The following is a 47,018-nucleotide window of genomic DNA, read 5'->3' as shown; positions in this document are numbered from 1 at the left end:
TGTGAAGTTAACAGTTTCCCCTTTACCCCATAAGCATCCGCTATGGGGCTTATGCTGGTGGCGGCGGTGGTTTCAATCTTATTCTTTAAAAAAAGCAACGAACTCAGGAGTGAGTTTCGTCCCTTCGGCCGCAAGATCATCGTAGGTATAGGAAAAAGTTTCCCCGGCAGCTTTGTCATACCAGCGACGACGTCTTACGTGGGGATAAACAGGTTTACCGCGCAGAGGAAAGTCCTGAATCACTTTCCCATCAGTAAAACCATGTGAGATCACAGTTCCACTCTTGTAATCTGAACGTTCCATGTAGTGTTTTTCATCAAGCCAGACTTCGATTTTGACAGAGTCGTCATGCCAGCCGGAGATCTCGAAATACTCCATTAAAACCTCGGGGAAGACGACTCGTAGTAACTTATGCGGGTTGCGATTGGAAGGCATTGGGCAGATAATTTTAATTTGAACGCAAAGATAGCTCTCTTGTGCGTATTAACATAACATATCCACAGGGTTTTCGGACTGACCCCACAATGTGGGCACATTTTGCACATATCAAGCAAAATAAAAATCGCTAAATAACGTAATATCAGCTATTTAGCGACCATCCATCGTGGTCCCACTTGGGCTTGAACCAAGGACTCCCTGATTATGAGTCAGGTGCTCTAACCAACTGAGCTATAGGACCTGTTCAGAGCTAGGCTCTGAAATCGGGTGCAATATTACGATTTATTATCGAGATATGCAAATGTTAAAGGGAAAAACTTATTTTTCCGCACTTTCTTCTCCAGCAAACTCCATCAAGTATGCTTTGATGAAATCGTCAATCTTTCCGTCCATCACACCGTTCACGTCGGAAGTCTGGTAATTCGTACGATGATCTTTCACACGACGGTCATCGAATACGTAACTACGGATCTGTGAACCCCATTCGATCTTTTTCTTTCCGGCCTCCACCTTAGCCTGCTCGGCCATACGATGCTGCAACTCCTTATCGTAAAGGATGGAACGCAATTGACGCATAGCGTTCTCACGGTTCTTGGGTTGATCGCGCGTCTCGGTATTCTCGATCAAGATCTCTTCTTCCTCACCAGTATATGGGTCCTTGAACTGATAACGCAAGCGAACTCCGGATTCCACCTTGTTCACATTCTGTCCTCCGGCACCGCCCGAACGAAACGTATCCCAAGAGATAGCCGCCGTCTCTACCTTTACCTCGATCGTATCATCCACCAACGGGGTAACGAATACGGAGGCAAAAGAGGTCATTCGTTTACCTTGGGCGTTGTAAGGAGATACACGTACCAAACGATGCACGCCATTCTCACTCTTTAGATAGCCATAGGCATAATCGCCCTCAATATTGAAAGTCACGGTCTTGATACCAGCCTCATCCCCTTCCTGATAGTTGGCGATAGAGATCTTATAACCGTTATTCTCAGCCCAACGCTGATACATACGCATCAACATGGAAGCCCAATCTTGGCTCTCGGTACCACCGGCACCCGAGTTGATCTTGAGCACGCAACTCATTTGATCGGCCTCATCACGAAGCATATTACGAAACTCCAAGTCTTCCAGTAAATGAAGAGCCTTCTTATAGGCCGCATCCACCTCCTCCTCGGTGATAATCTCTTCTTTTACATATTCGTAAGCCAGCTCTAGCTCTTCAGCCGCCGCATGTACCTCTCCGTAAAGCTCGATCCATTTCTTTAGCTCCTTTACTTTCTTCATCTGGACTTCCGCACGTTTAGCGTCTTCCCAGAAACCGGGGTCTTGCGTACGTAGCTCCTCCTCTTCTAACTGAATGGTTTTGCCATCGATGTCAAAGATACCCCCTCAGCGCCTTATCGCGCTCCAACACGTCATGTAGTTGGTCTGATGTAATCATATATTCTTTTTTAAAAATTTACCACAAAGATACAAAATAGTTGATAGCCGACAAACTCGTTATTCCTCGTACATCGCCTCTATCTGAGCGGCGTACTTCTGCAATACGACCGGACGACGCAACTTAAGCGTATCCGTCAGCTCACATCCCATCATAAAAGCTTCCGGCAACAACGTAAAGCGCTTGATCTTCTCATAAGAAGCCAAATTCTTTTGGTGCTCCTCCATCCTAGCCTCGATGAAACGAACGATATCCTTGTTATTCACCAACTCCTCCCGGCTCTCAAATGAGATACCTTTTTCCTCGGCGTACTTTTCCAACAAAGGATAAGCAGGCACGATCAAAGCGCTCACGAACTTACGTTGATCGCCGATAACCGCAATTTGCTCGATATAATTATCACCGCTCATCAGCATCTCGATCGCTTGCGGGGCAATGTATTTTCCGTTTGAAGTCTTATATAAATCCTTGATACGCTCCGTGAAGAATAGCGTATTGCCTTCCAAACGACCAGCGTCACCGGTACGGAAGAAAGCATCTTCGGTGAAAGCCTTCTTCGTCTCCTCCGGTTTATTATAATATCCGGACATCACGGTCTTGCCTTTCACCAAGATCTCATTATTCGCCGGATCTATTCTCACCTGAACACCCGGCATTACCTCGCCGATAGAGCCAAACTGGAATCCGATCTCAGGATAGAAACATACCGTAGCCGTCGTCTCACTCAATCCATAACCATAAACAATCGGGATATTCACGGACTGCAAGAATTCATTAATCGCATCCGACAAAGGAGCTCCCGCCACCGGGAAAAGCCGTCCACGCTCAATACCCAATACCTTCTTCAATAAGGTGAAAACCGTTTTATTGTAAAATTGAAACTTCAACTTCAAACCACACGGGGCCGGAATACCTTTATTCTTATACTCCAGATTATACTTCCGCCCCGTCTCGATCGCATCCAAGAAAATCTTCTTCATGGAAGGAGAAGAAGAATTGATCTTCTCATGTACGCCAGCATATACCTTCTCCCAAAAACGAGGTACGTTACACATCAACGTAGGATGAACCTCAGGCAATGTCTTCTGGATCATTTTCGGGTCTTGGTTGATAGCGATCGTAACCCCTTTGTGAAGACAATAATAGCACCAAGCTTTCTCAAAAATATGAGTCATCGGCAAGAAACTCATGGACAAGTCCTTATCCGTTACCATCGGCAGGCGGATATCATGTATCCGCATCGCCTCCAAATAACAGGAATGAGGAAGCATCACTCCCTTCGACTCTCCCGTCGTACCGGACGTATATATAATGGTAGCCAAATCCTCCGGAAGGGCTTCCGTCATACGTATTTTTACCGTGCTCTCCGCATGCGCATTATCTCCCAAGCGCAAGAAATCATCAAAATAAATGGACGTCTTATCTTCCGGATTCATCTTGACCGCCGGGTCAAAGACAACCAGACGCTCCAGATACTCAGAGTCCTTCTGTACCTTGAAAGCGTTATTATACTGCAATTGCTCACCCACGAACAACGTGTGGATCTTAGCGTCATTGATGATGTACTCGATTTGTCCCGGAGAATTCGTCGCATACATTGGGATGGAAACCACCCGGTTGCCATACGCACCAAAGTCCGTATATAAACACTGAGGCATATTCTGGGAATAAACCCCGATATTCTCTTGTACTTTTATCCCGAACTCAGCCATCGCCTTGGCCGTAAGCATAACCTTATCAGAAAACTCCCTCCAAGAAATCCTCAACCATTTCCCGGTAGCGTTATCTCTATGTTTCAACGCTGTACGGTTCCCATATTTTTCTGCCTGACGGTGTATTAACTCGGCGAAATGATAATAAATCATAATTCCTTATTTTGAATTGATACCGCAAAAGTACGCTTTTCTCTTCTAAAAGACACGAAACCAGTCTTTTTTTTACACATAATTGCTCTTTTTGTGCAAGCATTCAGTTAAATAATGATAATTCAAAGTAGTATGTATTGCATAGTACATATGTAATACATACATTTGTGGCATAAAATTAAGAGAGATGAATGCAGAGAACGTAAAATCACAAATGAGGAAAGGGACGCTGGAATATTGCATCCTCCTGCTTCTCAAAAAAGAACCCGCTTACACCTCTGATATCATTCAGAAATTACAAGAAGCGAAGTTGATCGTTGTAGAAGGCACTTTATATCCTCTTTTAACCCGATTAAAGAATAGCGAGCTATTAAGTTATCAGTGGATAGAATCTACGCAAGGACCGCCACGCAAGTATTACCAGCTGACTGAGAAAGGAGAACTATTCCTCGGCGAGCTGGAGACCTCATGGCAGGAACTAAATAATACAATAAACCACATCAGAAACAATTAAAAGGAAAGAGTGATGAAGAAGACACTTACTGTTAATTTGGGAGGCACAGTTTTCCACATTGACGAAGACGCATACCAATTATTAGACAAATATCTATCGAACCTGCGTATTCACTTCCGCAAAGAAGAAGGTTCGGATGAGATCATGGATGATTTCGAGATGCGTATCTCGGAGCTTCTTAACGAGCGTGTCCGCTTAGGCTACGAAGTCATCACGATCGAGCAGGTAGAGGAAGTGATCAAACGAATGGGTAAGCCAGAAGAAATTTTCGAGGAGGAAGAGAAAAGCACCGATCACGAAGATAATTACCGTACGCAACAACAGGAGACTCATACCCAGACGAGCAAAAAACGCTTGATGCGTGACCCGGACAACCGCATTCTGGGAGGTGTCGCCGGAGGTTTCGCCGCCTACATGGATTGGGACCCGACTGCCGTACGTATCGTATTTTTCCTTCTGATGTTCTTCTATGGAATCACAGTTCCGCTTTACTTCTTGTTGTGGATTATCGTACCAATGGCACGCACGGCGACCGAGAAACTCGAGATGCGCGGACAAAGCGTGACGGTGGAGAATATCGGAAAGACCGTGACAGATGGATTCGAGAAAGTCAGCAATAACATGAACGACTTCATTAGCTCGGATAAGCCGAGAAACTTTTTCCAAAAGCTGGCGGATGTTTTCGTCTTGGTAATCGGTTTCATCTTGAAGTTTTTCATCATATTAGCCGGAATCTTCTTGTTGCCACCGCTAGTACTAGTCGTATTCATTCTGGTAGTCGTAACATTCGCGTTGCTCATGGGGGAAGCTGGATTCATCTATAATCTCTCCCCGTTCGGAGTGGACCTGATAAACGGAGCACCGTTGTCAATGGCAATCATGGGATGTATAGGGACAATCTTATTCATCGGTATCCCCATATTCTCCTTGATATACGCAATTTGCAGCCAATTGTTCAAGGTACGCCCCTTACCGACGCAAGCAAGATGGATATTATTAGCCTTATGGCTTATCTCTTTTGTATTATGCGGCGTATATATCCAGCAATCCGGTATGCTATATGACTGGCATAATTACTGGAGCGGTGTACACGGATGGAACAGGCATGCCGTTTGGCTCCCTTAACCTTATCGGAGATGTAAGATAAAGATATAAATTTAGTAGTTTAAATGTTTATTGTGTGTTTAAAAAAGAAGGCCGCTCTATCACAGAGGGGCCTTTCTTCTAAGGTTAACAAATTTATGAGTAAAAACCACTAATGAATCATATTAATGATTTGCTGTTCCCTTTGCGTGATATTGTCACGCATAAAACAACGGGTACAAATATAACCAATTTTTTATAATTAAAAAATTATATTCAATTATTTAAATTCATTTCTAATCTTAGCGGCAATCTCAGCCAACTCTTCTTGACTTACAGCTAGTTTCTTCCCGCCGAAATACATATCGGACTCTTTCGTGATAGGAATCAGATGGATATGCGCATGGGGCACTTCCAAGCCCATAACAGCTAATCCTACACGCTTACACTTGATAGCGGTCTCTTGAGCACGAGCTACCCGCTTAGCGAAAGCGACCATCCGTCCCAGCATCGGATCATCGATATCAAAGATATAATCGACCTCCTTCTTGGGAATTACCAAGGTATGCCCCAAGGCTACCGGATTGATATCAAGGAAAGCAAAAAACTCATCGTCTTCCGCAACCTTGTGGCTAGGGATCTCACCCGCCACGATTCTACTGAAAATAGTTGCCATACGTCGTTTCTTTTTTAAATTGAAATATCCATAATCTCAAATGTCATCAAGCCAGAAGGCACACGGATCTCAACGACATCCCCCACCTTCTTCCCCATCAAACCTTGGGCGATCGGCGTGCTTACTGAAATCTTACCCTCTTTTAGGTTAGCCTCCGAATCCGATACCAACGTATAGGTCATGACAGCGTTATTCTTTGTATTCTTAATTTTCACCTTGTTCAAAATCTGAACCTCGTCTGTTTTCACACGACTCTCATCGATCAGACGGGCGTTCGAGATCAAACCTTTCAACTGCGCAAGCTTAGCCTCCATGATACCTTGAGCCTCTTTAGCGGCATCGTACTCGGCGTTCTCGGATAAGTCACCCTTATCCCTCGCCTCAGCGATCTGAGCCGATATCTCAGGGCGCTTCACAGTCTCCAAATAGTTGATTTCAGCTAAAATCTTATCGTAGCCGTCTTTTGTCATATAACTAACAGCCATATTAAATCCTCCTTATTCTTTATATTAATATTGATTATTGCATAATAAAAAAGAATCCCGACCACGTCATATGGCCGGAACTCCCCTTTTTTATCATTTCAAGACTTCGCAAAGTTAGATCATCTTTCTAAGATAGACAAGTTTACGAAAGTGCTTTATAACATATAATTCTGATAATTAAATCATGAACAATTTACAATACGGACTTGATGTCAGCCTCAAGTTTCTTCACATCGTCCACCCGTTTAACCAAGTTTCCCTGACGATCCAAAATAAAGATCGCAGGAAGCTGTTTCACGTTGTACAACGCCGCGGCCTGGGAGTAAACCGACTGTGGATCACGCACGCAAGCCCAAGGTAAATTAGAAGCGGCATTCTTCCAGAAGTGGAGATCATTATCCAAAGAGATCTGATAAATCGCCAAACCCTTGTCGTGATACTTCGTATATAAATCGCCAAACTCCATATTCAAGGCAGGAGACCATTCGGACATATAGGCCGTGAAGTTGATCAACACCACCTTGCCTGTAGCGACAGAAGACAATTTCGTGTTTTCCCCATGTATATCCGGCAACTCGATTTCCAAGAAGCTAATCTCTTTCTTCTCCACCTTATCCAAATCCATCGGGCGCTGGCTACGAATCACCTTTATAGATTGAAGAGCCAAGTTATACAGATGCTTAGCACGAGGGCTTTCCGGATAATAATGATCAAAGCTGGTGGCGACGGCACCATAAGCCTTCGAGTCGTTCTTGTCATACAAATCGAAAAACAACAAGCCGTCAATTTGCTGGAACAAAGCAAAGTAAGCGGCAGCGGACATCGGGGCGGAATAAATATACTTATGAGCCACCTCCTTATAGGCCTCGGTGGCCTCGAGCACCTGACGGGAATATACGGAATCCGCCACTAGTCCGGACTCTAACTCTTTCCGTAAACGATGGATCGCTTGGTTAGCGTCTAATTGAGCCAAGGTAATATTCTTGATCGCCTTGCAATTCTCAGAACCCTCCACGCTATAAGAAGTAGCGAAAGTCCCGGCATCGGCCACAAACGAGATCGTCTCCGTAGAATCGACCGAGAAGTTTATCAATTGATTATTCAGGCGCAAGCGATAAAAATCAGGGAATGCCGGACGAGGCTTCGTAAAGCAGAATTTACCCGCCGCCGTCAGCTTTACGGAATCGATCAACTCTACCGTCGACACACCTACATTCTCCAGATACATCATCTGGCCGTCAGCGCCGGATACCACACCTTCCACCGTAAAATCAGAATTCTTCTTACAAGCCGTGAACAAAAGCAATATAACACACAGCACAGCGAGTAAATTCGTAGATATTTGTTTCATTATTCCAGTTTGTCTATATTACTAATTCGGTGCAAATATACATTATTTTACAATTGTGGCACTATTATTCCGTATTTCTTCAAGGCTTTTTTCAAAAAAAGTGCTTTAAGACTGTTATTTCTTTTCATTTTCATGCAATTACAGGTAAACTTTCATTACATTTGCACCAATTTTTGACAGATAGAAAAATAAGAAAAAAGATTATGCTTAATCCAATTAACAAGACGATCGAGTTAGGTGATGGAAGAACCATTACCATCGAAACCGGGAAATTGGCCAAACAGGCAGACGGAGCGGTTACCGTTCGTATGAACAACACCGTGTTGCTCGCCACTGTTTGTGCCGCTAAAGATGCGAACCCGGGTGTTGACTTCATGCCGTTGCAAGTAGAATACAAAGAGAAATATTCCGCTTTTGGACGTTTCCCCGGAGGTTTTACAAAAAGAGAAGGAAAAGCTTCTGATTATGAAATCCTCACATCTCGTTTAGTAGACCGTGCGTTGCGTCCTCTTTTCCCGGACAACTACCATGCTGAGGTATATGTAAATATTATATTGTTCTCTGCGGATGGCGAAGATTTGCCAGACGCATTAGCAGGTTTGGCCGCTTCCGCCGCTTTGGCTGTCTCTGATATTCCTTTCAACGGACCGATCTCTGAGGTTCGTGTAGCTCGTACGGATGGAAAATTCATCGTCAACCCGACTTCCGCAGAATTGGAGAAAGCTGATATCGACATCATGGTTGCCGCTACCATAGATAACATCATGATGGTTGAGGGTGAGATGAACGAGGTTCAGGAATCTGAGATGCTTGAGGCTATCAAGGTCGCTCACGAGGCTATCAAGGTACAATGCAAGGCTCAGCTGGAGTTATCCGAGGCTTGCGGCAAATTGGTAAAACGTGAATATTGCCACGAGGTAAACGATGACGAGTTGCGCAAGGACGTACACGACAAATGTTACGCCAAGGCTTACGCCGTAGCCACATCCGGTAGCGGCAAACACGAACGCAGCGAGGCATTCGAGAAAATCGTAGAGGAATACAAGGCTCAATTCTCCGAGGAGGAGTTGACGGACGAGAAACTGGAAATGATCGGTCGCTACTATCACGATGTAGAGAAAGAAGCTATGCGCCGTGCCATCCTTGATGAGGGCAAGCGTTTGGATGGTCGTAAGACTACCGAGATCCGTCCGATCTGGATCGAGACAGATTGCCTGCCGGGTCCTCACGGTTCCGCTATCTTTACACGTGGTGAAACCCAGTCTTTATCAACGGTAACTTTAGGTACGAAGTCTGACGAGAAAATGATAGACGACGTATTGAATCATAGTTACGAGCGTTTCCTTTTACATTATAATTTCCCCCCGTTCTCCACAGGCGAGGCTAAAGCAACACGTGGCGTAGGCCGTCGTGAGATCGGACACGGTAACTTGGCTCACCGTGCGCTGAAACGTATGATCCCGGACAACTATCCGTATGTAGTACGTGTAATCTCCGATATCTTGGAGTCTAACGGTTCTTCTTCTATGGCTACGGTTTGCGCCGGTACCTTGGCGTTGAGAGACGCAGGTGTCCCGATGAAGAAACCGGTATCCGGTATCGCTATGGGATTGATCTCCGAGAACAAGGGTACGAACTATGCGATCTTGTCTGATATCTTAGGCGACGAGGATCACTTGGGTGATATGGACTTCAAGGTAACGGGTACGAAAGACGGTATCACGGCAACTCAGATGGATATCAAGGTAGACGGTTTGTCTTACGAGATCCTTGAGAATGCTTTGGCTCAAGCGAAAGAGGGCCGTATGCATATCTTGGGCAAGATCTTGGAGGCTCAACCGGAAGCTCGCGAGGATTTGAAACCTCATGCACCTCGTATCGAGACGATGATTATCGGTAAAGAATTCATCGGTGCGGTAATCGGCCCGGGCGGTAAGATCATCCAAGGTATCCAAGAGAAAACGGGAGCTACGGTATCTATCGATGAGGTAGACGGCGTAGGAAAGATCGAGATCTCCGGCACGAATAAGGCTACGATCGACGCGGCTGTCAAGGCGATCAAAGGTATCGTGGCTGTTCCTGAGATCGGAGAGGTTTATGAAGGAAAGATTTCCTCTATCATGCCTTATGGCGCGTTCGTTGAGTTCATGCCGGGCAAGGATGGTTTGCTTCACATTTCCGAGATCGATTGGAAACGTCTGGAGACCGTTGAGCAAGCCGGCTTGAAGGAAGGCGATACGGTTTCTGTCAAGTTGGTTGATATCGATCCGAAAACAGGCAAGTTCAAACTTTCCCGCAAGGTATTGCTTCCGAAACCGGAAGGTTACGAGGAACGTCCGCCAAGACCAGAAAGAGGAGATCGCGGACCTCGTCCAGACCGTGGTGATCGTGGAGACCGTGGTCCCCGTCAGGATCGTGGTGATCGCGGACCTCGCAGGGAGTACAGAGACTAAGATAAGGTCTTATACATTATATATTATCCCGGGTAGATTAAACACTATCCGGGATTTTTTTTATCAAATCATCTACCACACCTACAACTATAGCTATAATCAATTGGTCATAAGTTATTTATCGAGTGGTGGTAGATAAATAGCATCTACCACTATCGGCTCGTATCTACCACCATTTACTACTTTTCAATCACAAAACACCACCGTCCCCTACTCGCCAACCGCATTATTAGTCCTATCTTTTTCAAAAAGCGGCAGAAGACGTAGACATTGCTTAGCCGGCAAGCTATCTATTTGGTCATGCTTCATATATCATCTAAAAACTGATTAATTGATATTTATAGTTTTTCTTGGTATAAAACAAAAGTTTTCTGCTATGGAAACATTTGTTTCCTCATGAGGAAACCTTAGTTTCGTCCTTACGAAACTTCTGTTTTCCCATGTAGAAACTTTTGTTTCCCTAGGAGACAAAAAGACAGACAGACTAAGATAAGTTCTTATAATTATATATAGGGTGTGTCAAAACTCCAATTGCTATTTGCAATTGAACTTTTGACACACCTCCTTTTCTGTTTATAAAAGACAAGAATCTATGGTAAGATCTTCCGAAGAGGAATATAAATCGATAGCAGGAATTCCTTCTTCCGGTTCCTCTCCAACAAGTTCTCCACGGAATGACGCAACAATCCTATTTTAGCGGAACCCTCTATACTGACACAGCCTAAATCGTAACCGATCTTCAAGGTAACGGGCAGATCGAATCCCATGCCGCTATCTATACTCCGATAGAAATAAGCGGTAGGTTCAGCACCCACTCCTGCGTATAATCCTTTATAGATAGAAGCATTGAGAGAAGGTGAGAGTGCTATATAATAATTCAAATGCCGTTTTCCCACTTGATATTGCGTATAAATCTCACTGAAATCCAATAATCTCCCCTTCTGTATGCTTTTCATTCCCAACAGAGCATCCAAGTCCCAAAACAACCAATGATTCTGCCGTAAACGAAAACGATACCCCAAATGGAGATCATAGTTATATGTATCATCGAAAGATTCACCAAGCCGATCAGGCTTCAAATCATCTACAAACTCGTAATCCAATGTTCCTGCGCCACCACTCAACAATAAACCGGATGAAATCAATCTCTCTTGCGAGAAAGAAGAGATCGCAACCAGAAACAAAACAATACAAAACAAAGAAACTCTCAATACTTTCATTACTATACTTTTATATTATTCCTGAAAATTACCGGATAGTAATAGATATTAACTCTTCATGTACTATCGCCCCTTTACTATTTACTACCTGTATCAACAACTCATCAATAGAGGTCATAAAATGAAGCATTACCTCATCATTTAGCATCTCCACTTCTACCGGAGCATGAGAAATAGAACGATCTTCTTCTTCATCTCGATCCCCTTTCTTCTCTTCAGCCATCACATGTGTGCACAGCCCCACACAACTCAATAAAGTCAAAAATAAAAATTTTCATCCCATTCATTTTTTGACTGCAAAAGTATCCGATAAGGTTGGATTCGGGGCTAAAACTTTGTTCGCTTTTTGTTCGCTTTTTGTTCGCAGAGTCGTATAAGGCTAAAGATCAGTGATTAATTCATCCAGTTCATTCGGGGTTCCATCCTCTCCCTTTATTTTTTTATAAAGCCGTTTACGGGATGAGGATACGGAGGGTTTGGAGCGGCCCAAGATTTTTGCCATGTCAGTTACCTTGACTGATATCTTTATCAAGTAACAAATACGGAGTTCTATCAATGACATTCCCGAGTATAGCTGATATAAGCGATTCGTAAAATTATTGTATGTCTTATCTAACTCCTTCCGTAAAGCATTCCAATCTTCTTCCCTGATTATCTGATCTGCCTCATTCGTGGAATGGAATTTCATATAGATATCCGAATGCCTTAAATCCGACTCTAACAAATCACGCTCGGTACGCCGCAACTGTATTTGCTCATTGGTCACTTGCAAAAGTTCTTTTCGCACATGAAGCAATGAATTTGTATCTTCATAGTCTTGAGATAGTAAGGTCCCCAATTCATTCAATTTCGCGTTATTCGCTTCTACATATTGAAAACTTCTCTCATATTGTTCTTGCTTTTCCCGCTGAAGCGCCTCAAACTGCCTAGCCAACCGCTCTTTCTGTCGCCTCAGTCTATATATAAACAATAAGGTTATCGAAAGCCCCAGTCCGAACAAGGATAATATCCGGTAAATACGAATCTGCATCCGGTCATTCTCGCTCTTTAACCGTACATTCTCAGTTTCCCGCTTCTGATAATTATACAAAGAGGTCATTTTACGGATTTCCTCCGAATCGGTTATCTTGCGGATGGAATCTTGCACTTGCTGGCCAAGACGGACATAGCGAATAGCCTCCCGATAATTCAACCGACGCTCATACAAAAGCGACAAGTACTCATAAATAGCGTCTCTCACATATAAATTAGGACTATCCAAGCATCTCCTTAAATAGTAGTCGGCAGAGTCCAATCTTCCCACCTCTAAATAAATATGTCCCAATGTAGAATAAGTTGGATACATATTTCGGTCAATGGAATCTTTTAATGATTCAAACAAACATTCCAAAGCCTTATCATAAAGTCCCATTTCCTGGTGAAGATCTCCTAATTCGGTCAAGATACCGGAATGACGACGCCTTTTTCCACCCCTCTCCGCAAAATTAGCAGCCTTCTGATAATATAAAGCAGCGCTATCATTCCTATTAATAGCTTTATATACCCGTGCGATGTCTCTCATCACAAGAGACAAGCTAGTGCTATCCCCTTTTAATAACTTATATTGGGCCACTTTCTCATACATACGGATCGCCTCCTCATATACATTCTGATAATCATAAAGCATCCCCATCTGCGAGTAGACCTTAGATAGCAATATATATCGTTTCGTATCCCCCGCCACATCCAATGCCTTTTGGAAATACTTCAACGCTTCCGGAGCATCGTTCAGATCCCGGTAGACACGTCCCATATAGTAATAAGACTCCAGTAATTTATCCCGATCGCCATATACCTCATAAAAAGCGGTGATTCGCTTGATCAGGGAATCGGAAGTATGCCGGACATACATCTTATCATTGACCTTCAAGTCGAGCAAGTCATAATACATACGCTGTTCCTCATCAAAGGACGAAAGGCTATCCCGCAATCGATCCAACAAAGGGCGGGCTTCCTCCGGATTCGTATCCGCAAGGGATTCGATCCGCAACAAGGTAGCGGGGTAAGGCTTCCCCCGATGATCGCAAGCATAAAAAGCCGAGATCAAGACTGACATCAAGAGGATGTATATGCGAGGCATTGGAAATCTGTTTTATCACTTAAAATTACAAAGATAAAAAATTAAAGTGTAATGGTTTCATTAATATTTGCACAAACTTTCAAGTTTCAACCCATAAAAAAGCGGTATCCAGTCTGCTACCGGATACCGCTTTTCATTTATCTTTATCGATCAAGAAATCAGCAACGAGGCTTGATCTGCTTGAAGAAGTCATTACCCTTGTTATCTACCAAGATAAACGCAGGGAAGTTCTCTACCTCGATCTTCCAGATCGCTTCCATACCCAATTCCGGATATTCCACGCACTCGATGCTCTTGATATTGTTCTGAGCCAGGATAGCCGCGGGGCCACCGATAGATCCTAGGTAGAAACCACCGTGGTTCTTACAAGCGTCCGTAACTTGCTGGCTACGGTTACCCTTCGCCAACATGATCATGCTACCGCCATGGCTCTGGAACAAGTCAACGTATGAGTCCATACGACCCGCCGTCGTCGGGCCCATAGAGCCACAAGCCATACCTGCCGGAGTCTTAGCCGGGCCCGCGTAATAAATAGGATGATCCTTGATGTATTGGGGAAGATCCTCGCCACGATCCAAACGCTCCTTCAGTTTAGCGTGAGCGATATCACGGCCCACGATGATCGTTCCGTTCAATGACAAACGAGTAGATACCGGATATTTATCCAATTCCTTCAAGATATCCGCCATCGGTTGGTTCAAGTCAATCTTGACAGCGTCGCCCTCACCCGCTTGGCGAAGTTCCTCCGGAATCAATTCACCGGGATGGCTATCCAACTTCTCGATCCAGATACCTTCCTTATTAATCTTACATTTAATATTACGGTCCGCAGAGCAGCTTACACCCAAACCTACCGGGCAAGAAGCACCGTGCCGAGGCAAACGGATGATGCGAACATCATGTGCCAGATATTTACCACCGAATTGAGCGCCCAAGCCAATATTCTGGGCAGCGGCCAATACCTCTTTCTCCAACTCCACGTCGCGGAAAGCGCGGCCACCCTCGCTACCGGTCGTAGGCAAGCTATCGTAGAAACGAGTAGAAGCCAACTTCACCGTCAATAAATTCTTCTCAGCGGAAGTACCGCCAATCACGATCGCAATATGATACGGAGGACAAGCGGCCGTACCCAATGTCTTGATCTTCTCTACAAGGAAGGGAACCAATGTACCCGGATTCAAGATTGCTTTGGTCTCTTGGTATAAATACGTCTTGTTAGCGGAACCACCTCCCTTTGTCACGCAAAGGAACTCATACTCCATGCCTTCCGTAGCCTCGATATCGATCTGGGCCGGCAAGTTACATTTCGTATTAACCTCGTCGTACATCGTAAGCGGTGCGTTCTGGGAATAACGAAGGTTCTCTTCCGTATAGGTCTTGTAAACACCTAAAGAGAGCGCTTCCTCATCGCAATAGCCGGTCCAGACCTGCTGGCCCTTCTCGCCATGGATAATAGCCGTACCGGTATCTTGGCAGAAAGGAAGTACGCCTTTAGCCGCTACCTCGGCGTTGCGAAGGAATGTCAAAGCCACGTACTTATCATTGTCCGTAGCTTCCGGATCGCTTAGGATCTTAGCGACCTGCTCATTATGAGAACGGCGAAGCATGAAAGATACGTCGCGGAAAGCGGCGTTAGCCATAGCGGTCAAACCTTCTTTAGCGACCTTCAGGATCGGTTTTCCTTCAAACTCAGAAACGGAAACATGATCTTTTGTAAGCAAATAATACTCTGTTGTGTCCGGTCCCTTTTGGAACATCGGCTCATAGTGAAACGGAGGTGTTGCCATATCTTTAGAATTTAATTATATATTGATTTTATTTAAGTTTGTCCGTACTTTTCGATTGGCAAACTTAGCGAAAAAACTTGATATATAGATCATGGGGTAAAGAAATATAGTTATATTTGCCCGATATGAAAAAGTTGACCTCTTTATACATTGTATTCCTGCTAACGATGCTCGGTTTTCAAGGAAATCTGAAAGCGCAGGTTAGCCACGGAGGCCGCCCGCTTCCGCTATCGCTCATGCGAAGTACAAACGGACAGATGTTTAAAGAAATGCCTTCGTTCGACGTCCAAGAGGAATTGCGTATCGACTCACTGAATGAGAGTGACCTGAGAAGCGGTTTCCGTTTCGCCTATAAATTCATGACGAATTATAACCGGTACAACTCGGGGGTCACCTTCACCGGGCCGGATGGGACACGTGTATGGAGACTCGGCATCTACTCGCCCGGAGCCCTTTCCATCAACGTGCTCTTCACGGAATATGAACTGCCGGAAGGCGCCCAGCTCTTCCTATACAATGAAGACCAGACACAGATACTAGGCTCGTTCAATCACCTAAACAACTCGGAGTTAAACCTATTGCCGGTCTCTCCCATCCGAGGAGATCGCCTGATCATTGAATATCAAGAACCGGCCAACGCCTCTTTCCAAGGAAGACTGACCGTCGGGGAAGTCAACCATGGCTACCGGAACTTACGGGGGTTAGAACCGGGAGACAACACCTCACAAATCGGTAAAATCCCACCCTTAGCTTGTTATCAAGATGGGACAAACGATTACGCCCAATGGGGGCAAAGCGTCGTTCTCTTGATCATAGACGGAAGCGTAGGCTGCACGGGCACCCTGATAAATAATACGGACAATGACGGAAAGCCTTATCTACTCACCGCCTCCCATTGCCTGAACAAGCAATTCACGATGAAAAACCCCGATTATGAGAAAATAGCCGGAAGTATCGTCTGCTTTTTCAACTTCAACAGCCCTTTCTGCGACCCGATCCTAAGGGGAACGGAAGAGATGTCTACCGCATCCACTTACTTCAAGGCGGTTAATGAAATGGCAGACATGGCCTTGTTGGAACTTACCGCTACACCTCCGGTTTATTACAGGCCCTATTATGCGGGCTGGAACGCACAAGAGGTAGGACCTGCCCCCTACACGTGCATCCAACATCCCCAATACTCAGTAAAGCGAATCAGTATATCCGATGAGGAACTGGCTCCCTTTACCTTGACCGACCCAAACATGATTTTTTACGAAGACGCTCATTGGCATGTCAAGACTTGGGAAGTAGGTTATACGGCCAGCGGTTCCTCCGGATCTCCTTTATTCAATGCCGACGGAGAGATTATCGGAGCGTTATCCGGCGGGCAGTCCAGCGAGAATAGCCCGAAGGATGATTACTTCTTCTCTTTGATGAAACCCTGGGACACGATCGATACCCCCGAGAAACAGCTCAAATATTGGCTGAACCCGTCCGATGACGAGACCAAGATTTGCGAGGGACTCAATCCGTATAAATCGGCCCCTTGTTTCCGGTTGAGCAACATCTATGACTCCGGTAATCAAGAAAACGCCGAATGTACGCTTTACCCCGGGTCTGAAAAAGCGTATTTGTTCGGAAACAATCCCGCCAATATCACAGAATATGCGGAAGCTTACCAAGTAGCCGAACCGGGTACCTTATACGGAGCTTATTTCGTAACACCCCCTGCCGGAGCGAATTACAAACAAATGGAAGTGGAAGTTACCGTTTACAGCGGCGACTCAAAGCCTTCCACTTTAATATATACGGAGACATTCCAACCCACCTACAGCAATAAATCGATATTGGACGATACGTTTATTGAGATTGCCAAATCCCTGAATCGGTCACAGGAAAGTTATATCCACTTCTCCAAGCCCGTGAACGTCAGCGGAAAGTTCTACATCGGCTATAAGCTCAAGAGCGTTCCGGAGAACACGTATTTCTCCGCTTACAATTTGCCCAAAGGCAAAACGACCCGGAATACGGCTTGGGTTCATGATAAAAACGGCTGGAGACAAGCTACCGAATATACGCAAGCAGGTTTTAGCACCTCCTTGTTTATCGATCCCGTCATTCAATACGGTAACCCCGTCAGCAACGAAAAGCTCGAGGCGAACGAGCAGGTACTCATTCATCTCGGTCCGGAGAAAGGCATGGTACACCTTGTTTTGCCGGATGGAATAGAGAAAGCGACTTATACATTGCACTCGGCACAAGGAAAAGTGTCGGAAAACGGAGAGATCACGGACAGGCAAGCTACACTCCATTTCCTAAAATTAACATCTGGAGTCTACTTTCTAACCGTGCACTATGGCGAGGAGCATTATACACAAAAGATTATATTTTAATCAAAAAATATACAATAAGACTTCTGGGAAACCATCCATTGAAAAGAATGGCAAGAGGTACACAGCCATATTTTTTCAATAATTCTACCCATATTTTATGTATAAAACAAGCCTAGGATTCATTAATAAGTATTAATTAAAAAGATTTTATCGCTTCTTTGCTATCCATAACAAAAAAATACTTTAGTTTTGCACGATAATGGCTAAGGGATAATTTGGAAGTGAATATATTAACATAGTAACATTTTAAACTTACATCAAGATTATGAACAAAAAGTTTTTATTGCCATTCTTCGTATTGGCAGCCATTTTAACTCTTTCTTCTTGTTCAAACAAGTTGAAACCGTTGGCAGAACAGTACATTAAAGCAGAGCCGCAGCCGCTAGAGGCTATCGGAGGCAAAGTTCCTGTAACAATCAACGCAACATTCCCCGCAAAATGGTTCAACAAGAAAGCTGTTGTAACTGTGACTCCGGTATTGCGTTACCCGGGTGGCGAAGCTTGGGGAACTTCTTACACTTACCAAGGTGAGAAAGTAAAAGGCAACAACCAAGTAATCCCTCAAAAAGAAGGCGCTAACGTAACTATGAAGTCTTCTTTCACTTACAAACCCGAGATGAAAAAGTCAGAATTGTATTTGACTTTCGACGCTAAGATCAAAAACAAGACTGTTAAATTACCGGATGTAAAGATCGGTGAAGGCGTTATCGCTACTTCCGAATTGGCTGACGCAGCTACTGCTACAGCAGCTATCGCAGCTGACAAATTCCAACGTATCATCAAAGAGGCTCATAACGCTAATATCATGTTCTTGATCCAACAAGCCAACCTTCGCGCTAAAGAATTGAATTCTGACGCTATCAAAGAATGGAAAGATCTTGTTAAGAACGCAGACGAGGCTCCGAACCAGAATGTAGCTATCGAGATCAGCGCTTACGCTTCTCCTGATGGTGGTTTCAAATTGAACAACACGTTGGCTGAGAATCGTGAAGGTAACACTTCTAAATATTTGAACAAGGAATTGAAGAAGATGAAAGTTGACGCTCCGGTTGACGCTCGTTACACAGCTCAAGACTGGGAAGGCTTCAAGGAATTAGTTTCTGCTTCTAACTTGCAAGATAAAGACTTAGTATTGCGTGTGATCTCTATGTACCAAGATCCTGAGACAAGAGAGAAAGAAATCAAGAATATCTCCGCTGTTTACTCTGACTTGGCTGAGACTATCCTTCCGCAATTACGTCGTTCTCGTTTGACCGCTAACATCGAGATCATCGGTAAGTCTGACGACGAGATCAGCGCTTTGGCTAAGAGCAATCCTTCTGAGTTGAATATCGAGGAAATCCTTTACGCCGCTACATTGACTAACAACGACGGTGAGAAGATGGCTATCTATACAAAAGCTTCTGAATTGTATCCTAACTGCTACCGTACTTGGAACAACATCGGTATGATGGCATTCAAGGCTGGTGATTTGGCTAAGGCTGAGCAAATGTTTAACAAGTCTAACTCTGTTAAGAATAACGCTTCCGCTAACATGAACTTAGGTTTGATCGCATTAACGAAGGGTGACCAAGCTAAGGCTCAACAATTGTTCGGTAACGCTGCCGGCGTAAACGAATTGAGCGAGGCTCTTGGCGTTCTTTACTTAGAGCAAGGCGAATATGCTAAGGCTGTTAACTCTTTCGGTTCTGTTAAGACTAACAACGCTGCTTTGGCTCAGATCTTGGTTAAGGATTACAGCAAGGCTTCTCAGACTTTGAACGGTGTTGCTAAACCTGATGCTATCACCTCTTACTTGAAGGCTGTTGTTGCTGCTCGTACAAACGACGCTAACGGTGTAGTAAGCAACTTGAAGGCCGCTATCGCTGCTGACAAGAGCTTGGCTAAGGAAGCTGCTATCGACTTAGAGTTCGCTAAATACGCGACTAACTCAGACTTCGCTGCATTGGTAAAATAATCCAATTAAAATAGCTCTATAGAAAGGCGGTTCTAAATAGAACCGCCTTTTAATCTTTCAATCTCGTCCATCCTAATCAATAGAAGATTCTATTTTTCAAATAAAACAGCAAGTAATGACATACAAGTATCTCATAATATTATTCACCTTATTATTTACGTCTTGCAATAAAGAAGATTTTATGATTGAGACTATCACTATAGCTTCTGAAAAAGCAATAGGGATTGAACCTTCTGGATTATCAAAGAGAGAATATTTTCTAATTAAACAAAAAGCGTCTGCTAAATGGGAGTATCTTTCTCAAAACATTCAAGGATTTGAGTATGAAAGAGGCTATGAATACACCTTAAAAGTAAAAGTTCAAACAATAAAAAAACCGAAAGAAGATCAATACTCTGAGAGTTATATACTCTTAGAAGTTTTATCAAAAGAGAAGAAACAATCCGAAAATTTACCTATTTAGTTAACAATATAATATTTATCAAATGAAAAAAATAGCTTTTATTTTTACACTACTATCAATAATACTAACATCTTGTAACTCTGATATTGTACAAAATTCATTTATCGAAGAAACACAAACGACTTTCCATACACTAGACATCAAAGAAAATAGTATGGAGACAACAGAGTTAGCATACAAAACAACCCCTAGACAAATCATAACATTTAACAATGGAATAAGCATAGAAAAAACAATAGACGGAAAATACATTTATCAAGGGGACATTGAACTAAATGAGGAACAAGTAGAAGCTCTAAGAACAACAGGAGAGTTATCTTCTAACAATAAAAGCGTGGCTCAAACAAAAGCATCTTTCATAAACAGCCACTTATTAGCAGGCAAGAGATGGAGTAAAAGTACAGTTCACTATATTTTAAATCCCTCTATGACACAAGCGACACAACAATATGTAAAAGAGGCAATAGCACATTGGCAAAACGTAACCGACATTAAATTTGTCGAAGGTAGTAATTCGCATATGATAGTATTCTATAATGGAGACGGCTGTCATTCCGCTTTAGGCATGCAATCTGGTCCACAAGAGATTAGCATAGATGCCTCATGGGGAACAAGAGGCAATGCCATACATGAAATAGGTCATGCCATAGGACTCATTCATGAACATTGTAGTCCTTGCCGAGATAAATATATAAATGTAAACGAAAGTAATATAAAAAGTAATTGGAGATCTCAATACAAGAAACAAGATGCAGCCGATTTTTATGGAGATATTGATTTCAACTCAATCATGATTTACGGCTCAACAGCCGGATCTGACATTGCAATTAATCCGAATATTCCAATCATGACACGGAAAGACGGATCCACATGGAATGCACAAAGAAATGGTTTATCACCAAGAGATATTGAAATGATAAATGCCATATATTAATGACCATTCAAAGGGGGGGGAGTCAATAACCTTGAAATTAATCATTGTTACTTTTAGGGTTCAAGGAAGACTAAAGAGAAACAGCAAGATTAGCTCAAATATTAAAAAAGTTCGGTGTTAAATATAACAGAGATTACCCACTCCACTGACAAACAAAAACCGGCTGTCCCTTATCACGGAGACAGCCGGTTTTTGCTTATATATACGTAAATACTAGGATCTACCTTGGCGCTTGCGCTCTGTCTCATCCAAAATGATCTTACGCATACGCATATTATTCGGGGTGATCTCTACGTACTCATCGCCCTTGATGTACTCAAGCGCATCCTCTAGGCTGAATACGACAGGGGGAGCCAAAGAAACCTTATCATCGGAACCGGAGGCACGCATATTCGTCAACTTCTTGGATTTCGTGACATTTACCACCAAGTCATTGTCCTTGGTATGCTCGCCAACCACCTGTCCGGCATAAACCTCCTCACCCGGAGCGATGAAAAAACGCCCGCGGGACTGCAAGTTATTCAGGGCATAAGCGAAAGCCTGGCCTGTCTCCATAGCGATGATCGAACCATTCATACGTCGTTCGATATCACCCTTCCACGGTTGATATTCCAAGAAACGGTGTGCCATGATAGCCTCACCGGCAGAGGCGGTCAATACAGCGTTGTTCAAACCGATAATACCACGGGAAGGAATCGTGAACTCCAAGTGCATACGACCATTCTTGCTTTCCATCATGGTCATCTCACCCTTACGCTTCGTTACCATATCGATAATACGGCTAGAGCATTCCTCCGGAAGATTCACCGTCAATTGCTCTACCGGCTCGCACTTCTCACCATCGATCTCCTTGATGATAACCTGCGGCTGACCTACCTGCAACTCGTATCCCTCACGACGCATCGTCTCGATCAATACGGACAAGTGAAGCACGCCACGACCATATACCAACCAAGAATCAGCAGAATCGGTAGGGACTACACGTAAAGCCAAGTTCTTATCCAACTCTTTCTGCAAACGCTCAAAAATATGACGGGAAGTAACGAACTTACCATCCTTACCAAAGAACGGGGAATTGTTGATCGTGAAAAGCATAGACATCGTAGGCTCGTCGATAGCGATCGTTGGCAATGGCTCCGGCTCGTTCACGTCGGCGATTGTCTCACCGATCTCGAAACCATCGATACCGATAATAGCGCAAATATCCCCGGACTGCACGGAATCAACTTTCGTACGTCCCAAGCCCTCAAAGACGTCCACTTCCTTGATCCTTGATTTGACCATGCTACCGTCACGCTTACAAAGCATGACATCTTGGCCCTCTCTCAACTCGCCACGGTGTACACGTCCTACGGCGATACGACCTACATATTTAGAGTAATCCAAAGAAGTAATCAACATCTGAAGCGTACCCTCCAACATCTGCGGTTCGGGGATATATTTAATGATCGCATCCAGCAAAGCGGTGATATCCTCAGCCGGTTTCTGCCAATCCTCTGACATCCATCCCTGCTTAGCGGAGCCGTAGATAGTCGGGAAGTCAAGCTGTTCTTCAGTAGCGTCCAGACTAAACATCAAGTCGAATACCATTTCCTGCACTTCCGACGGGCGGCAATTCGGCTTATCCACCTTATTAATTACCACGATCGGCTTCAAACCCAATTGAATCGCTTTTTGCAAAACAAAACGAGTCTGCGGCATAGGCCCTTCAAAAGCGTCCACCAATAGCAAACAACCATCCGCCATATTCAAGACACGTTCCACCTCGCCACCAAAGTCGGCGTGGCCCGGGGTGTCAATAATATTGATCTTATATCCTTTATAATTGATAGACACGTTCTTGGCAAGAATGGTAATACCTCGTTCCCGTTCCAGATCATTGTTATCCATGAACTGATCCGGTTCTGCCTGTCCTTCACGGAAAAGCTTACCGGCTAATAACATCTTATCCACGAGCGTCGTTTTGCCGTGGTCTACGTGCGCGATAATCGCAATGTTTCTGATCTTTTGCATTGAAGACTAATTTATTGGCTGCAAAAATACGATATTTTTACGATATATATATGACATTCATGCTTCAAAACACAAAAAAGATAGTAGAATCTATTGCAAATCAAAAAGGAATGTCTACCTTTGCGACCGCTTAGATAACATAGTATTAATTTATTAAAGTAAAAAAGAATCATGTATTTAGATTCAGCGAAGAAAAAAGAATTATTTGAAAAGTATGGCAAATCAGCTACTAACACAGGTTCTGCTGAGAGCCAAATCGCACTGTTCACATTCCGTATCTCTCACTTGACAGAGCACTTGAAAGTGAATCACAAAGATTACGCTACGGAAAGATCATTGAAGATGTTGGTAGGTAAACGTCGTCGTTTATTGGACTATCTGATCAAGACTGACATCGAGAGATACCGTACTATCATCAAAGAACTTGGTATCAGAAAGTAAGAAAAAGCTTACTCGAGAATATTAAAAAGGGCAATCCCAATCGGGAATTGCCCTTTTTATTTGCCTTAATCCTAGATATAATAAAATATTAATGTAAATTTGCGCCGTTTAGTATCAATTTATCAAACATTACAGGACTATAAATAACAAATCATACACATGGGAAACAACAAAATTATAGGCGCGAAAATTAAAAATATCCGAGAATCGAAACAACTCTCTATCGAGGAAGTAGCCGAACGCTCCGGGTTAGGTATCGAACAGATCGAGCGTATCGAAGGTAACTTGGACTTTCCATCTTTAGCTCCTCTTATCAAAATAGCACGGGTATTAGGGGTACGTTTGGGTACATTCTTGGACGATCAAGCGGAGCTAGGCCCAGTCGTATGCCGCAAAAAGGATAGCGAGGCCGATGGTATCGGGTTCACGAACAACGCGACACAAGGACACAAGCATATGGATTACCACTCGCTCTCACAAGATAAGTCCGGCCGTCATATGGAACCCTTCTTGATCGAGATCGCTCCCTCCGAGGAAGGCGAGGATTTCATTCTGTCCACACATGAGGGAGAGGAGTTTATCTACGTACTGAGTGGTGTCGTAGAGATCAATTACGGGAAAAACACCTATATCCTAGAGGAAGGCGATAGCATCTATTATGATTCTATCGTGGCGCATCATGTACATGCGGCAGCCGACAGCAGGGCTCGAATCCTAGGAGTTGTCTATACACCTTATTAAATCCGGCATTTTATGGAATTACATAACAGAACCCTTGGCCAATGGCTGGAACATTGGGCCGAGACTACACCGGATAAGGAGTATATCGTTTACTCGGACCGCGACTTGCGTTTCACTTGGAGCGAATTCAACAAGCGTGTGGACGACATGGCGAAAGGCATGTTGGCGATCGGTATCACACATGGCACGCATGTCGGCGTATGGGCGACAAACGTTCCGGATTGGCTGACATTCTTATATGCCGGAGCCAAGATCGGCGCCGTACTGGTCACGATCAATACCAACTATAAACAAAGCGAGCTGGAATACCTAGTAGAGAACGCCGATATCCATACGATGTGTATCACGGACGGCGTGTTTGATGGAAGTTACGTAGACATGGTCTATACCATGTTGCCGGAATTGAAGACCTCTCAACGGGGGTATTTGAAAAGCGAGCGTTTCCCTCGCTTGAAAAACGTAGTCTATATCGGACAGGAGAAATACAGGGGTATGTACAATACGCCCGAGATGTTGCTCCTCGGACAAAATATCAAGGATGAGACCTTAGAGGCCGCCAAAGCGAAGGTCAATTGCCACGACGTGGTTAATATGCAATATACGTCCGGTACGACCGGCTTCCCGAAAGGGGTCATGCTGACTCACTACAACATCGCCAACAACGGTTTCCTGACGGGTGAGCATATGAAATTCACCGCCGCCGATAAGCTTTGTTGCTGCGTACCGCTCTTCCATTGTTTTGGCGTAGTATTGGCTTCCATGAACGTATTGACGCATGGGTGTACGCAAGTGATGGTCGAGAAATTCGATCCGTTGGTCGTATTGGCTTCTATTCATAAAGAACGGTGTACGGCGTTATATGGTGTTCCTACCATGTTTATCGCGGAGTTGAACCATCCGATGTTCAGCATGTTCGACCTTTCTTCCCTACGTACCGGTATCATGGCCGGCTCCTTGTGCCCGGTAGAATTGATGAGACAGGTGGAAGAGAAGATGTTCATGCGTGTCACCAGCGTGTACGGACTGACCGAGGCATCACCCGGTATGACACATTCCCGCATCGACGACCCGGCAGAAGTACGTTACAATACGGTAGGCCGCGACTACGAGTTCACGGAAGTACGCGTGATCGATCCCGATACCGGCGAGGAATGCCCCATCGGCGTGCAAGGCGAGATGTGCAACCGAGGCTATAATACCATGAAGGGCTATTACAATAACCAAGCCGCTACGGACGAGGTGATCGACAAGGATGGTTTCCTTCATTCCGGCGACTTAGGCGTGAAAGACGAGAATGGCAACTATCGGATCACCGGCCGTATCAAGGATATGATTATCCGCGGGGGCGAGAATATCTATCCACGTGAGCTGGAGGAGTTCCTCTATCATTTCCCCGGCGTGAAAGACGTGCAAGTAGCCGCTGTCCCTTCCAAGAAATACGGAGAGGAAGTGGGTGCCTTTATCATCCTTCACGATGGTGTGACGGCTACGGAGGAAGAGGTGAAAGACTTCTGCCGCGGAAAGATCGCCCGGCATAAGATCCCGAAATACATCTTCTTCGTCGATACCTTCCCGATGACCGGAAGCGGAAAGATACAGAAGTTCAAGTTGAAAGACCTCGGGCTGAAACTATTGCAAGAGCAAGGTATCACGCCGGCCTGACGATTTAGTGGACAGCTAACAGTTGACAGTTACTTTAAAATCTTCATAATGGGCGGCACGATCTTCCCGTGTCGCCCATTTTCCTAAAGAACGATGGACGGAATCAACACACTGCGTTACTCGGATTTATTTTTAGCGATGTATTTCGATGGCGGAAAGAGCTGCCTGCACCGGAATCATTCGCATGTGTTGGTGTATGTATATTCCGGAGAGATGGTAATCGACGAGAAAGGCCAAATCACCCGGTTACATAAAGGAGAATGCGCTTTCATCCGCAAGGACTTCAGCGTGCAGATGACGAAACAAGCATGGAATGGCGAGCAGTTCAAGGCGATCTTCTTGATGTTCACCATGAAGTTCCTACGCGACTTTTACAGCAAATTAGATCGAAATACTCTCCCTAAAGATGCCAAGCGAGATCAGGTAAGCCTTTACAAGCTACCGTCCAACCGTCCCGATATCGTAAGCTTGTTTGAGTCGATGACCCCTTATTTCAATTCCAAGATCCAACCGACAGACGAATTGCTGCAACTAAAAATGGTCGAGGGCGTTTATGTGTTGCTCAATACCGACAAGAATCTATATGCCTCTATCTTCGATTTTACCGATCCATGGAAGAAATCGCCAACTATACGGGACGCAGCCTCTCCACATTTAAACGTGATTTCAAGAAATGTAGCGCTCTCTCGCCCCGGGAATGGCTCATCCAACGCCGCCTTGAAGCCGCACACGGGCTGATACGTAAAGGGGGGCGTAAGGTCTCGGAGATTTGTTTCGAGGTAGGCTTCAAGAACCTTTCCCATTTCTCGAAAATCTATAAGATAGCGTATGGCGTACCGCCAACCGAGGATATATAATATTTATAATGGCCCACACAACAAAGCTATTTGAACCACATAACAAAGCCTCCATACCACTCCCTCCTTATCTTCGCGACATAAATAATAACAAAATGTAAATCAAATGATCATGACAAAGACAATGGAAGAGAAAGTAGCTTTAGTAACCGGTTCAGCGATGGGTATCGGACTCGCTTGCGCTGAAGCCTTCGCCAAGGCTGGATACATAACCGTATTGGCAGACATCCGTGAGCCGAGAGAACAGGTAGAGAAATTAATAGCCGAGGGACATAAGGCCGTAGCGTATCGGTGCGACGTATCAAACACGCAAGCCGTAAAAGAGATGATCGACTGGATCGTAGCTACTACGGAAGACTGGACGCGGCTCTTAACAACGCAGGCATACAAACACCGCAACGCCCAATGGCGGAAATCACCGACGATGAATTCGACCGTACCGTGGCTGTGGATTTGAAAGGTGTCTGGAACTGCATGCGTTATGAGATCCTGCAAATGCTGAAACAAGGCGGCGGCGCCATCGTCAACACCTCATCGCAAGGCGGAGTCACGGGATTTCCGGGGCAAGCGGCCTACATAGCCTGTAAGCATGCCGTTATCGGACTGACACGTACCGCCGCTATCGACTATGCGGCAAAGAACATCCGCATCAATGCCGTATGTCCGGGCGTTATCCGTACGCCGATGGCGGAAGACTTAATGCGGCGTGACCCTTCCTTGGAGAAAGAGCTGGTGCGCGACATTCCCGCAGGGCGGCTCGGTAAACCGGAAGAGATCGCCAACGCCGTACTTTGGCTATGCAGCCCGCAAGCGAGCTTCGTAGATGGCCATGCGCTATTGGTAGATGGAGCCTTCAGTATTCATTAAATCACAAAACTACAGAGAACCCAATACTGCAACGGCGTTGCAGTGTTACCGCAATGCGGGTTGCAGTAATGCTGCAAGGCTGTTGCAGAACTACTGCAAGGCAGGTTGCAGTAACAAACCCACCGTACCCCTCGGCAAGCCTCCGCCCTAGATGGAAATTCACAGATAAAGGACACCTACTATCAACGCTTTTTCGTACCTTTGCGCTTCAATCATTTATAGTATTAATTTATGTCACAATTATTTCCAACTCATCTGCCTTATAAAGTGGCAGATATGAGTTTGGCCGAGTTCGGTCGCAAGGAGATCGAGATCGCCGAACACGAAATGCCGGGATTAATGGCGCTACGCCAGAAATACGCCGATCAGAAACCCTTGAAAGGCGCACGTATCACCGGCTCACTGCATATGACTATTCAGACGGCGGTGTTAATCGAAACATTAGTTGCGTTGGGAGCGGACGTTCGCTGGGCCAGCTGTAACATCTTCTCCACACAGGACCATGCGGCGGCGGCTATCGCGGCTGATGGCGTACCGGTATTCGCCTGGAAAGGCGAGACGCTGGAGGAGTATTGGTGGTGTACGGACATGGCGCTTCGTTTCCCGGAAGGCAAAGGCCCTCACATGATTGTTGACGATGGCGGTGACGCTTCCTTATTGATTCATATGGGGTATCGTGCGGAGAACGACGCAGAGACCATCAACCGCAAAGGCGGAAATCATGAGGAACAGGTAATCCTGGATACATTAAATCGTATCCTTCAAGAAGATAACGGCCGTTGGCACCGTACGGTAGCCGAGATGAAAGGGGTATCGGAAGAGACGACCACCGGCGTTCACCGTCTGTATCAGATGATGGAGAAAGGTGAGTTGCTGGTTCCGGCTATCAATGTTAATGACTCCGTGACGAAATCCAAGTTCGATAACCTATACGGTTGCCGTGAGTCTTTGGCAGACGGCATCAAGCGGGCTACGGACGTAATGATCGCCGGCAAAGTGGTAGTCGTGGCCGGATATGGTGACGTAGGTAAAGGCTGCTCTCACTCCATGCGCTCTTACGGAGCCCGTGTACTCGTGACCGAGATCGATCCGATCTGCGCCCTGCAAGCCGCTATGGAAGGTTTCGAGGTTACGACCATGGAAGAGGCCGTGAAAGAGGGTAACATCTTCGTTACGACCACCGGAAACTGCGATATCATCACGATCGAGCATATGACACAGATGAAAGACCAAGCGATCGTATGTAATATCGGTCATTTCGACAACGAGATCCAAGTGGACAAGCTTGTCAACTATCCGAATATTAAACACACGAATATCAAGCCGCAAGTAGATAAATATACGTTCCCGAACGGAAACTCTATCTTCCTGTTGGCAGAAGGCCGCTTAGTAAATCTGGGTTGCGCTACGGGACACCCGTCATTCGTAATGAGCAACTCATTTACGAACCAAGTGCTTGCCCAGATGGATTTATGGCAAATGGCCTATGAGGTAGGCGTATATCGTTTGCCGAAACGCTTGGATGAGGAAGTTGCCCGCCTGCACTTGGAACGTATCGGCGTGAAATTATCTACATTATCACAAAAGCAAGCTGATTATATCGGCGTACCGGTAGAAGGACCGTACAAGGCCGATCATTACAGATACTAATTAATTGAAAATTGAAAGTTGAGAATTGAAAATGAAGGGAGGACAGCTCCTGTAGTTCTCGATTCTTAATTTTCAATTTTCAATTCTTAATTTTCAATTACCATGCGTTTCGCTATTCTCTCCCCCATTTATCCCTATCGTGGCGGTATCGCCCAATTCAGCGGGATGCTTTATACGGAATTAGTAAAGGAAGGCCATGAAGTGAAAGCTTTCAACTTCAAACGCCTCTATCCGGATATCTTATTTCCCGGCAAGACCCAATATGTAGAAGAAGGAGACCGTGCGATCAAGATCAAGAGCGTGCGAGTATTAGATAGCGTCAACCCGGTTAGTTATTTCAGCACCGTAAACGCCATTCGCACTTATGCGCCGGACGTACTGATTATCTCTTACTGGATGTCCTTTTTCGTTCCCGGATACGCCCACATAGCGAACCGGATGAAAAAGCATTGTAAGGTAATCGCGCTTATCCACAATGCGATTCCCCATGAGCCACGCTTCTTTGATAAACCTTTAGCTTCGTTACTTTTCAGGCAGTGCCATGGCTTTATCGTAATGAGCGATAACGTGCGGCATGATTTGTGGAAACTCTATCCGGGAGCTAAATATATCCAGAACCCACACCCGCTTTACAATCATTTCGGTAATAAGATCGAAAGAGACGAGGCGTGCCGGAAACTAAGTATCAGTCCGTCCCAAAAGAACCTCTTATTCTTTGGATTGATACGGGACTATAAAGGATTAGACCTGCTGATAGAAGCGATGGGACAGCTTAACGAGGATTACCATCTCATTATAGCCGGCGAATGTTACGGTAGTTTCGAGAAGTATCAGGCTCTGATCGACGCATCTCCGGCAAAAGAACGTATATTCGTCCACTGTGAATATATCAGCGACGAGGAAATCCCCATTTATTTCTCTGCGGCGGATGCCTTGGTACTCCCCTATCGCTCCGCCACTCAAAGCGGTGTCGTATCCGTAGCCTATAATTACGATTTACCCATGCTAAGTACTCCCGTAGGTGATTTCAAGAACAGCATCGAAAAGCCGGGTACAGGCATCGTAGTGCCTGAGATATCCGCGACGGCCCTCGCCCAAGGTATCGAGGAACTTTTCACCCCCTCACGGCAAGCCACCATCCCCGCGAACATAGCCAAAGAAAAAGCAGCCCTCTCGTGGGAAACCCTAACGAGAAAACTGCTCGATTTTATCAATAGCGGTTTCATCTAGTTGTAGATACGGGCGTGCCCCGTATCTACAACCAACCGGAATTTATATCTCTTTTTGCTTTCTAGCTTTCCAAACCGAATATCCTACCGCACCAATCAATAACAACAGGATAATCAATGAACTGAAAGAAGTAATATACGCCGCCGTAATATAACCTTGCGGTCTGAACTCAAATACGATCTGATGCTCTCCCGCAGGAACTAACATAGCCCTTAATATCCAATCCGCCCGGAAATGCGGAGCGGGCTTACCATCAATCGTAGCTTCCCATCCCGGTTGATAATAGATCTCGGAAAATACCGCTAATCGCTCAGAATTCGTCTTCGTCGTATAAACTAACTTATTCGGGCGATAACTATCCAATGTTATCGTAGCGGTAGAGTCCAATTGAGGCGTGAAACCTTTCACCTCATCAGCGAAACGTTTATCAACAACCGCCGTCGTTAACGGATTGATCGTATTCAACGCCGCTATTTCCGCATCCGCATTCTCCACGACCTCCACTTTATCCACAAACCAAGCGTTGCCGAAAGCAAACGGATTCCTCAAAGGCGGTTGCTCCGGATTATAGATAATATAACGTGTATTGAGCATATTCAAGGACGGACAAGCAGCGAACGCCCCCATCAAATCCTCCGCAGTCTGCGCTTTCTGGAAAGCCCCGATAACCGAGTTAAGCTCTCCTTGCAGACGGTGGTCGATCAGTTCTTGGTACCGTCTCAACTTCGCGGCATAGTAACCGCCGATGGAGTGGTGATAATACGAGGTCGTTGTCTCCAAAAAAGGATTATTCAAATTCAAGACACGATAAGAAGGGTCCTTGTCCTTCATGATTTCTTGATCGGCTACCGTCTCTTTATACACCTCGGTAGGCTTCTGGCGGATAAAATTGCTATCGTTCAAATATCGTTTATCCACCGTCCATAAGTCAACCAACATCAAGACCGCAACGCCGATCCCTACGAAGGTCGCCACTTTCTTCCGCTCTTTCGAGGTATAGAACCAGAACAACAAAGCCGCCCCTAATAAGATAAAGACCAAAGAGCGCAACGCATCCGCCGAAGCCAAGGAAGCACGATCCATTAACAAGGCATTGTAATACCAATCCGGCAGCTGATATTGAGCGTCGAAAGAAGAACGGAAATCCAACAGCATACTCGGCATCAACCAAAGGATTAAAGAAAGCCCCCCCGTGATAGCCAAAGCAGCGATCAATCCTCTCTTCAACAAGGCATCACTCACGGTCTCCGATAGCACCTCTTTCAATCCCCATATAGCGATAATAGGAAACACCATACCCGGAATAACCAATGCCATCTCTACGGTACGGAACTTATTATACATCGGCAAGTAATGGAACATAAAGTCATTGAAGCTATCAAAATTACGTCCCAATGCCAGCAATATCAAAAAGACAGAACCTCCGAACAACCACCATTTCAACGGATTCCGGATCACGAACATTCCCAGAACAAACAAGAAGCAGACCAATGCCCCGAAATAAACCGGCCCGGAAGTAAATGTCTTCTCTCCCCAATAGGTAGGAGCCTGTACCTCTTTTCCTACTTGAGCACCTTTCGCCCTTAATTCCTTATATAACTCAGAATCCGGGCCTAGCGTTCCACCCGAACTTCCACCATAGGCATTCGGGACCAACAAAGTCAACAACTCCCCTTTTCCATAGCTCCATGCGAACGCATAGTCCTTATCCAAGCCGGAAGAGATCTTCTCGCCCGAAGGGGTCGTTGTCGTTAATTCCGTAGCCCCACGGATAGAGTTCTGTCCCAAATCCCATTGAGCATACATATTCTGAGCATTCGGCAACACTGCCAATACCACGCATACAGCCATAATAGCGGTTACCGTACCCAGTTCTTTATAAGCTTTTTCCTTCAGTTTATTGAATAAATATCCCAAATAAACGAAGAAGCAAAGTAATAATAAATAATAAGTGATTTGCAGGTGCGTATTCGCGATAGAGAATGCGACACCCAACAAGAACACGACCGCCCCCCATAAATACTTACGCTTGAACAACAGGGCCATACCCGCCAACGTTAATGGCATATAAGCGATTACATACGCTTTCGTGACATGGCCAGCCTCAATAATGATCAGATTATAAGACGCTAAAGCGAAAGCGATGGCACCAGCGATCGCCAACCACCAATTTACGCCCATGACACACATCAAGATATAGAAACAAACGAATCCGGTAAACACCATCCCCGCATCCATATATCCCAACGCTTTTAAAGGCTTCTCCACTAAAAGATATCCGGGAAACCATGGAGCCGGATTACCATATCCCGACACATAAGGCATGCCGCCAAACATAGCATCGGACCATGCGCTGAATTCTCCCGGTTGGGCCGTCTTCTCATATTCATCCATCTGGCTATTCCCCATACCGATAGCCTTTTCCGTATCTCCTTGCCGGACTACCTTACCTTCAAATACGGCCGGAGAAAAATAAATCACCGTCAATACCAAGAATACGGCTATCGCTGCGATATGTTTTCCCCATTTACTCATTATACTCCGCATAAAACTTATCTATAATTTATTGTTTATACTCTACCTTTAAACCATTTGGCAAAATAGAATCTCACGGCGAACCAACCATGCAACAGAATCGTCGACACCTTGCCATAATACTTACACATGACCTCATATCGCTCCTTTAAGGAAGCTTTCCGGTTCACACTACTTAACCCTTCCTCCAAAAAATTAGACAGGATCAAACGTGTATTATGTATTCTTTTCGATCGTCTCAGACATTGGATACACCAATCATAATCCGCCGTCAAACGGTATTCCGTATTATATAACGGAGCGATCTCCCGTTTTGATATAAACGACTGGTGACAAACCAACATTCCCATCCGGAAACTTTTCCAAGTCAGTTTCTCCGGTGCTTTCAATCTGCGCATCCCTAATGATCTACCCTCCGCATCAACGATCCGGGTCTCTCCGTAAATCACGTCAGGCAAAGATACTTTCTTTTTCAATGATGCCACAATTCTTTGCACGGTATCTGCTGTATAAAGTGTATCGCCCGCGTTCAAGAACCACACATAATCCCCCGTGGCCCGCTTCAATCCCTTATTCATAGCATCATACAAGCCTTTATCAGGCTCGCTTATCCAAGAAGCGATACCGGATTCATATTGCTTGATGATCTCTACGGTCTTATCCTTCGAGGCTCCGTCAATCAATATGTACTCGATATTCGGATACGACTGGCTAAGTACGCTCAATATCGTACGCTCCAACCATCGCTCCGCATTATAGGTGATCGTTATGATCGAAAATGTAGGTTGCTGATTTACTCCCATTTCTTTTATAAATTTCCAACTTGTCTCACACGATATTTTTGTAAAGGATGCTTCGGAGAAGATGGATATAGCCTCTCCAGCAACCCATCCTCTAACATTCTTGGTATAACTCGGTTTATTAAATAAGAGGTCTCTCTATGAACAGACTCAGCTATTATTTCCAAAGCCACATAATCCTCGCAGACAGAAAGTATTAACCTCGACAAATCCTCATAACGCATATATTTCTTGCTTTCATCCTTTTGAGGCTTGCTTTCATCCTTTTGAGGCTTGCTTTCATCCTTCTCCCCAAACACCAACTGATACCTAGTTCCCCGACCATTTCCTATAGACTCCAAAAAACCAGCATTACACATATTCTTTAATAACTTTGTAATATCCGAGCTATGTTGATTCAAAATATATTGAAGCCTTTCATTAGAAACTTGTTTCTCTGAGTAACAAAGAGCCAAAACTGTGAATTGATCATAGGGTATTCTTTCGATATCTCGTCCAAACAAACGCTTCAGTTCCTCTAAGACTTCCTTCGGATACAAACTTTCCATCGGTAAATTCAACACGACCCGATCCGGATGACTTTGTTCTTCCACAAATGGAGGCCTCCAATTAGCATTTTTCCAGCCCATGAAAATCTTATTCACCCCGCTACCTGCTTTCTCTGAGAAACCTATTAGCATAAACATCTTTTGCAAGCTCTTATTACGGCATATGCTTTCGCCTCCGGTATAATACTGAGCCTTGCTCACTAGCAGTGTCCCGGGATTTTTAAATACATAACGATCTTTCCATTGTTCTATCGTTATATTTCCTTCCTCCATATAATCACAATGTATCAATGTATTTATAAACGCCTCTCGTAAAGCGACATGCGTAGTAGTATCTTTCAATCTCACACCATTCTCCAAACGGAACGGCTCAGGCAGCACAGATGATAATCTAGGATATACACGCCGATAAAATTGAAAAAGATTCGCTTCCCAAGTTCCATCCATGCAAATGCGATCTGTCCATCTAACATTTTCATCTACCGACATTTTTTCCTGATAATCCGGAAAATAAGATGGAGCACATTCATTATCTGTTATACTTTCTGTCTTACCGAACATTAATATGCCCGCTAAAGTAAACCCTTCTTGGCCGGTCTGCCTATCTTGTCGATATCCTCCCAATTTTCTCAAAAAAGCTATATCCTCTAGTGTCAACCAAGGGTGATCCGGCTGACGGCTGGAAAGCAACAGTCGATATTGTTTAAGTGAATCCAAATCAATATCTTCCATTGTATAATTACATAAAATACGAGAATCCCTAGGATGTTCCTCATCCGCATCGGCAATCATTCTTCGAACTTCCGTATCCGTACATTTATAATCTCCCTCATTATTCCGTTTATAAGTATGCCCATTCAAAGGGTTTCTCGTCAAATATACAGGGCGTTGCGAACGAGAAGCTCTTGGCACATTAATCAGTAAAAGTGATTTTCCCCTATAGCCTACCTCTTGAATATTCTTATCTGTAAGCAAATTAATATTAACGCAATCCGGATTATTCAATTGGTTACAAATGATTTGCCGATAAGACACAATTTGCTCTGGAAGAAGTCCCTCCACAAATAGCACTCCTTTTTTCTCCTTTATTCCCAAGACGATAGTTCCCCCATCTGTATTCGCAAATGAAGAATACGTTTCCCACACACTATTTGGAAATCCTGAACGAGCGGTCTTAAACTCTAAATCGACAGACTCCTGACTACGTAGCAAGTTCTCCACATATTCTACAAAATCCCATTCGTCTACCTTAATCCATTCAGGCTTATACTTATCGTCCATTTATTCCATTTTTTCGCAAATGTAACAATTTTCATTTGCTTTCAATCACTTACCAACGAACATTCATTCTATTCGCACCTATTACATAGGCTCTGATACAAAGCTATATATCTTTCGGCAACAACCGATTCCTTATAACGATCATGTACCTTGCAGATACAAGCCTCATCTAATCGCAAAGGCTCTCGATTATCGATTATCCATTTGATACCCGTAACCAAGTCATCCGTATCCTTATATTTAGCTACATACCCATTCTTCAAATGATCTATCATCTCCGGAATCCCGCCTGTCTCAAATCCCACACAAGGCGTACCGCATGCCATCGATTCCATAATCGTATTGGGTAAGTTATCCTCCAACGAAGGAATAACGAACATATCGGCACAGGCATAAGCGGAAATCATAGAGTCTTGATCCGATATATATCCCAGCGTATTCACCTTAAAAGGAAACTGGCTAATCAATTCTTCCGAGCTATTTCCCATCAACACGATTTCTATGCGATCTTGGTATTTCTCTTTTAGTTTTTCGCAAGCTTCGATCAAAAAAATCGCTCCTTTCCGGGTATCTGAAAGCTTAGCGGCGGCAAAAAGAAGGAGGAACTTATCTTCCGGCAGGCCGAATCGTTTACGGGCCACCTGCTTTTCCATACGCTTAAAGGCTGTCACGTCAATCGGGTTAGGAATCGAGGTAAAACAGGCAGTTCTCAACCAATTGCCTTTTTTGGCCTCTTCCATTATCCATCGGCTGCAACCGACAAACGTAATCTTAGATAACCCAATTTTCCCTTTCTCCTTAAAAACAGAAGCCGCTAAATCAAAAAACGGATTTCGTTTCAGCATCGGGCACTGATAACAATTCGATATATACTTCTCACATCCTCCCGGATAATGACAAATAGCCGTAGCTGGCCACAAATCATGCATAGTCCACACAATTGGCTTTCCGGTATCGACTAACTTCTTAACATCAGAAAGAGACAAAAATCCTTGATTCACCCAATGCAGATGAATCACATCCGCCTGTTGCACTAATGGGTGCTTCGATAAGTCCGTGCCTGTATTGGCTATGGAAACTTGAAAGAGGTTCTTCTTGCTAAAGAAGTTACAGATAAAGATTATCAGTCGTTCCCAAATGAAGCGAAAAGAATTAAGCCTATGTGAAGTCCATGAATTATTTACAGAGAAAACTTTTATATGGTCTGTTTTCCGATCACGTACTAACATAGAAACCTCTACACCAGATTTACCCAATGCTTTCGCTAGTCGGTTCGCAGCGACTGCCGCTCCACCGGTTAATTCAGAAGTATTTAATATCAATATATTCATGGCTTCTCTATTATTTTCCAATAACCATTTTTATCTACACCTATGCGTTCTATGTAATTCTTATCTACCTATTTCATTAAAAATAATCTATCTCATCCTCTCAATACAGCTCGAATATACTTATTAAAATCAACAAGAAACGCAACTAAAGCAGATGTATGATCTGGTTTTTTATCATAATTCAGACCTTTAGTACGAAAAAAGTCATTTTTATCCCTAAAAATGACTTTCCTGTTAACAGGAAAAAACCATTTTTCAGGCTTTCCATACTCTGTTCCTACTATTTTTACTTTTTTATTCAATAAATACTTATTTAAGTGAGATTCATCATTCACAAATGCCACAACACCTTTTTTAGAATCTATTTCAACATCACGCATACAAGCTTCTATCAATTGCAAGTATTCAAATGTTCGTCCACCATTAAACCCTCCTTGAAAGTAATAGAGACCTTGACCATAAGGGATATAGGCCATTGAATCCGGATTCCGATCATAAGGAAAACTGTCCCGATCTTTTATTCTATATATATGCCAAACTAAACCAACTAAAAAGCCATCCTCCGCAGAAGGTTTCAATTCCTCCAGATGGATTGTCCGTTTAAAAAGAGTATCTCCATTGAAAAAGAATAAATAATCACATTTATCAAAATCATCTTTATGCTCATAGAACATTTTAAATCTATACAATGTATTATTATATCCACCTAGGTCTTTTTGATAATAAACAGAGACAGACTTAGATACAGACAATTCTTTATCTGTAAACAGAAAATACTGTTTATCAACATTCGGGAACAAATACTTCTCTGCAGATTTAAAAAAATCTTCCCACAATAATGTATAATTACCAATACCTATATATAAAATGCCAACTTTCATCACAATGTCTTATTCGCTTCAGTCACCAATCCTGTAATTTCTTCCAGAGAAGACTTATACATTTCATATAACTTACCTCGATTTTTTATTTCTTGAAAACCCATTAGTCCCTTATTCCAAATACGCATTCCTCCTGCGACCATTGACTTGAAACCAGCATTATACCACCCGACTTTCAAACCATACAACCATGCACGTAAACATAACTCACAATCATCGCATTGAAACGGAGCAAAAGAAAAATCAATATGCTCCAAATGTTCAATAAATAATTTTTTATTCAACAACATCGGTGCCCGATTCACTGCATGCACAAAATAGAAATCTTTATCTTCCAACAGATCATCCTTATACAAATCTACATATCCCCACTTTTCCTTATCATCTATAATAAACTCCAATCCATTCAGCCCTCCTAAAATAACCATATCCGGATATTTTTTGAAATAAGAGATACCTTTATCAATCCAACCTAAATCAGCAATCTCATCATCATCCTGCATTAAGACAATATATTCTCCATTCGCAAAACGAATGGTTTTATCATACATCACATTCTCATATAAATCATTAGCTCGTACTAAAAATTCATTACCACGAGTAAGATACCTCATAAGAGACTTAGTATGTCTGTACTCAGAACCATCATCTATTACTACGATCTCAGCATTCGGATACTCACGTAATTTACTGACAATACATTTGACTCCCACACTTTTATTGTGAGATTCTATAATAAAGCTGACAAGCGGTTGATTGGTATATCCTTTCGCCAACCAATCCTCATAAGTTTTCTGCTTTCTTTTAAAGACACGTTTCGCTAACGCCCAATAAACTTTCTCCCAATATAAACGAATATCCATTCTTACTTATCTATTATAGAATTTAACTGATTGAAAAAAGAGGTTATATACTGATCGTAACTATAACACATCTTATTCGCTTTCAACGAAATTTGTTTAAGACCTTCACAATCCTTCAGACTTTGCGCCAATTTCTCCGCAAGATATGTTTTAGATGCCGGATCAAATAGATCACCATTTTTTTGCGGCTCAATCAAACAAGCCGCTCCCGCAACAACAGAGCATAAGGTATAACAACCTGCCAATAATGCCTCATTCACCACCGCCCCAAAACGCTCATAATAACTTGGCAATATGAATATCTGACCGACATTATAACAAGCATATAGATCCTCACCTTGCTTTTTCCCAGCGAAAATCACATGGTCAGCCAATCCATTTCTCTCCGCATGTCGCTCTAAAGCCACTCGCTGATCACCATCACCTACAAATAAAAGAATAGCCTTAGGATACCTATTTACAACCAAGGCTAAAGCATCCAGTAAAAAGAATAAATTCTTGATATCTATTAAACGACCAACAAACAACAAGACTTGCCTTCCTTCCAAATGATACGTATCCTCCAATATCTTAGAAACAGGCAACGCATTCTCCAATAGCAACCTAAAATCTTGATCTTTTTGGATAATCGGGAAAAACAAAAATTTCTGCTTTACCCGAAAGCGTTTAACATACCAAGACAGCACATCATCGTTTGTCAAGATAATGCCACTGTAAAACTTAACCGCGATAAAACGCATACATCTTTTCACAAGACTTGCGCTTTCAGCAATCTCTTTGCTATCATCACAGATCGTAAAAATAGACAATTTCCAGTTGAATAGAAATTTATAAACCAACAATAATAAACCCAATATATTATACTCACTACAAAACACCACATCCGGCTGTTCCTTCCTCAATATTGAGAAAACCTGTGTCCTAAGATTCTTAATCCCGAATAATCCCGAAGCCAGAAAGCGAGGTGCAAATTCCAATCGCCCTCTCAACTCATCTTGAGCGAATGATTGCTCCAATACATCTCCAAACTCAAAATAGAATATAGCATCAAACTCCTTATTCAAAGAATTAAAAAAATCTACTCGATAAGGAGCTATCGCCGGATGAAAAACCACAAGTTTCTTTTTCATTTCAAAATGCGTTTTATTCTTTCGGAGTTCCAGACCTCCCTGTTCGTCTCTAGTTTCATTTTCCAGTAAGCCCCTCTTTTCCGATTTCCCAACAAAAGAAACTGAAAAATCCGAACATAACTCTTCAGTTGCGTAATGGCAAAAATCAATCGACACCCAAATTTACCATAAACCTTCCGGAAATAAATATATTGTCCCTCATACAAGAAATAAAGACGAGATTGTTTTATATAAGAGGCACGCCCCTCCAAATGTGTGATTTGAGCCAAAGGCACTGAATATATATCCCAACCCGACCGATGAATCCGAAGACATAATTCTGTCTCCTCATAATTCATGAAGAAATCCGCATCAAAACCTCCTCCTATCGAAGATAACACTGATCTCCTCACCATCAAATCCGCACCAGTAACAGAAGCCACCTTTATCGGTTTCCCTTCGTGATTGAAAAACAAAGAACGCCCAGACGAAAAACATAGTGAAGGTATATATAAGATCCCCAATAACTCCCATAAAAAAGACGGATATTTACGGCTAAAAGAAGTGGTCGCATTTCCCTTTTCATCGTATAGGTTCCCTCCACAGGCCCCTACAGACGGATGATCTTTCATGAAACGACAAAGTATATCTATCGCATTATTCCGTAAAACTGTATCTGGATTCAAAAAAAAGATATACTCTCCTGACGCATACTCAAGACCAAGATTGTTTGCTCGTCCAAAACCTAAATTTTCAAAAGCTTGTACACATACCGTTTGGGGACAATACTTTCGTATCAACTCTAGATCACATTCTCCAGAAGCATTATCGACAACAATAAACTCATACTCAAACTCCTTCGTATTTTTCTGCACAGACTTAATGCTATCCAGTACCAATGACGCAGTTTTATAGTTCACATAAATGATAGATACATCCATTTCACAAACTATTTGATTCAAAAAATCTTTTTATTATAACACGCCAAGAAAGTTGCACGGGATCAAAATCCGCAAAAACATCCAAGTTTGTCTCACCCGCTATCACTGATTGTAGTCTTGAAGCTAACATATCACTATTATCTTGCTCTACGAAAGATCCATACTTACCCTTTATCAAATCTTCTGCCGCACCGACTTCTGTTGATATTATATAGTTTTTAAACCTTAAAGCCTCATTCAAAACCAACGCATAACTTTCAGATCTAGATGTTAAGACAAAAATTTTAGATCTGTTATAAAAATCCCACAATTTCTTCTTATCATAGATAGCATCTACAACAATCACAGATACCTTTTTTTCCGGATACTGTCGAAAGAAATCATTAATCCTTAGTCTAAAAGACTCTTCTACTGGACCAATCAAATAAAATTTCCAATCTTTTAAATCAACTTTAGCTAAGGCATTCAACAACATTTCAGTATTTTTCTCAAAAGTGCCCAAACGCCCCACTGTTATCATTATATTTTCTTTAATATTTCTTTCTTGAAACCTCATTGAGATCAATTCATCCTCATCGAATCCATTTTCTAGAATCCTTAATTTCCTCTTAAAACAATCTGACAATAAATTACTAGTCATTAATTTCTTATAGTAAGTAGATGTTTCACAAGTTAATAGATCTACCTTTTCCAATGATTGAAGCAAAATATATTTCTTGATCTTATCCCTTAAAAAGCGACTTTCTGCCAAGAACAGCGCATCTATATAGCCATCAAGCTTTACATATACCTTTCCTCTCTTATTAAAGAACTTATATAGCAATATCATGATCGCTGTCATTAATGTATAATGAAAACGAAATAGAATATCTATACTTCTCGCATTTTTGAGTAAGTAAACAACAAAGTTCCATTCTCTATAAAGGAAAAAGCTCGTCGTATTACCTAAGCTTCTCAAAGCCGAAAGCTTTACACCTTTTATAGAAGATGGAAAATCTTTATTCATGGGGGTACTAGGATAGACAATCTCTACTTCATCCCCATATTCTTGTTTCCAATAATAAGGAAAAAGATAAACATCCTTACCCAAATATACCTCCTCAAAGTGATTAAATATCAACACAAATCTTCTCATACCTTACCTTTCCGCAAATACTCCAATATTTCCTTAAATATGATCGAGTTACCCAGCCACATAATTATCATATAAAAAATTACTGATAATACAATCTTCAAAATTAATAGTACCAGTACATGCTCTATCTGAGAAGTTACAAACCAAGCGATAAAAAACGACAGGAAAGTCGCCAACACATAAGGCAATATATCTTTTATTATATGTATTAAGTGTAAACCTATAAGCTGTGAGGCAATATAATGCCAAAACAAAAGTCCTAGAAAGTAAACGCTGATGTAAGCCCCTAACATATAATATATACCATAACGCAGAAAAGCAAACACACAGAGAAGTTGTATCATCCCAACAAAAACAATACCCCACATATACAAATCAGACTTCCCATGAGAGATCAACAGGTTTGAATATAGATTCCATAAGAAACTCACCGCTCCCCATATGCAAAAAAGTTGCAGGAAGGGTACGCTGGGTAGCCATTTATCTCCGATAAGCACACAGATAAATTCTTTTCCGACAAAAGCAAGACCAAGCATCACCGGAAAGGATACGAAGGAGCCAAAACGGACCATTTTCCTGAACACATTCCTTTGCCGGCACAAATCATCCCCCACCGAGACTAGAACCGGTTGAGCGACACTATTGATCATCCCTGAAATAAACGTATTACCCATACCCTGCCATTTATTACCTTGAGAATAAAATCCTACTTGCCGAGCATCATAGAACCGCCCTAATAATACAGAAAATATATTCGTATTAATTTGGGTAAACACATTGGTCAAGAAGAGCTTCACGCTAAAAGAGAACATATGCTTCAATGGGGAAAAATCAAATTCAAATGTAGGACGCCACGGAGAGACATAGCACTTCAGCAAAGAATTAATCGTCACGTATGACATACTCTGCAAAGCGATCGCCCAATAAGCGAAGCCATTTAAGGCGAGACTAACCCCTATAATCCCCGAGAAGAACAAAGACAGAATATCAATTTTGGCCTGTTCCTTAACCATCAGCCTTTTAAACATGACCGTATAAGGAACGGAAGCAATCCCAGAGACGAAAAAGCTAATGAACAAAACACGGGATAAAGCTGTTAGTTCCGGTCGGTGATAGAACTCAGAAATCAACGGCGCAGCCAGAAACAGCACTAAATATAAAATCAAACCGATAAAAAAGGTAAACCAAAACACCGCATTATAATCCTTATGAGTCGCATTTTGATTATTTGTTAGCGCTACCGTAAATCCACTATTGATAATCGTACTAGCAATTCCACTAAATATCGCCAACATCCCAACCAATCCATAATCCTCAGCATTAAGTGTACGTGCCAGATAAATACCAAACAACATCCCCAACAACTGTTGCACACCATTACTTACCCCTCCCCAGAAGAGCCCTTTCGCTGTCTTATCTTTTAATGATTGTTCCGCCATTTGATATTTATGGTAAATTATAGATTACGGATGCGTCCAACTTAATTTCACGCCATTGGAAGATAACCATTCTGAAATGGAAATATGATCAATTTCTAAGAAATCGCAAATAACAGGTAACTTTTTGAAAAGTTTCCCGTCATTGCTCTGGGGAGTTTCCTCCGTAATTATGATTGGCTTTAATGATTTATTGTTCAAGGCATACAAAATCATTTTTACGTCCCCAGTCTGCATATATGCTTCTTTTTGTTGTGCATACAGTTCTTCGGTCAAACGCTTTTTTTGAAGAGGGATAGAAAAATTATTATCTAATTGGTTACTGAACTTTTTAGGAGCAGGCGGCAACATTTCAGTATCATTAGTAAGCAACTCTTTGTCATTCAAAAAAGTCATTCGCGAAAGGATGATCCCTTTTTGAGTTTTGGAAGCTTCTCCGTGGATCGAGCTTAATAAAATCAATTCTCCATACCGGAACTTAAACTCTAAGAAGCGCAACAATTTAGCCTCGTCCTTAATCGAGAGGTAATATCGCACGATCGCCAACAAAGAACTTGTATCAATAATTCCAATCATAAATATTTATCTATTTTATTTTGAGGAATTCTCAACCGCTCACAGAAAGATGCTTCAGAAACCAAGCCATTGTAATAAGCATATTGCATGGTTTCTAAATACAACGGCGATATAATCGGCCTAGGAACACTCGCCCTCGATTGCATTTGTTTCAGTTCTTCTTTTTTCTCGCGCTGTTGTTCCTCATACTCATCCTCCAATTGACTAATAATGGAATGATAATGAGGCATAGATACTATCTTTTCATATGCCAATTTGGTATACCATGCCATTCTGCTAATATGAGTGGAAGAAGCTAACGCATCTATCGCTTGGTTTAAGCCTTCAGAATATTCCTTGAATTTATATAATTCATTTACAGCATCTCCGGCTATCAGATAAAACGCAAAGTCATTACACCAACGCTCAACACTATTGGTAACACGACTATGTTCAACCTTTGACATATCCAACGCTTCAACATCCTCTATCCCTAATAAATAGTGTCCAATCTCATGAGCGAGGGTAAATATCTCGCGTTTATAGGATTTCTGCCGTTTAAGCACAATCACATTGGGTTCAATATAAAAACCGTCGATTGTCGCTTTTTCACGCTTGTTCCAAGTTTCTACAAACTCAAAAACATACACATTCAAATCTGCCAATTTTTGAATGACCGCTTGTAGGAACTTTTTATGCTCGGTAATATTCTTTTCAGGCAAAAGGCGATCTCTAACTTTATCCGCAATTGCTTTAGGACTTACACGTATAGTCGCCGTATTCTTTAAGGGATATTCAACATTTGTCGTATCAGTTAGTACCCGATATCCATCCAACAAACTTTTCAAGGATTCAAAAGAATCAACTATACGCTTGTCTTCAATTGTCAGCTCGGATTGAAATTTTTTCTTTCTAAAGAAGACTTTTGCTTCTTGATTGGTATCTATCGGAGAAAAATCAAGATAGAATGACAATCCTTTTTTAAAAATGTCATCTATTTTTTTCAGTAACGATACTCTTATTTCATCGCCACTAATATCCTCTAATGTAAAAACTCTCTTTCTCCCCTCGTTCAAATAAGACAATAACTGTTCCTTACTCATACCATACAGCATAAGCAGATAATCCAGTTTTTTTATGTTGAACTCAGTTATTGTCATCCGGTATCGTTGAAGCCTTTATAAGGTTGCGAAGTTAGCTATTTTTCCAGATATTCACAATCGCATTGTTCATTAAACAGGGCAACCATCACCAAAATTCCCTTGTCAGCAAAGTATCTTAACTTCATCGACCAAGTATCTTAAGATACTTTGCCAACGCAACTAAGATACTTGGTCGATGCACTTAAGTATTGTGAAATCCCCTATTTTTGTTCTGTATACAAAACAAGATAAGTCGAGGTAATCCCTGGGAATGGCTCTTTACCCCTTCAACGCATAAATCCTCCGTATAATATCCACCACCTTCATACCTTCCAAGACGTTGGTCGTTATGATCTCGCCGGGGGCACCGGAAAGGACATTGACCACGTTACGGATCACGAAGTTGTGGTTTTGGGCGGAGCCTTTGTAAGGGCCATAATCATTGCCGGGGTTGGTAGGGGCCAATTCCGGCATCTCATAATCCTTTATATGGCAATATTCTACCTCGTTCATATATTGACCGCCGATTTTCACGCTACCATTCTCGGCCACGATCAGCATGCTGCTTTCCAGATTTTTGTCCCATACCGCCGTAGAGTAGCTCAAACTGCCCATTCCACCGTTCACGAAATTAAAATTCACGAAACCGGAATCCTCAAAGGCGGTCAGTTTCTCGTGGTTGAAGTCGGCGAAACGGGTCTGGATATTACAGATATCCCCGAATAGCCAGTACATAATGTCAATGAAATGGGAGAATTGGGTGAATAAGGTACCACCATCCAAGGCAGTGTCGCCATGCCATCCTCCGGGTTTATAGTAGCGTTCGTCACGGTTCCAGTAGCAATTCAGCTGCACCATATAAATCTGGCCTAATTTTCCGGACTCAACCATCTCCTTGATCCAGACCGAAGGCGGGGAATATCGGTTTTGCATCACGCAAAATACCTGCTTACGGAATCTCAACGAGGTATAAACCACTTTCTCGGCATCCGCCAAGGTCAAGGCCATCGGCTTTTCTATGACCACATGATGTCCGCTTTCTATCGCTTGGATCGCCATCTCGGCATGTAAACCGTTGGGTGTACAAATATTCACCACATCTATATCCAATCCCAAACGGAATAGTTCATCTATATTCCGGGCGAAAGGGACTGCGTAAGCCTCGATCCCCAGCTCCTCTTTCGGACGGATATCACACAAAGCGACCAACTCCGCCCCTTCATCCCGGGTAATCATCTCGGCATGACGCTTACCTATATGACCACAGCCGATCACGGCGAAACGTATCTTCTTATTCATAAAACACTCTTTATAGATTCTATAATATAAGCCTGCTCCTCTTCTGTCATCTCCGTATGAATCGGCAAGGATAATACGGATCGGCTCAAGCGAGAAGCGACATTCAAATCTCCGGAAATCCGGCATCGCCCCCTCATCACCTCTTGCTCCTGCAAAGGCAATGGATAATAAATCATAGAAGGAATGCCTCGTTCTTTTAACACCGCTTGTACCTGATCCCTCTTATCTACAGCTAGCTGTATCGTATATTGATGATAGACATGCGATGAAAAGGCTGATTTTAGCGGTTTGCGTACAGCATTCAATCCGGAAAAGGCAGCATCGTATCTAGCGGCCACTTTACAACGAGCGGCGGCAAATTCATCCAAATACCGAAGCTTAACATCTAAGACAGCGGCCTGCAAGGTATCCAAACGGGAGTTGCAGCCCACCAAAGCATGATGATATTTTACCTTTTGCCCATGATTGGCGATCATTCGCAGTCGTTCGGCCAATCGTGCGTCGGAAGTAAACATCGCCCCACCATCACCATAACAA

At 43.1% G+C, this 47,018-nt stretch carries 37 protein-coding genes, 1 tRNA gene and 2 pseudogenes (1 of these 40 only partly in view); 14 read left to right on the top strand and 26 right to left on the bottom strand.

What is annotated here, in order from left to right; all coding sequences use genetic code 11:
* Positions 1-78 precede the first annotated feature (78 nt).
* The 4 genes from E5342_RS05155 to E5342_RS05140 all read right to left on the bottom strand — a co-directional run bounded on the left by E5342_RS05155 (position 79) and on the right by E5342_RS05140 (position 3,747).
* A complete protein-coding gene (locus tag E5342_RS05155; protein WP_168354453.1) occupies positions 79-435 on the bottom strand; it encodes an ISAon1 family transposase N-terminal region protein in 357 nt (118 codons plus the stop codon).
* Between the two features lie 170 nt (positions 436-605).
* A tRNA-Ile gene (locus E5342_RS05150) sits at positions 606-679 on the bottom strand.
* Positions 680-756: 77 nt separating this feature from the next.
* Positions 757-1,882 (bottom strand): peptide chain release factor 2 gene (prfB, locus tag E5342_RS05145; protein WP_135958959.1). Its coding sequence is split into 2 segments (ribosomal slippage): positions 757-1,818 and positions 1,820-1,882, totalling 1,125 coding nucleotides; the frame shifts between segments, so codons are not numbered across the junction.
* 59 nt (positions 1,883-1,941) lie between these two features.
* Positions 1,942-3,747 carry an AMP-dependent synthetase/ligase gene (locus E5342_RS05140; protein WP_135958958.1) on the bottom strand — a complete coding sequence of 602 codons (1,806 nt, stop codon included), beginning with the start codon at positions 3,745-3,747 and terminating at the stop codon, positions 1,942-1,944.
* A 187-nt stretch (positions 3,748-3,934) separates the two neighbouring features.
* Here E5342_RS05140 and E5342_RS05135 point away from each other — a divergent pair, with 187 nt between their 5' ends.
* The gene (locus E5342_RS05135) at positions 3,935-4,261 is read left to right on the top strand and encodes a PadR family transcriptional regulator (protein ID WP_009018680.1); all 327 of its coding nucleotides are present in this window, start codon (positions 3,935-3,937) and stop codon (positions 4,259-4,261) included.
* Between the two features lie 12 nt (positions 4,262-4,273).
* Positions 4,274-5,386 (top strand): PspC domain-containing protein, encoded by a 1,113-nt coding sequence (locus E5342_RS05130; RefSeq protein ID WP_121736823.1) that lies wholly within the window; start codon positions 4,274-4,276, stop codon positions 5,384-5,386.
* Between the two features lie 238 nt (positions 5,387-5,624).
* Here the strand turns inward: E5342_RS05130 and E5342_RS05125 are convergent, their stop codons facing one another.
* From E5342_RS05125 to E5342_RS05115, 3 genes are all read right to left on the bottom strand, one after another.
* Complete coding sequence (locus tag E5342_RS05125) at positions 5,625-6,020, bottom strand: HIT family protein (protein ID WP_121736824.1); 396 nt, start codon at positions 6,018-6,020, stop codon at positions 5,625-5,627.
* 14 nt (positions 6,021-6,034) lie between these two features.
* Entirely contained in the window at positions 6,035-6,505 is a 471-nt protein-coding gene (gene greA, locus E5342_RS05120) for a transcription elongation factor GreA (RefSeq protein ID WP_005860822.1), read from the bottom strand.
* A gap of 193 nt (positions 6,506-6,698) precedes the next feature.
* Positions 6,699-7,856: a TlpA disulfide reductase family protein gene (locus E5342_RS05115; RefSeq protein ID WP_121736825.1), complete on the bottom strand. Its 1,158-nt coding sequence runs from the start codon at positions 7,854-7,856 to the stop codon at positions 6,699-6,701.
* 203 nt (positions 7,857-8,059) lie between these two features.
* Here E5342_RS05115 and pnp point away from each other — a divergent pair, with 203 nt between their 5' ends.
* Entirely contained in the window at positions 8,060-10,309 is a 2,250-nt protein-coding gene (pnp, locus tag E5342_RS05110) for a polyribonucleotide nucleotidyltransferase (RefSeq protein WP_121736826.1), read from the top strand.
* 590 nt (positions 10,310-10,899) lie between these two features.
* Here pnp and E5342_RS05105 read toward each other — a convergent pair.
* The 4 genes from E5342_RS05105 to E5342_RS05090 all read right to left on the bottom strand — a co-directional run bounded on the left by E5342_RS05105 (position 10,900) and on the right by E5342_RS05090 (position 15,435).
* Complete coding sequence (locus E5342_RS05105) at positions 10,900-11,529, bottom strand: hypothetical protein (protein ID WP_135958957.1); 630 nt, start codon at positions 11,527-11,529, stop codon at positions 10,900-10,902.
* A gap of 28 nt (positions 11,530-11,557) precedes the next feature.
* Positions 11,558-11,752: a DUF3244 domain-containing protein gene (locus tag E5342_RS05100; RefSeq protein WP_135958956.1), complete on the bottom strand. Its 195-nt coding sequence runs from the start codon at positions 11,750-11,752 to the stop codon at positions 11,558-11,560.
* A gap of 156 nt (positions 11,753-11,908) precedes the next feature.
* A complete protein-coding gene (locus E5342_RS05095) occupies positions 11,909-13,648 on the bottom strand; it encodes a tetratricopeptide repeat protein (RefSeq protein WP_135958955.1) in 1,740 nt (579 codons plus the stop codon).
* Positions 13,649-13,806: 158 nt separating this feature from the next.
* On the bottom strand, positions 13,807-15,435 hold the full coding sequence (locus tag E5342_RS05090) for a fumarate hydratase (protein ID WP_121736830.1): 1,629 nt from the start codon (positions 15,433-15,435) through the stop codon (positions 13,807-13,809).
* Between the two features lie 125 nt (positions 15,436-15,560).
* Between E5342_RS05090 and E5342_RS05085 the strand changes: the two genes are divergently transcribed.
* The 4 genes from E5342_RS05085 to E5342_RS05070 all read left to right on the top strand — a co-directional run bounded on the left by E5342_RS05085 (position 15,561) and on the right by E5342_RS05070 (position 21,164).
* Positions 15,561-17,810, top strand: coding sequence for a trypsin-like peptidase domain-containing protein (locus tag E5342_RS05085; RefSeq protein ID WP_135958954.1), 2,250 nt, complete (start codon positions 15,561-15,563; stop codon positions 17,808-17,810).
* A gap of 265 nt (positions 17,811-18,075) precedes the next feature.
* Positions 18,076-19,767 (top strand): hypothetical protein, encoded by a 1,692-nt coding sequence (locus tag E5342_RS05080; RefSeq protein WP_135958953.1) that lies wholly within the window; start codon positions 18,076-18,078, stop codon positions 19,765-19,767.
* 181 nt (positions 19,768-19,948) lie between these two features.
* The gene (locus E5342_RS05075; protein WP_162613638.1) at positions 19,949-20,230 is read left to right on the top strand and encodes a DUF4377 domain-containing protein; all 282 of its coding nucleotides are present in this window, start codon (positions 19,949-19,951) and stop codon (positions 20,228-20,230) included.
* A 22-nt stretch (positions 20,231-20,252) separates the two neighbouring features.
* A complete protein-coding gene (locus E5342_RS05070) occupies positions 20,253-21,164 on the top strand; it encodes a M12 family metallopeptidase (protein ID WP_087345411.1) in 912 nt (303 codons plus the stop codon).
* Between the two features lie 213 nt (positions 21,165-21,377).
* On the opposite strand, the gene typA is transcribed toward E5342_RS05070, so the two are convergent.
* Positions 21,378-23,177, bottom strand: coding sequence for a translational GTPase TypA (gene typA / locus E5342_RS05065; protein ID WP_135958952.1), 1,800 nt, complete (start codon positions 23,175-23,177; stop codon positions 21,378-21,380).
* Between the two features lie 171 nt (positions 23,178-23,348).
* Between typA and rpsO the strand changes: the two genes are divergently transcribed.
* From rpsO to E5342_RS05030, 7 genes and pseudogenes are all read left to right on the top strand, one after another.
* Positions 23,349-23,618 carry a 30S ribosomal protein S15 gene (rpsO, locus tag E5342_RS05060; protein ID WP_121736834.1) on the top strand — a complete coding sequence of 90 codons (270 nt, stop codon included), beginning with the start codon at positions 23,349-23,351 and terminating at the stop codon, positions 23,616-23,618.
* 159 nt (positions 23,619-23,777) lie between these two features.
* Positions 23,778-24,359, top strand: coding sequence for a helix-turn-helix domain-containing protein (locus E5342_RS05055; RefSeq protein ID WP_121736835.1), 582 nt, complete (start codon positions 23,778-23,780; stop codon positions 24,357-24,359).
* A 12-nt stretch (positions 24,360-24,371) separates the two neighbouring features.
* Positions 24,372-26,021 carry an AMP-binding protein gene (locus E5342_RS05050; RefSeq protein WP_121736836.1) on the top strand — a complete coding sequence of 550 codons (1,650 nt, stop codon included), beginning with the start codon at positions 24,372-24,374 and terminating at the stop codon, positions 26,019-26,021.
* A 93-nt stretch (positions 26,022-26,114) separates the two neighbouring features.
* Positions 26,115-26,878 (top strand): annotated as a pseudogene (locus tag E5342_RS05045) (helix-turn-helix domain-containing protein).
* 112 nt (positions 26,879-26,990) lie between these two features.
* Positions 26,991-27,745, top strand: a pseudogene (locus E5342_RS05040) (glucose 1-dehydrogenase).
* 231 nt (positions 27,746-27,976) lie between these two features.
* Entirely contained in the window at positions 27,977-29,395 is a 1,419-nt protein-coding gene (ahcY, locus tag E5342_RS05035; RefSeq protein ID WP_135958951.1) for an adenosylhomocysteinase, read from the top strand.
* 102 nt (positions 29,396-29,497) lie between these two features.
* Entirely contained in the window at positions 29,498-30,625 is a 1,128-nt protein-coding gene (locus E5342_RS05030; protein ID WP_135958950.1) for a glycosyltransferase, read from the top strand.
* Positions 30,626-30,667: 42 nt separating this feature from the next.
* Here the strand turns inward: E5342_RS05030 and E5342_RS05025 are convergent, their stop codons facing one another.
* From E5342_RS05025 to E5342_RS04960, 14 genes are all read right to left on the bottom strand, one after another.
* The gene (locus E5342_RS05025) at positions 30,668-33,172 is read right to left on the bottom strand and encodes a YfhO family protein (RefSeq protein ID WP_135958949.1); all 2,505 of its coding nucleotides are present in this window, start codon (positions 33,170-33,172) and stop codon (positions 30,668-30,670) included.
* Between the two features lie 23 nt (positions 33,173-33,195).
* Positions 33,196-33,963 (bottom strand): glycosyltransferase family 2 protein, encoded by a 768-nt coding sequence (locus E5342_RS05020; protein WP_135958948.1) that lies wholly within the window; start codon positions 33,961-33,963, stop codon positions 33,196-33,198.
* Positions 33,964-33,968: 5 nt separating this feature from the next.
* On the bottom strand, positions 33,969-35,789 hold the full coding sequence (locus E5342_RS05015; protein ID WP_135958947.1) for an RNA-binding domain-containing protein: 1,821 nt from the start codon (positions 35,787-35,789) through the stop codon (positions 33,969-33,971).
* Between the two features lie 68 nt (positions 35,790-35,857).
* Positions 35,858-37,120: a glycosyltransferase family 4 protein gene (locus tag E5342_RS05010; RefSeq protein ID WP_135958946.1), complete on the bottom strand. Its 1,263-nt coding sequence runs from the start codon at positions 37,118-37,120 to the stop codon at positions 35,858-35,860.
* Positions 37,121-37,212: 92 nt separating this feature from the next.
* A complete protein-coding gene (locus tag E5342_RS05005) occupies positions 37,213-38,001 on the bottom strand; it encodes a glycosyl transferase (RefSeq protein WP_135958945.1) in 789 nt (262 codons plus the stop codon).
* Entirely contained in the window at positions 38,001-38,864 is an 864-nt protein-coding gene (locus tag E5342_RS05000) for a glycosyltransferase (RefSeq protein ID WP_135958944.1), read from the bottom strand. Before E5342_RS05000 ends, E5342_RS05005 begins: the two co-directional genes overlap by 1 nt.
* A 2-nt stretch (positions 38,865-38,866) precedes the next feature.
* Positions 38,867-39,994 carry a glycosyltransferase family 4 protein gene (locus tag E5342_RS04995; RefSeq protein WP_135958943.1) on the bottom strand — a complete coding sequence of 376 codons (1,128 nt, stop codon included), beginning with the start codon at positions 39,992-39,994 and terminating at the stop codon, positions 38,867-38,869.
* On the bottom strand, positions 39,991-40,914 hold the full coding sequence (locus E5342_RS04990; RefSeq protein ID WP_135958942.1) for a glycosyltransferase family 2 protein: 924 nt from the start codon (positions 40,912-40,914) through the stop codon (positions 39,991-39,993). Before E5342_RS04990 ends, E5342_RS04995 begins: the two co-directional genes overlap by 4 nt.
* Before the next feature lies 1 nt (position 40,915).
* On the bottom strand, positions 40,916-42,049 hold the full coding sequence (locus E5342_RS19600; protein ID WP_246867062.1) for a glycosyltransferase family 4 protein: 1,134 nt from the start codon (positions 42,047-42,049) through the stop codon (positions 40,916-40,918).
* Positions 42,046-43,488 carry a lipopolysaccharide biosynthesis protein gene (locus tag E5342_RS04980; protein WP_135958941.1) on the bottom strand — a complete coding sequence of 481 codons (1,443 nt, stop codon included), beginning with the start codon at positions 43,486-43,488 and terminating at the stop codon, positions 42,046-42,048. The genes E5342_RS19600 and E5342_RS04980 overlap by 4 nt, the downstream gene beginning before the upstream one ends.
* A 24-nt stretch (positions 43,489-43,512) precedes the next feature.
* Positions 43,513-44,061, bottom strand: coding sequence for a DUF4411 family protein (locus E5342_RS04975; RefSeq protein ID WP_121736850.1), 549 nt, complete (start codon positions 44,059-44,061; stop codon positions 43,513-43,515).
* On the bottom strand, positions 44,058-45,143 hold the full coding sequence (locus tag E5342_RS04970) for an ImmA/IrrE family metallo-endopeptidase (protein WP_160217488.1): 1,086 nt from the start codon (positions 45,141-45,143) through the stop codon (positions 44,058-44,060). The genes E5342_RS04975 and E5342_RS04970 overlap by 4 nt, the downstream gene beginning before the upstream one ends.
* Before the next feature lie 318 nt (positions 45,144-45,461).
* Complete coding sequence (locus E5342_RS04965; protein WP_135958940.1) at positions 45,462-46,481, bottom strand: Gfo/Idh/MocA family protein; 1,020 nt, start codon at positions 46,479-46,481, stop codon at positions 45,462-45,464.
* Positions 46,478-47,018 carry the end of a DegT/DnrJ/EryC1/StrS family aminotransferase gene (locus E5342_RS04960; protein WP_135958962.1) on the bottom strand. The gene runs 590 nt beyond the window's last position, so only the last 541 of its 1,131 coding nucleotides appear in the window; the start codon falls outside the window, past its right edge; the stop codon is at positions 46,478-46,480. Before E5342_RS04960 ends, E5342_RS04965 begins: the two co-directional genes overlap by 4 nt.

This window comes from Parabacteroides distasonis (genome assembly GCF_004793765.1).
Classification (GTDB): Bacteria; Bacteroidota; Bacteroidia; order Bacteroidales; family Tannerellaceae; genus Parabacteroides; species Parabacteroides distasonis_A.
This window is presented reverse-complemented; position numbering and strand designations above follow the sequence as displayed.

Excerpts from the sequence above, each read along its gene's own strand:
- E5342_RS05090 (WP_121736830.1), bottom strand. The coding sequence starts at position 15,435 with ATGGCAACACCTCCGTTTCACTATGAGCCGATGTTCCAAAAGGGACCG.
- E5342_RS05070 (WP_087345411.1), top strand. The coding sequence starts at position 20,253 with ATGAAAAAAATAGCTTTTATTTTTACACTACTATCAATAATACTAACA.
- greA (WP_005860822.1), bottom strand. The coding sequence starts at position 6,505 with ATGGCTGTTAGTTATATGACAAAAGACGGCTACGATAAGATTTTAGCT.
- E5342_RS05075 (WP_162613638.1), top strand. The coding sequence starts at position 19,949 with ATGATTGAGACTATCACTATAGCTTCTGAAAAAGCAATAGGGATTGAA.
- E5342_RS04995 (WP_135958943.1), bottom strand. The coding sequence starts at position 39,994 with ATGAAAAAGAAACTTGTGGTTTTTCATCCGGCGATAGCTCCTTATCGA.
- pnp (WP_121736826.1), top strand. The coding sequence starts at position 8,060 with ATGCTTAATCCAATTAACAAGACGATCGAGTTAGGTGATGGAAGAACC.
- rpsO (WP_121736834.1), top strand. The coding sequence starts at position 23,349 with ATGTATTTAGATTCAGCGAAGAAAAAAGAATTATTTGAAAAGTATGGC.
- E5342_RS04965 (WP_135958940.1), bottom strand. The coding sequence starts at position 46,481 with ATGAATAAGAAGATACGTTTCGCCGTGATCGGCTGTGGTCATATAGGT.
- E5342_RS05095 (WP_135958955.1), bottom strand. The coding sequence starts at position 13,648 with ATGCCTCGCATATACATCCTCTTGATGTCAGTCTTGATCTCGGCTTTT.
- E5342_RS05005 (WP_135958945.1), bottom strand. The coding sequence starts at position 38,001 with ATGAAAGTTGGCATTTTATATATAGGTATTGGTAATTATACATTATTG.
- E5342_RS05050 (WP_121736836.1), top strand. The coding sequence starts at position 24,372 with ATGGAATTACATAACAGAACCCTTGGCCAATGGCTGGAACATTGGGCC.
- E5342_RS05020 (WP_135958948.1), bottom strand. The coding sequence starts at position 33,963 with ATGGGAGTAAATCAGCAACCTACATTTTCGATCATAACGATCACCTAT.
- ahcY (WP_135958951.1), top strand. The coding sequence starts at position 27,977 with ATGTCACAATTATTTCCAACTCATCTGCCTTATAAAGTGGCAGATATG.
- E5342_RS05105 (WP_135958957.1), bottom strand. The coding sequence starts at position 11,529 with ATGAAAGTATTGAGAGTTTCTTTGTTTTGTATTGTTTTGTTTCTGGTT.
- E5342_RS05015 (WP_135958947.1), bottom strand. The coding sequence starts at position 35,789 with ATGGACGATAAGTATAAGCCTGAATGGATTAAGGTAGACGAATGGGAT.
- E5342_RS05125 (WP_121736824.1), bottom strand. The coding sequence starts at position 6,020 with ATGGCAACTATTTTCAGTAGAATCGTGGCGGGTGAGATCCCTAGCCAC.
- E5342_RS19600 (WP_246867062.1), bottom strand. The coding sequence starts at position 42,049 with ATGAGAAGATTTGTGTTGATATTTAATCACTTTGAGGAGGTATATTTG.
- typA (WP_135958952.1), bottom strand. The coding sequence starts at position 23,177 with ATGCAAAAGATCAGAAACATTGCGATTATCGCGCACGTAGACCACGGC.
- E5342_RS05130 (WP_121736823.1), top strand. The coding sequence starts at position 4,274 with ATGAAGAAGACACTTACTGTTAATTTGGGAGGCACAGTTTTCCACATT.
- E5342_RS05115 (WP_121736825.1), bottom strand. The coding sequence starts at position 7,856 with ATGAAACAAATATCTACGAATTTACTCGCTGTGCTGTGTGTTATATTG.
- E5342_RS04970 (WP_160217488.1), bottom strand. The coding sequence starts at position 45,143 with ATGAGTAAGGAACAGTTATTGTCTTATTTGAACGAGGGGAGAAAGAGA.
- E5342_RS04990 (WP_135958942.1), bottom strand. The coding sequence starts at position 40,914 with ATGGATGTATCTATCATTTATGTGAACTATAAAACTGCGTCATTGGTA.
- E5342_RS05010 (WP_135958946.1), bottom strand. The coding sequence starts at position 37,120 with ATGAATATATTGATATTAAATACTTCTGAATTAACCGGTGGAGCGGCA.
- E5342_RS05135 (WP_009018680.1), top strand. The coding sequence starts at position 3,935 with ATGAATGCAGAGAACGTAAAATCACAAATGAGGAAAGGGACGCTGGAA.
- E5342_RS04980 (WP_135958941.1), bottom strand. The coding sequence starts at position 43,488 with ATGGCGGAACAATCATTAAAAGATAAGACAGCGAAAGGGCTCTTCTGG.
- E5342_RS05080 (WP_135958953.1), top strand. The coding sequence starts at position 18,076 with ATGAACAAAAAGTTTTTATTGCCATTCTTCGTATTGGCAGCCATTTTA.
- E5342_RS05100 (WP_135958956.1), bottom strand. The coding sequence starts at position 11,752 with ATGGCTGAAGAGAAGAAAGGGGATCGAGATGAAGAAGAAGATCGTTCT.
- E5342_RS05000 (WP_135958944.1), bottom strand. The coding sequence starts at position 38,864 with ATGGATATTCGTTTATATTGGGAGAAAGTTTATTGGGCGTTAGCGAAA.
- E5342_RS04975 (WP_121736850.1), bottom strand. The coding sequence starts at position 44,061 with ATGATTGGAATTATTGATACAAGTTCTTTGTTGGCGATCGTGCGATAT.
- E5342_RS05025 (WP_135958949.1), bottom strand. The coding sequence starts at position 33,172 with ATGCGGAGTATAATGAGTAAATGGGGAAAACATATCGCAGCGATAGCC.
- E5342_RS05055 (WP_121736835.1), top strand. The coding sequence starts at position 23,778 with ATGGGAAACAACAAAATTATAGGCGCGAAAATTAAAAATATCCGAGAA.
- E5342_RS05155 (WP_168354453.1), bottom strand. The coding sequence starts at position 435 with ATGCCTTCCAATCGCAACCCGCATAAGTTACTACGAGTCGTCTTCCCC.
- E5342_RS05030 (WP_135958950.1), top strand. The coding sequence starts at position 29,498 with ATGCGTTTCGCTATTCTCTCCCCCATTTATCCCTATCGTGGCGGTATC.
- E5342_RS05085 (WP_135958954.1), top strand. The coding sequence starts at position 15,561 with ATGAAAAAGTTGACCTCTTTATACATTGTATTCCTGCTAACGATGCTC.
- E5342_RS05140 (WP_135958958.1), bottom strand. The coding sequence starts at position 3,747 with ATGATTTATTATCATTTCGCCGAGTTAATACACCGTCAGGCAGAAAAA.